Source organism: Halomonas sp. OfavH-34-E (genome assembly GCF_024124525.1).
Classification (GTDB): domain Bacteria; phylum Pseudomonadota; class Gammaproteobacteria; order Pseudomonadales; family Halomonadaceae; genus Halomonas; species Halomonas litopenaei.
The window spans coordinates 1-57,671 of record NZ_JAMXRY010000013.1 but is presented as its reverse complement, the minus strand read 5'-3'; the positions used below and the strand labels follow the sequence as shown (position 1 = coordinate 57,671).

Here is a 57,671-nt window from a genome sequence, read left to right as displayed (position 1 = left end):
TTTACCTGGTGGTCAACGCGGCCTGTCGTGATCAGGACATCGCCCATCTGCGTCGCGGGCTGCCCGACCACGAAGTCGAGGTAGTCGATCGCGGCCTGCTGGCGCTGCAGGGGCCGAAGACCGCCGATGTCATGGCGCGCCTGTGTCCGGCAGCCTGCGAGATGGTGTTCATGCAGCATGGTCGCTTCGACATCGACGGTATCCCGGTGTGGATCAGCCGCAGCGGCTATACCGGCGAGGATGGCTTCGAGATCTCGGTGCCGGCGGATCAGACCGACGCCCTGGCGCGCAAGCTGCTGGCCGAGGAAGAGGTCGAGGCCATCGGCCTGGGGGCGCGTGATTCCCTGCGCCTGGAGGCCGGGCTCTGTCTCTACGGCCACGATATCGATACCACCACCACGCCGGTGGAGGCGGGGCTGATCTGGGCCATTGGCAAGCCACGTCGTCGTGGCGGCGAGCGCGCCGGTGGATTCCCGGGGGCTGATCTGGTGCTGCACCAGGTCGAAGTCAAGGACCACCAGCGCAAGCGCGTCGGCCTGCTGGGCGAGGGGCGTGCTCCGGTGCGCGAAGGTGCCGAGCTCTACAGCGAGGACGATCGTCTGCTCGGGCAGGTGACCTCCGGTGGCTTTGGCCCCAGCGTCGGCAAGCCGGTGGCCATGGGCTACGTCAGCCTCGATCACGCCGAGATCGGCACCACCGTGTACGCCGAGGTGCGTGGCAAGCGTTTGCCGATGACGGTGACGCGCATGCCGGTCATCACACCGGGTTACTATCGCGGCTGACAACGCGGCTGACAACGCGGCTGACAACGCGGCTGACATCTCGATAGATAACGCGTTATACCGTTATCTTGTGTGGCGGAAAGTGCCATCGGATGAACGATCAACGGCGCCCACAGGGCGCCGTTTTTATGTCCTAGAGAAAGAGACGGCTCGGGTCTGGCGCCGGCATTGCAGGTCAGACGACAAGTCGACGAAAGGTCAGGTTGATTCGCTCACCCGGAATCTTGCGTGGCAGCAGGGCGTGTTCGAGCTGTTCCTGGCAGCCGGGCCCCATCCATAGCAGGCTGCCGCTTTCGAGCCAGACGTTGAAGGCCGCGGACGAGCGGTCCTTCCAGCGAAAGCGCATGGGACGGGTCGCCCCCAGGCTGATGGAGGCGATGGTAGGGCAATCGCCAAGTTCCGCTTCGTTATCGCAGTGCCAGCCCATGCGGTCCTCGCCGTTGCGATAGCGGTTGATCAGTACGCTATTGAAGGCGCTGGTCGGTGTGCTCTTTTCGACGGCCGAAAACCGTTCGAGCAGGCCATTGAGACGATCACGCAGGGCCGCCACCGACGGATGCCAGGGGCAGGGCGCGAAGTCCCTGCCGGAGTAGCGATAGGCGTGATCGCCCATCCATACCTGCTGGCGGGGAATGGGATGACTGCGCCCGTAAAGGGTCAGTTCGGGCTGCTGCCAGTCGAGTTCCTGGCGCAGCCTATCCTGCAGGTCGCTTGCATCGGGCTCGCTTATGAGCCCGGGCAGGTAGTAAAGCGGTGGGGTCTCGACCAGGGTTTGGGATGGCGCTTCGTGTAGCAATTTGAACAGCGCTTTGGGGTCATGTGGTGGCATTCAAGCAGGATGCCAGTGAAGGCTGGCTGGCGCCACCGATCAGGAGCGGTGGCGCTTTTTCTGGAGATGCGGGCGAGATGCGGGCGAGCGGCAGTGATGCCCCCGAGGCGGCGTCAGTGGGACGCCGCGATCAGCAGAGTGGTCGAGGAAAGCCCGAGGCTAGCCAGGGCCATGCCATAGCCAAGCGCCGCGCCGGCAAGGACGTCACTGTAGTAGTGCAGTCCCAGGCCCACCCGCGAGATGGCGATCAAGCCCGCCAGGGGCAGCAGCCAGGGCAGCAATGCGGGGCTGTGTACTGCGACCAGGGTGCAGAACATCACCGCGTGCATGGTGTGGCCGCTGGGGAAGCTGTAGCGGTCCCTGGCCGGTTCGTTGCACTGGATGCTGCCGCCAAAGGTGATGAAGGGCCGTTCTCGACACAGACGGGTCTTCAGCAGCTTGTACACCGCGATCGCCACCACGGCGGTGACGGTGTATTCGAGCATCAGGCGCAGACCGATATCGCGGCCGTGGATCGCCGGCAACGCCACGATCAGCGCCACCCAGATCGGCCAGTCGCCCAGCTTGCTGGAGATCTTCAAGGTGGATAGCCAGGGGCGGTGAATGCTGAGGCCGGCGGTGCGCTGGCACAGTTGCCACTCGAGCATATCCAGGCGGTCGAACATCTGCGGGATTTTAGTGGGCATGTCACATCTCCCTGGCGGTAAGTCGTCTTCTAGCGTCTTTTGTCGTCATGTGTCGTCATGTGTCGTGCTAGGGCCCGCTTCCTGTGGCCTCCACGCCGCCGCTCGGGCCGGCGGCGGGGTGTTCAACGAGCGATCTAGGCCTTGGCGGGGTCCGACAGGCCGGTTCCCGACGTCAGGGCTTGGTGATGGGCGTCGAGGAAGGTCTGGGCGATGGATGGCCAGCGGTAGGCCAGGGCGCGTTCCCGGGCGGCGCGGCCCAGGCGGGCGTAGCGTGCCTGCTGCTGGCATAGCGCTGTCGCCTGCTGACGGAATTCGGCGTTGTCACCGGCGGCGACGCTGACCCCATCCTTGTCGGTGGTGATCAACTCGGCGCCGGCCGCGTGGCGGAAGGCTACGACCGCCAGGCCGCTGGCCATGGCTTCGAGAATGACGTTGCCCCAGGTCTCCGACAGCGAGGGAAAGACGAAGATGTCGGCGCTGGCGTAGTGGATTTGCATCTCGGCGGAATCGATGAAGCCGGTAAAGATGGCGTCCGGCAGGGCCTTTTCCAGCGATGCCCGCCCGGGGCCGTCGCCCACCACCACCAGGCGCATGTCGGGGCGCGCCTCGAGCATGTCGAGAAAGGTGTCGCGCAACAGCTCCAGGTTCTTCTCTGGCGCCAGTCGGCCCACGTAGAGCGCCACCGGCTGGTGCTGGCCGACACCCCAGCTGTCGCGCAGTTGCTGACTACGCTTGGCGGGGGTGAAACGATCGCCTTCGATGCCGCGTGCCATGACGCTGACGCGCTCGAAGCCTCTTTGCGCAAGCTCCCGGGCTTGCTGATGGGTCGGTACCAGGGTCGCCGCACAGCGATTGTGAAAATGACGCAGGCGATTGCGTACCAGTGGCGCCAGCCACGGCAGACCATAGTCCTGGCAGTAGTGATCGAAGTTGGTGTGCCAGCCGCTGACCACGGGAATGTCCAGCTTTTCTGCCGCGCGCAGCGCTGACCAGCCCAAGGGGCCTTCGGTCGCTACATAGATGGCGTCGGGACGATTGTCGCGCCATAGCCTGCGCAAACGACTGGCGGAGGCCCAGCCGATACGCACTTCCTTGTAGCGCGGCATCGACATGCCGCGTACACGAAGTTCGTGGGCCATCCCGGTGGCGGGTTCGGTGGAGCCGTCGACGGGGGCCGGCCGGACCAGCTGCAGCGTCACGCCAAGAGCACGCAGTTCCTGGCTGATGCGCCCCAGCGTATGGGCGACCCCATTGATATCAGGAGACCAGGTTTCGCTGACCAGACAGATGCGCATGGAATTCCTCGTACCGGTCGGGCCCCGTATGGCCCGCTCCCGAGACAGAGTGATGCTCCAGCATGACATCTCTAGGTCAGCGATATGAACAGGCTGTTACGGTGTCGATGGGGCCGGGCGACGGACAAGCGCATTGCGCTTGCGTCGACTCGGCCCGCAGCGCTCAGCGAAGGATGGTGTCCGGGTCGATGGGCTTGCCGCCATGGCGCATGTCGAACAGCAGATCGTGGCGGCCGGTCGAGGCATGCTTGCCGACCACGCATAGTGGGGTGCCGCGGCTGACCTGTTCTCCCTGCTTGACCAGCAGGTCGTCACATAGCGCGTAGACACTCTGCAGGTTATCGGCGTGGTGCACGATCACCACCTGGCCCAGTTGCCGCATGCCGTCGGCGAACCGCACCTGGCCATCGGCAACGGCCTTGGCCCGGGCGCCCTCGTCGGTGGCCAGCAGCATCGGCTGCAGGCTGCCGCGGCTGTCCTTGCCGTAACGGCGCACCACCCGATAGTCGTCCAGCGGCCAGGGCCAGCCACGAGCGTTTGAGGCGACCGGACCGGGATCCGGCAACGAAGCGGAGCGAGAGGGGCTGGACGTGCCTGAGCTGCTGGACGTGCCTGAGCTGCTGGCGACCGATCGGCTGGCCAGCGGCACCTGGATCACCTGGCCGACCTTGAGGTCGGTGGCGCGGACGCCAGGATTGGCACTCTGGATGCGCTGAGCGGTGGTGCCGAAGCGCCTGGCAACGGCGCTATAGGTGTCGCCGGGGCGGATCTGATAGCGATAGGGGCCGCCGGACGGCGCCCGCTCCTGATGAGAGGGCACCAGCAGGCGCTGACCCACGGCCAGGTGGCGGGCGTCGACACCCGGATTGAAGCGCTGCAGCCGCAATAGCGGTACGCCGGCGCGGCGGGCGATGGAGCCGAGGGTGTCGCCGCGCTGCACGCTGATCCAGTCGCCGGCAATGCTGCTGCCGGCGACGCTGGCGCTGCGTTGCGATGACGTCGGGGATGCCCCCTGACCGGCGCAGCCGGCCAGCAGCAGGGCGATCACCAGCGGTGCGAGTCGAGTGAGGCGTCCTTGTTCTGCCACAGGGCGTTGAGCCATGAGTGGAAGCGTTCCTTGTAGTGCGGGTCGTCGTGATAGCGCCCCTCCAGCATCCACGGCGCCACGTCGAGGCGGCGTGCATCAAGGCGAATGGCCTTCTCCTGGCCGCACAGGAAGCGCCAGAAGCTGGGTTGGCTCGACTGGTAGTCGATGGTGAGGTCGATGATGGCGTCGAGACGATCGCCGAGCAGGTTCAGTACCTGGGCGATGCCGCCGGCCTTGGGGCGCAACAGATGGCGAAAGGGGCTTTGCCTGGCCTCGCGCTTGGCCGGGGTGAAACGGGTCCCTTCGACAAAGTTGATGATGGCAATGGGAACGTCGCGGGCACGCTTGCACATGCGCTCGGTGGCCTTGCGATCGCGTTCGGCCAGGCGTGGGTTGGCGGCCAGGCGCTCCTTGCTGTAGCGGCGCATGAAGGGAAACTCCAGTGCCCACCAGGCCATCCCTACTACCGGGATCCAGATAAGCTGCTGCTTGAGAAAGAAGCGTGGCATCGGGATCTTGCGATGAAACGCCATCATCAGCAGGAAGATGTCGGTCCAGCTCCGATGGTTGGACAGCACCAGGTACCAGGCGTCCGGGCTCAGCCCCTCGGGCACCGACATGCGAAGGTCGGGCTTGATCCAGTGACGCATCCACCACAGGTTGAAACCGATCCAGTTGAGGGCGATGGCGTTGAGCCCGGCCAGCACGCGCCGCTGCCAGCGTCGCCCGGGGGTGACCACCTTGAGCAGGGTCAGGATCACCAACGGGATGGTCCAGAATAGCGTGTTGCCAACCAGCAGCAGAACGCTGATCAGGCCCTTGAGGGTCGACATTCCTTGGATAACCTCGCAACAGCAGATAGAGCGGGTGTCGCCTGGCCGTGACAGTGGGCGAGGCAGGCCCGCCAATCCTAATGGATCCGGTGCCGGCTGCCCAGTGCGAGGGTCCACGGCCATGTCAGCGTCATGCTTCTGAGAGGGTCGGTGTCTCGATATTGTCGACCAGTACCTGGAGCATGGCGCGGGCGGCCACCGACAGCTCGTGGGGGTTCCAGGTGACCACCCCCACGGCGCGCTCGATGACGGGATCCTTGAGTGGGCGGCAGACCGCGCCGGCCTCCTGCATCTGACGCAGGCACAGCGAGGGCACGGCGCTGACGCCCAGGCCATTGGCCACCATGCGTCCGACGCTGGCGAGCTGATGGGTCTCGAAGGCTACCTTGAGGGCCCCGTGTCGGGCACCGAGCTGCTGCTCCAGCAGGCGGCGTACCATGGAAGGCCGCTGCAGCGCCACGAAGTCCCAGCTCATCAGGCTTTCCCAGTCGAGGCTTGAATGCTGTACCAGAGGCGAGCGTGGGGGCAGCACGGCCACGAAGCGGTCGTGAAACAGCGGAGTGAAGTGCAGGCTGCCGGTGGCCTCCGGCTCGAAGGCGATGCCCATCTCCACCTGGCGCTGGCGCACCATGTCGATCACCTGCTCGTTGACCACGTCATGTACGGTGACGTTGATACGCGGGTGCTGGCGGTGAAACACCCCCAGCGCCGGGGCCAGCAGATTGCCGGCAAAGGCCGGCATGGCGGCCAGGGAGAGCCGTCCAAGTTGCAGGGTGAAGCGTTGGCGCAGGGCGTCCTCGGTGTTGTCCCATTCCACCAGCAAGCGTTTGGCCAGCGGCACCAGGGACTCACCTTCGGGGGTCAGGCGGACGCTTCGGGTCGTGCGGATCAGCAGTCTACCGCCTAGGCTGTCCTCGAGACCCTTGATCGCCAGGCTCAGCGCCGGCTGGGAGAGGTGGAGCTGTTCACAGGCCTGGGTGAAGCTCAGGGTTCTGGCCACCGCCAGAAAGGCACGCAGTTGCTTGACGGTCACGACATGCTACCAAGGTCAAATTTATTTAAAGATATAAATAATCAATAAAGAAAACAAACTTAACAAATATATGGGGGCGAGCAACACTGCCTTCAGTGCTACCTTGAGGCAGGGCGGGGCACCGGAACGGTGCCGGTTCGCCACCTCTCCTTTCACTTTCATCGACAGACGAGGCGCCCCACATGGCCGGATTCGACAAGCGCGTGTATTCCTATGAAGAGGCGATGGACGGCATCGAGAGCGGTATGACGGTGCTGGCCGGAGGCTTCGGTCTCTGCGGCATTCCGGAGAACCTGATCGCCGAGATCAAGCGTCGCGGGGTCAAGGACCTCACGGTGGTCTCCAACAACTGTGGCGTCGATGGCTTTGGCCTCGGGGTGCTGCTGGAGGATCGTCAGATCAGCAAGATCCTGGCCTCCTACGTGGGCGAGAACGCCCTGTTCGAGCGTCAGATGCTCGACGGTGAGATCGATGTGCAGCTGACCCCGCAGGGGACCCTGGCCGAAAAGATGCGCGCCGGCGGTGCCGGTATTCCCGCCTTCTACACGGCAACCGGCTATGGCACCCCCATCGGTGAGGGCAAGGAAGTGCGCGAATTCAACGGTCGCCACTATATCCTCGAAGAGGCCATCGTCGGTGACTTCGCCATCGTCAAGGGCTGGAAGGCCGATCGCTACGGCAATGTGGTCTATCGCAAGACCGCCCAGAACTTCAATCCCATGGTCGCCACCGCCGGCAAGATCACGGTGGTCGAGGTCGAAGAGATCGTCGAGCCGGGCGAGCTGGATCCGGCCGAGATCCACACGCCCGGTATCTACGTCGACCGCCTGATCCAGGGCACCTTCGAGAAGCGTATCGAGAAGCGCACCGTACACCAGGGCTGATCAGGCGCATCGCCCTGACGCAACGACTTCTCCAAAGAACAGCAAAGAGGCATCAAGATGGCACTCACTCGTGAACAGATGGCGCAGCGTGTCGCGCGCGAACTCGAAGACGGCTTCTACGTGAACCTGGGCATCGGCATTCCGACCCTGGTGGCAAACTATATTCCGGAAGGCATGGACGTGATGCTGCAGTCCGAGAACGGTCTGCTCGGCATGGGGCGTTACCCCACCGAGGAAGAGGTCGATCCGGACATGATCAACGCAGGCAAGCAGACCGTCACCGCGCGTCCGGGGTCGGCGATCTTTTCCTCGGCGGAGTCCTTCGCGATGATTCGCGGTGGTCACGTCGACCTGACGGTGCTGGGCGCCTTCGAGGTCGACCAGAACGGCAACATCGCTTCCTGGATGATCCCGGGCAAGCTGATCAAGGGCATGGGCGGAGCCATGGACCTGGTGGCGGGTGCCGAAAACATCATCTGCACCATGACCCACGCCTCCAAGGACGGCACTTCCAAGCTGCTGGAGTCCTGCAGCCTGCCGCTGACCGGTGCCGGCTGCATCAATCGTGTGCTGACCGATCTGGCCTATCTGGAGATCGATAACGGCGCCTTTATCCTCAAGGAGCGGGCACCGGGCGTCAGTGTCGAGGAGATCAAGGAAAAGACCGCCGGCAAGCTGATCGTGCCGGATGACGTCCCGGAAATGGTCTTCGACTGACCAAAACGCCCTTTGACCAGCGTCACCCTTGCCGAGCCAGCATGTTCTGCTGGCTGATACCTTGAGCGAGAACAAGGTTTTGGCACCCTCGCAGCGGCCCGGCTTACGCCGGGCCGCTGGCGTTTGCGAGACCCTGTCGCGGTTGCCGAATTTATGACCATCTTGAGTCCGGTGCCGCAGTGATCGGGCTTTTGGACGGTTCAAACGCCTTGATGCACAGCTTTATCCACAGAATCTGTGGATGAACCTCGTGGGAGGGATGGAGACTCGAGCCCTGGCAGGTACAATGCGGCGCCCAGGTCACTGGTCGAGACGGGCTCTCGGCCGGCCATTCGCCATCGCCACGGAGGTCTGTGTTGCGCGCACTCCCTGCCACTCTCCCGGTTCTGTTCCTGTGTGAGATCAGCTTCCTGCTGGGTCACGGTCTGATCATGACCCTGCTCGGGGTCCGCATGTCGCTGGAGGGCTTCCCCTCCCAGATGGCGGGGCTTCTGATGTCGAGCTTCTCGCTGGGGTTCGTGGCCGGAAGCTACTGGCTCGAGAAGCGCATTCGCAGCGTCGGCCATATTCGCGTGTTCGCCGCCTGTGCGGCGTCGCTGGCGGTTACCGCCATGCTTCATGGACTGTGGATCAATCCCTGGGCCTGGCTGGTCTGGCGGCTGATCGGGGGTGGTGCCACGGCGGGCCTGTTGATGGTCATGGAGTCCTGGGTGTCGGGGGAGTCCAGCAACGATAATCGCGGTCGCGTTCTGGGCTGGTACATGGTGATTTCGACCACCTCGCTGGCCGGCGGCCAGTGGATGCTCAATCTGGCCGACCCGGGCGGCCCGGTACTGTTCTCGGTGGTGGGGATGCTGTTTGCGCTGTCGCTGGTCCCGTTGTCGATTCATCGTATCCAGGGGCCCAGTCGTCACCACGACGTGACGCCGCGCAAGATTCGTCTGTCGACCCTGTATCGGCGGGCGCCGGTGGGCCTGGTCGGTGCCTTTACCGGCGGCCTGATGGTGCAGGCGTTCTTCGCCATGACTCCGTACTACGGTCAGGAGATCGGCCTGACCACTGCCCAGACCGCCAAGTTCATGGCGGTTACCACCCTGGTGGCGCTGGTCGCCCAGTGGGGGCTGGGACGGGTTTCGGATCGACTCGACCGGCGTCGCGTCATTCTGTGGATGGCGATCGTAATGACCGTCACCGGTGCTCTGATCTCGGCGGCGGCCGGTGCCAGCTTCTGGCTGCTGCTGGCGATCGCCTGCGGCCACACTGCCATGCTGCACACCCTGTATTCGCTCAGTCTGGCCCATACCAATGACTGGCTCGAACCCGAGGAGGTGGTCGCTGCCAATGCCAAGCTGATGATCTGGTACGGCATCGGCTCGGTCATCGGGCCTTTCAGTGCCTCGCTGGTGATGCAGGCGGCGGGTCCCGACGGGCTATGGCTGTTTCTCGGCATGGCGGCCTTTGCCCTGGCCATGTTCGTGATGGTCAGGCTCCACGGTGAGCGGGGCAAGTCGGTCGAGCAGGAGCCCTTCGTCGCTCAGCCGGTGATGGAGACTCCGCACTTCGCCGAGATCGATCCCCGCTACGAGCCCCAGCAGCTTGAGCTGGACCTGGAGGGTGAAGAAGAGCACACAGCCGACGCCGTCGGCTGACGCCCGGCGTCAGGTGATTTCGCAGCGGCTGTGGGGTGGCAGCATCACGTCGGCGGTGCGTTGCTGGCCCGCACTGGCCTGTTTTTCCAAGAGCAGCAGGCCGCCGAGCTGCACCCGATGTTCATCTCCCAGGGCGAACGCCAGACGCCGAGAACAGGTCGGGTAGAAGCGGTGTTCGACCATCGCCGACAGGGGGAGCGCCAGATCCTCGTTCTGTCCGGCGTGCAGGCCATGTTGCTGGAGTGCCTGGTCCAGCTCGACCAGGCTTCTGTCGAGTCTGCGGCAATCGAAGGCGACGTGATGCACCCGGGGGCCCATGACCGCCAGCCAGCCGGCCAGTGGATGGGCGCGATGAAGCTGCTGGTAGCTGTCCCAGTCAGGCATCGACCAGGGGCGGTTGGCGCCAAGCAATGGGGTTCGTTCTGCGTTGCCGGTGGCGACCAGCTTCAGCAGAGTATCGCGAGGCTGGCGCGACAGACGGGTGGTCTGCAGCTCGACGATGTTCAGTCTCGGCCCTTCTTCACGGCCGGCGAACAGGCAGGCGAGCAGGCCTCGGTCGGGCAGGGCGTAACGATATAGAGGGCGGTAGCCGTGCTGTTCAAGAGCCGGCAACAGGGAGGCCAGGCTCCAGGGGGACTGGCTCACGGTGACCAGCGTGAAGCACTCGACCGGCGCATCCACCGGCCACAGGCGCAGCGCACCGATGTCAGGGTGCTGATGGACGTAGTCCAGCCACAATTGCTGAACGAAGCGCTGCTGCTCTGTCATTGCCGATCCTTGCCTGCCAGGAAGCCTGTTCTGTGAGTATAGGCAGGAAGGAGGGACGATCTTTCAACGACGGGCGAACGTTCAACGGTTTCGGCGGCCAGACGGGTGAGGGCAAGCTCTGTTGGCCAGGATGGGCAGGGCAGGTGGCATGACCAGGCGCACGTTTCGTGGGGTCTTCAGCAAAAAAACGGGAAGCCCATGTGGGCTTCCCGTCTTGTTACCGGCTGTGCCGTCGGTTCAGGCAGGCATCAGCTCATTGTCGCGAACGTACTGGTCGAATTCGGTGAAGCCGCCCACGTGGGTCTGGTCGACGAAGATCTGCGGCACGGTGGTGACCGGCTTGCCGATGGTCTTTTCCATATCGGCCTTGGTGATGCCTTCTTCGTGAATGTCCACGTAGCGGTAGCCCTCGATGCGACCGGCGTCGCTCAGAGAGTTGGCGAGCTCCTTGGCGCGTACGCAGAAGGGGCAGCCGGGGCGACCGAAGATGACAACAATCATGAAAGCTCCTCGCATCGTTGATGCAGTGGGTAGTGTTGAATCAGCGACCTGTCCGACGCCATGCGGCGGGACGGTCAATGAGTAAGTGGATGGCGCGCATTGTGACGGATTGCGTCGCGGAAGGCCAATAGCGTTGCTGAATGCCGTTCGATCGAACACGGCTATCGGCATGGCGAAAAGTCGACGCTCAACCGATACCGATATCGCGCAATTCCCCTGCGTCGGCCTGGCGCAGCAGCTCTCCGAGTTCGTCGAAGATCGCCGGGGCGCTGACCAGCAGGTTCTCGCCGTAAAGGTCCTCGGGCAGGCCCTCCGGGCAGGGATACAGGTGCCCGGTGCGGGCGCCGGCCTCTCGGGCGATCAGCCAGCCTGCGGCGAAATCCCAGGGAGAGACGGTTTCGTAGTAGGCGTCCAGGCGACCACAGGCGACATCGCACAGATCCAGGGCGGCGGCGCCGTTGCGACGCACATCGCGACAGTGGTGAAGCACCGCGCCAAGGCGTCGCATCAGGGGCAGACGGCTATCACGCCGGTACGGAAAGCCGGTACCGACCAGGCTCTGCTCGAGGGACTCGCTCTGGCTTGCGCTGATCGACTGTCCATTGCGCCAGGCGCCCTTGTCGCGTATTGCGGTGAAGGTCTCGCCGAGGAAGGGGGCATGGACCACGCCCAATTGGGTGACCCCATCCTTGACGTAGGCGATGGACACCGCCACATGGAAGAGTCCGTGGGCAAAATTGACGGTACCATCGATGGGATCGACCACCCACAGGGCGCCATCTTCTTCCACGGCATCCTTGTCGGGGGCCAGCTCCTCGCTGAGGCGGTCCTCGCCGGGGAAGGCCGATTCCAGGCGTTCGGTGATCATGGTGTCCACCGCCACGTCGGTATCGGTGACCAGCTCCTGGCCTTCCTTGAAGTGATGCTTGAGGTCGTCACCTTCGCGGGCATCGCGGATCATCTTGCCAGCCGCCGTGGCGATGTCGATGGTGGCTTCCAGACGTTCCTCGAGGGTCATGGGCGACTCCTTGCAGGGGGAGGGATTTTGGCTGAAGTCTAACATTCCCGTTCGGCGCGTGCCTGTGGGTGTCGAGGACAGTAACGGGGAATCAAGGGTTCAACAGTGACAGGAAGGTGTGATGTCGGCGTTATCGATGGAGCAGTACCGGCGGCTGGAACGTCTTGCCAGGGAATTCAGTGATCGTCACCTGCAGGCGTTCAAGGCGCGCCCGGAGTTTCACCCCCGGCTTGCGGTGGATGCCTTGTGTTTTGCGCCCTGTCCTGGCCGTCCTGGATGGCTGGTTGGCGCCTGGCTGACGCCCTGCGACCTGTCGCTGGCGCTGGTGCGGGAATCCGCCGAGGCGTGCGATACGGGCACGGCCGGGCCTCAGGTGCTGGAGCTGCCAAGGGGGGAATTCGAGCTGGAGCCGGAAATCATGGCCGGGGACATATTGTGGCGCTGCCTGCTGTTGAACGACCTTGGCGATGTCGACGACATGGGCGAGGCCTGTCGCCTGGCACAGCGGCTGATGGACAAGGTGATGACGGCCCCCGAGTGAGTCGACATGATAGCAGTCACTGTCCGGGGGCATGGCTGTGGGTGGCTTTGTTACATTATTGATAAAAGTGCTGTCTTGGTCGTGACTTTATATCGTTTTTATCAGTGAATTCCTGGTAATGGTTGATTGATATGTTTTTATTTATTGGCTCAATGTACAGCTTACTACAATAAATATTGAAATAGAGACTATGAGGAGATAGCCTGATGCAAGGCTGTGACATCGCGATGGTGTGCCTTGTTCGCTTGTTGGACGCTTGTAGAGTTCGACCAAGAGCTGTGCAAAGAGGGCCCCGATACTGGTCAGGGAAATCATGAAAAAACCAAGCTGGAATTCGTCTATACCAAGCTGGTCGGTCAAGGGATAGACTAGCGGTGTCAAGATGATCAGTGCAGCGACGGCTCTTGTCAAACAGGCTGTCACCACCACCGCAGTAGCAACGATAAGTAGTGTGGAGTAGGTGGTGCTGTCAAGGGAAAGCGCTGTTTCGATAATGCGGTCCGAAATTCCAGAGTGCTGAAGACTCGCGTTGAGTAATCCGGAAAATCCAATTGTTACTATTATCACAGATGAGGTTATTGATGATTGAATCAAGATTCTGCGTATGTCGCGTAGCGCTAAGGTTCTATGGATAAATAATGCTCCGAGTAAAGCATGGATGACAGCCAGCATCGCTGCTTCCGAAAAACGGAATATGTAGGAGCTTACCCCACCAATCACAATCAAGGGTATCGCTAGATCCCATATGGCAGAAAATACTGAAAACAGAAAAGAGGGCGAACGGAGGTTTCCATCATGGTATGAGCGTGAATGAGTGTTCTGATATGTACAGATGATGGTCAGAATAGCGGATAGCACGAGTATTGCTGGAACCAGCTTTGGATACACGTCACTGGCTAGCATGTAAGAGACTGATATAAAAACGGCAGCAAGAACCGATAGCGCTGTAAATGCACTCACAATTGTCGGGATAGCTCTATTGGTTCGGTATTGCGGTGCGTGGCCAAGGTTGTTTGACGTGCCTGATAACAATTGCGTGACAGGCCCATGACTACTTGCAGTGTCTGGTTCGGATGCCGTGTCTGAAACCGTCTGCGACAGAGGGGTAGCGTCTTTCACGATGCCGAAGACGCCAAAGGTGAGACTCTTCAAGCTGGCACTGACTCTTCCATGAGTGATGAGATCTCCGGTTACGATGAGTAAAGGGATGGCTTCCAACTGCAGACTCTGCATATTGTGCAAGAACTGAAAAGTGACTAGTCCATAAGTCAGGTCTTGCGTCTCGATTAGACCAACGCCCACTACCCCTATCACGAAGATGACGGGAACTCCAAGTACTAGAAGTTCTGCCAGGACAGCAAACACCAGACTCAAGGGGGTCATTGAGTGATCGCCTCAGTTGGTGGTGTCGTAAACCATGCTCGTGAAAATGCAATCAAGGAGGTGTAGCTCATCATCATAAACATGATAGGTAGCATTGTCTGGCCCAAGGCGCGAAGATTTTCCTCATAAAATATGTGTTCTATGTTTGCAAGCAGGAGATTTTCATGGAAAAGGTAGGTTAGTATGATCATGATCTTCATTGTCGCTAATTGAGCGAGAATCATGATCTTGTTCCTTGCACTATCGGGGAGCGTGTTCGCGATGTATGTAAGGGCGAAATAGCACCCCCGTCGATGAGCCATTGTTGCTCCTGGAAGAACGATGCAGATTGTGAGCAAATCAACGAGTCCAAATGGATAGTTGATTGTATTGAGGAAAAGTCGGTAAACTGCTCCAAAAGCGATCAGCAGGAATAGGCTGATCATTGCAATAAGAATCAGGTATCCAGTCATTCTATCGATTTCCTGATCTATTTTTTGCATCGCTATCAACATGGCGAATGTGTTCTCGTCTGGTTGGATGGAATTGATGATTTCCTTGGACAGCGTTGGAAAGTGTTGTTTGATAAAAGGTTTGTGTTGTCGGTAGGGTCAGAATATTTAATGGAAGGGGTGTGGCGTAAATACATTCTGTCCATATCCCGCTCCCTGTTTATGATTTACGGGCAAATTTTATACTCTTGAAAGACAACTTCCCTGCCGTGGAAATAAAAGAGGTATCTCCTGCGTGCGACAAGGGTCGTGGGGGGATCGTGTTATCCCGATGTTGTCAGGTCAACAAATACTTATGCTTTGATATGATGTGGATCAATAGCAGCGCACGGCTGCATATATGTTGTGCTCAGCTAAATATACATATTGAGTTTCAGGCCGGTCTGCAGACGATGTACTGTCGTCTGCCTGTGGCCAGGAATCCTGTCGCTTGGCACAGCGGCTGATGGACAAGGTGATGACGGCCCCCGAGTGAGCGATCGAGACCTTTGTCCGGCTGGCGCTGCAATGCAGCACTAGCATATGCTGGGATGCTGATGTAGGCGTTGGCAGGAATCACCATCAGAAAGACGCCACCCGTTCGACGGGTGATGTGTTGCAGACCCAGAGGAGAGCAATAGTGAGCGATCATTCCACTCCCAGAGTTGCCCTGGTGACCGGCACCAGCAGCGGCATCGGTGCGGCGGTCGTCGCCCATCTGCGTGCTCAGGGGCATCAAGTCCTGGCGGTCGACTTCAACCCGGCCGGACGGGAGGTGGCCGAGGCCGAGGGTGCGGTCTTCCACGAGGCCGATCTGACCCAGGCCGAGGCCTGTTGCGGCGCCGTCGATGAAGCCCTGAGGCGTTTCGGGCGGCTGGATATTCTGGTCAACAACGCCGGCATCCAGCACGTCGCTCCCATCGAGGAGTTCCCCCAGGAAAAATGGCGTCAGATCATCGATCTGATGCTGACCGCGCCCTTCCTGCTGACCCAGGCGGCCTGGCCGTCGATGCGCGAGAATGGTTGGGGGCGCATCGTCAATATCGCCTCGGTCCATGCCCAGGTGGCCTCGCCCGGCAAGGCCGCCTACATCAGCGCCAAGCATGGCATGATCGGGCTGACCAAGACGGCTGCGCTGGAAGGCGGCGCCCAGGGCATCACCGCCAACGCCCTGTGTCCGGCCTACGTCAAGACGCCACTGGTGGACAATCAGATCGCCGACCAGGCCAGACTCCATGGGATGGAGGAGCAGGAGGTGATCGAGCAGATCATGCTCAAGAATGCCGCCGTGAAGCGCTTGATCGACCCCTCCGAGGTGGCGAGCCTGGTCGGGTATCTTGCCTCGGATGCGGCCGGTGCAGTCACCGGCGCCAGCTGGAATATCGATCTGGGCTGGACCGCCCAGTAGAGCACGCTGTTGCAGAGCCTCCGTTGCAGAGCCTCTGTTGCAGACCCCCTGGCGCTTGGCCCTTCGTGTTGAGAGTCTGGGCGTAAAATGCACGGGCGCAAAGACCTCTGATCTAGAGGCGCCTGGCGCAATGAAGGACGGTAGGGAAGGCCGGTAGAGAGAAGGACGGTAGAGAAGGACGGAGAGACACCCGACGTCGGGCATGCACTAGCGTGCTGAGCTCAAACAAGAGACGCAGCCCTTGGGCTGCGTCTCTTTTGTATCGGGTGTCCGCTGTATCGGGCGTCTGCTTTAGCGCGGGGCTACTGTCTCGAGAGCTATCACCAGCGGCGTACGAAGGTTTCATCAACGCCGGACAGGGCGCTTCTGCAACTTTCGCTGCAGGGTGCGACGGTGCATGCCGAGCGCCCTGGCGGTGGCCGAGATGTTGCCGTCGTGTTCCTGCAGCACCTTCTGGATATGCTCCCAGGTCAGGCGGTTGATCGACGGCGGGTTGTCTGCCACCTCGGTCTCGGGATTGCCCTCACGCTGTTCCAGGGCGCTGAGTACCTCGTCGGCGTCCACTGGCTTGCACAGGTAGTTGACCGCCCCGAGCTTGATCGCCTCCACCGCCGTGGCGATGCTGGAGTAGCCGGTCAGCACCACGATGCGGCAGTCGGGAACCACCTCCAGCAGTTCGGGCAACAGCTTCAACCCCGAGTCCTGGTCGAGCTTCAGGTCCAGGGTGGCGACCTCAGGCTGGTGGCGACGCGCCAGTTCCAGCGCCTGGGTGGCGTCATGGGCCACCTCGACCTCGTGGCCGCGGCGCTGCATGGCGCGTTCGAGTACGTGGCAAAAGACCTCATCGTCATCGATGATCAGTAGCCGGTGTGCGGTGTCTTGCATGATGTCCTCGTGAATGGAGACTCAGCCGACGCGGGGCAGGGTGACCTCGGTCAGGGTGCCGCCGTCGTGATGATTATACAGACTGACGCCCCCGCCGAAGCGATTGATGGTGGCGTGGGTCAGGAACAGACCGATTCCCAGTCCCTTGCTCTTGGTCGAGACGAAGGTCTCGCCGAGCTGGTCGGCGATCGACATGGGGATGCCTGGTCCATGATCGCGGATATCGATGATCACCTTGTCGGCGGTCCAGTCGAGCTGGATTTCGATATCGTCTGGCTGGGCGTCGGCGGCGTTGTTCAGCAGGTTGGTCAGCGCCTGGTCCAGGGTGGTATCCACTGCGATCGATGGCTGGCCGCGTCGGCGTGCGACCTCAAGGCGATGGGTAACGTCCGGGCGCAGCACCAGCCAGCGGTCGATCACGCCATCGAGCCAGCTCTGGGCGTCGCGGGTCTCCGGCTCGTCCTTGCGCCGGAGGTCGGCGCTTTCGACCAGGTTGCGCAGGCGCGCCTTGCAGGTGTCAACCTGCTGGCGCAACAGGTCGATATCTTCCACCAGCCTGGGGTCGTCGTGGTGTTCGTTCTTGAGTTCGGACAGTACCACCGCCATGGTCGACAGCGGCGTGCCGAGTTCGTGGGCGGTGCCGGCGGCCTGGGTCGCCACCGCCAGCACCTGCTCCGAGCGCAGCGCCGCCTCGCGAGTCCGAGCCAGGGTCTGGTCGCGATGGCGCAGGGCGTGGGCCATCTTGTAGATAAAGAAGGTCACCAGGCCTGCCGACAGGAAGAAGTTGAGCCACATGCCCAGCACGTGAAGGTTGACGCTGGAGGCATAGTGGGAGCCCAGCTGCGGCACCGGATGGTAGACCACCATCAGGGCGCTGTAGGCGGCCATGGCGGTGAGTGCCAGGATCCAGGCGTGACGCCAGGGCAGGGTGGCAGCGGCGATGGTCACCGGCACCAGATAGTAGGTGATGAAGGGATTGGTCGCACCGCCGGTGAAGTAGAACAGCAGGGTCAGCCCGGCCACGTCCAGCAGCAGGTGGATCAGGTACTCGTGATGGCTGACATCCCTGGGCCGGCCCAGGCGCCACCAGGTGGCGATATTGATCAGGCCCATGGCGACGATCACCGCGATCACCGCAGGAACGTCGAGGGCGAAGTCCAGCAGCTCGATGCCGACGATGATGGCGACCAGAAAACCGGTCCAGGTGATGCCGCGTACAAAGGTCAGGCGGATCAGATTGCGGTTGGGCGTCGACAGTGGCAATGGAAGGGCGGCAGGCATGATCTCTCCCTCGATGAGTGGCGGCATGATAGCGCATCGCAGGCCCGACCGTCGTGGGGCGCGCGCAACAGGCCTGGCGCCCGAATCGGCGGGTTCGGCCTGGGGTCATGCGCACCAGGGATAAAGTCGTTGGCGGCGAGCGATTGCGTCGTGCCCTCGGCTGGGCAACAGTGGCAGGGGCCTGTGCAGCGAAGACGCCAGGTGGTGGCTTCGACGTGACTGTCGGCTTGAGCACACTACCAAGTGGCTTTATCGGCATGCGTTGACACAGCGCTTCATCGGCAAAGGGCGCGGTCTGAACAAGGGAATGGATGGAATGCTGAAGCGACTGCTACCGATCGTGGTTCTGGCGATCGGCGTGGGTGGATTCTGGCTGTTGAAGGTGACGCGGCCGGCGCCGCCTCCGGTAACGGTGGAAGAGCGCGAGTGGCCGGTCGCCGCCATGACGCTGTCGCTGGGCCGCCACGCACCGACCCTGGCGCTCTACGGCGAGGTGCTGGCGCCGGATCGCCTGAGGCTGGTGGCGTCGCTGGATGGCCACGTCGGGCAGCGCCCGGTACGTGATGGTGACCGGGTCGAAGAGGGCGACCTGCTGGTAGCCCTGGCCGAGGAAGACGTGGTGCCGGTGGTGACTCGGGCCGAGGCGGAGGTGGCACGGCTGGAGGCCGAGATCGAGGCGGAAAAGATTCGCTTCGAGAGCGATCGACAGGCGCTGGCTCGGGAACAGTCGCTGCTCGACAACGCCCGCAGTCAGCTCGAGCGTATGCGCTCCCTGGTGCGGCGTAATCTGGCCTCCCGGGCCGAGCTTGACGCCGACGAGAACGAAATCGCTCGAGCCCAGGTGACGCTGGTCAGTCGCCAGGGCGAACTCGACGGACACCCGGCCAGGCTGGCCAGTCTCGAGGCCCAGCGGCGCCAGGCCGAGGCGTCGCTGGCCGAAGCCCGTCGCGATGCGCGAAGGGCTCGGGCCGAAGCGCTTTTCGCCGGTATCGTCACCGCTGTTGAAGTCGCGCCGGGCGACCGGGTGCGCGAGGGTGACGCCCTGCTCGATCTGATCCCGCTCGATGGCCTCGAGGTGCGTGCCCGGGTGCCTAGGGGCGTGCAGTCCGAACTGGTGTCGAGCCTGGCCGATGGCGCTCGCCCTGAGGCCGTCGACGACGAGGGCGGGCGCTATCGGCTGAGAGCACTGTCGGGCCAGGGGGACCCCGCCGGCACCGAGGCCATCCTCGAGGTGGTGTCCTCGCCGGCCCGCCTGCGGCCTGGTTCGCTGGTATCGCTGTCACTCGCCCGTCCCGAGGTGGCCGAGAGTGCGGCGATACCCTTCAGCGCCCTGTACGGTGCCGATCGGATCTACGTCATCGAACAGGGGCGCCTGCGGCCGATTGAGGTCAGGCGACACGGCGAGACCAGCGGTCCTGACGGGGGCTCCTGGGTGATCGTCAGCGGTGAGGGGCTGGCCGACGGCCAGCGCCTGGCCACCACCCATCTGCCCAACGCCATCGAAGGATTGAGAGTGGTGGACCTGGCTGGCCAGAGGTCTGGTGAGTCTGTGAGCTCACCGTCCGCGGGCGACGATGTTCGGGCGGAGACCGGCCCGTGAGCGAAGATACCCAACCGAATGCCCCCAGAGGCCCGATCGGCTTCTTTGTCCGCCACCGGGTCGCGGCCAACCTGGTGATGCTGGTGATGCTGATCGGCGGCGCCCTGGGCCTGTCGCGGATGAACATCCAGTTCTTCCCCGATTTTGCGCTGGACATCGTCTCGGTGCAGACCGTCTACAGTGGCGCCTCGGCCGAAGACGTGGAGCAGGGCATCACCATCCCGCTGGAGCAGCGCCTGCGCAATCTCGATGGCCTGAAGCGCATGACCTCGACCTCGGCCCAGGGGGTGTCGAGCATTACCCTGGAGTTCTACGAGGGTACCGACCCGGTGCTGGCGCTGGATGATGTGCGCGAGCAGGTCGATGGCTTCACCAATCTGCCCGGGGACGCCGAGGAGCCGCGCGTTTCGCGGGCCCAGAACTTCGAGCCGGTGGCCCGCCTGATACTGTCCGGTGACGTCGATCGCGAGGCGCTGCGTCGGCTGGCCCGTCGCTTCGAGGACGAGCTGCTGTCGGCCGGGATCGATCGGGTCGAGCTGGTCGGGCTGCCGGAGCAGCAGATCAGCGTGGAGGTACCGGTGGAGCGGCTTGGCGAGCTGGACCTGAGCCTGCCGGAGATCGCCGAGCGCATCGAGGGACTGTCGCTGGACCTGCCGGCGGGGCTGCTTGGCAGTCAGGACGGCGAGCGCGAGCTGCGCGCGGTGGAACAGCGCCGCAGCGCCGAGGAGTTCGCCGATATCGCGGTGCGTGGGGGCCAGCGGGTGCGTCTGGCGCTCGGTGACATCGCGGTGATCCGCCAGGAGAACCGTCCGCGTCAGGTGGAGGTGCTCCACCATGGACAGCCGGCGGTGGAGCTGATGCTGCAGCGCTCGGAGAGCGGCAACTCACTGGCCGCCGCCGAGGTGCTCAATGGCTGGCTGGAGCAAACCCGCGCGGAACTGCCGGAGAGCATCACGCTGGAGGTCCACGACGAGACCTGGCAGCTGATCGCCGATCGCATCGGTCTGCTGATCAACAATGGCCTGGGCGGCCTGGTGCTGGTACTGGCGCTGTTGTATCTGTTCCTGCCGGCGCGGGTGGCGCTGTGGGTGGCCATCGGTATTCCCACCGCCTTTCTCGGCGCACTGGCGGTGTTCTGGGGCATCGGCGGCTCGGTCAACATGATCTCGCTGTTTGCCCTGATCATGGCGTTGGGGGTGATCGTCGACGACGCCATCGTCGTTGGCGAGGACGCCGATGCCCACTTTCGAGCAGGCGAGGCGGCACGCCTGGCCTCGGCGGGTGCGGCCCGCAGGATGCTGTGGCCGGTGGTGGCGTCGTCGCTGACCACCGTGGCCGCCTTCATGCCGCTGTTGATGGTGGGGGGCATCATCGGCAACATCCTGCGCGACATTCCGGTGGTGATGATCTGCGTGCTGGTGGCCTCCTTGCTTGAGTGTTTCGTGGTGCTGCCGGCCCACCTGCGCAATGCCTTCTCGCCTCGCGCCGGCGGCGAGCGCCGTCCGGGGCCGCTGGGGCGTCTGCGAGGTGCCTTCGACAGCGGCTTCGATCGTTTTCGCCAGGGGCCCTTCCGACGCTTCTCCGCCAGCACCTTGCGCCATCGGGCGCTGACCTTGAGCGCAGCGCTGGCGCTGGTGCTGGTGACGGTGGGACTCCTGGCGGGCGGACGTCTGGCGTTCAATTTCTTCCCCACGCCGGAGCCGAATATCCTCTACGCCAACCTGAGCTTCGTCACCGGCACCTCTCGAGATAGGGTCGAGGACTATCTGGCCACCATGCAAAAGGCCCTCGACGACACCGAAGAGGATCTAGGCGGGGATCTGGTGCGCAGCGCCGTGGTGCGCGTGGGCGGCACCCTGTCCGCCGACGCCAGCGGGCGTACCGGTGACAATGTCGGCTCGATCATGGTCGAGCTGGTGCCGTCAGACCGGCGCTCGGTGCGCAACCTGCCGTTTATCCGTGCCTGGCGAGAGCGTCTGTCCGAGGTCCCGGGACTCGACACCCTGTCCATCGTCGAGCGCAGCGGCGGGCCACCGGGGCGTGACGTCAACGTGCGCCTGGTCGGCGAGTCCGCCGAGTCGCTGAAGCGGGCGGCGGAATCACTGACCCGCAGCCTCGGACAGTTGCCCGGGGTGCTGGAGCCCGAGGACGACATGCCCTGGGGGCGCGAACAACTGATCTACTCGGTCAACGCCTATGGTCAGGCGCTGGGCCTGACCACCCGGGAACTCGGGCGCCAGTTGCGGGCAGCCTTCGATGGCGTGCTGGTGCAGACCTATCAGGACGGTGCCGACGAGATCGAGGTGCGGGTGCTGCTACCGCAGGACCAGCGTGAGCACCTGGCGACCCTGCCGCGGCTGATGGTGCGAGTGGATGATGGCCGCCTGGTGCCATTGGACCAGGTGATGGCGCTGGATCACCGCCAGGGCTTCGAGGCGCTGCGTCACGCCGATGGCCGTCTGGCCATCGAGGTCAGCGCCGACCTCGACACCGAGGTGACCAACACCGCCACGGTGGTCGAGGCGCTGCAAGCCGAGGTGCTGCCGGCGCTGACCGAGCGCTACCACCTGAGCTACACCTTCGAGGGCCAGGCGGCGGACCAGCGTGATACCTTCGCCGACATGCGTACCGGCCTGATCATCGGGCTGGGCCTGATGTATGTGGTGCTGGCCTGGGTATTTGCCTCCTGGAGCCTGCCGCTGATCGTGATGGCGACCATTCCGCTGGCGCTGGTGGGAGCCCTGCTGGGCCATTGGGTGATGGGGCTGGATCTCACCATCCTGTCGATGTTCGGGCTGTTCGGGCTGTCCGGGATCGTGGTCAACAATGCGATCATCCTGGTGACCTTCTATCGTCACGAGCGTGACGCCGGGCGGGATATCGACGCGGCACTCAACGAGGCCGTGGTGCAGCGGGTCAGGGCCATGTTCCTGACATCCCTGACGACCATCGGCGGGTTGACCCCACTGCTGTTCGAGACCTCGCTGCAGGCTCAGTTCCTGATCCCCATGGCGGTGACCATCGCCTTCGGCCTCGGTGTCTCGACCCTGCTGGTGCTGGCGGTGATCCCGGTACTGCTGAGCTACCTGGAACACCTCAAGGCCGCGCTGGCCTCACGGACATCACGTCACACCACGTCTGAGGGCTAGGCCGCTATAGGGGGGCGCAGTCGGACCTGCGCATGGTGGGCCTGTCGTGCGCTCCATTGGGCCCGTGGCCTCAGGGGCAAAGGACAAGCGCCGCCTTGACGGCGGCGCTGTCGGGTCTTGGCAGCGACAGGCGGCATCGCCTGACTAGCTGGCCTGTCGAGGCGTCAATATCTGTTGGTGCAGGCTGTTACCCTCGGTGTCCTTGAGGGTGACGGTGAGCGCCAGGCTGTCGCCATCCAGGTCCACCTGGCCGAAGAACTGAAAGCCTTCGCTGGGCGGCAGGTTGGCTCGACCATCGGCGGGGGCCTTCTGGAACACCACCTCCGGGCCAAAGGTGGCGTCCAGGGTATTGGGGCCAAAGGTGCCGGCGTGCAGCGGGCCGCTGACGAATTCCCAGAAGGGCGTGAACTGCTTGAAACTGGCACGTTCCGGCGCATAGTGATGGGCGGCCGTGTAGTGGACATCAGCGGTCAGCCACACCACGTTGGCGATGGCGTTGTCGTGGATCGCCTTGAGCAGTCGGGCGATCTCGTGCTCGCGCCCGGAAGGGGCGCCACCCTCGCCATTGGCCACCGCTTCGAAGTGCTCGCCGTCGGCGACCACCAGGCCCACCGGCATGTCGGAGGCGATGATCTTCCAGGTGGCCGTCGAGGCCTTCAGCGCCGCGATCAAGTCGTCGACCTGGCGAGCCCCCATCAGGCTCGAGGCCGGGTTGTCGGCGCCCTGGGTATTGGTGCTGTTGGCCGCGCGATAGGTACGCATGTCGAGCATGAACACCTCGAGTTCGGGGCCGTAGGTGAAACGACGGCGAATCATCTCGGGGGCCTCGGGGCGCTGACGGATCGGCATCGACTCGAGGAAGGCGCGTCGGGCACGCGCCGCCAGCAGCGAGACGTTCTTCTCGGTGTAGCGCGGATCATCGAGGATCTCGCCGGGGTACCAGTTGTTGACGGTCTCGTGGTCGTCCCACTGGGCGTACATCGGTACCTCGGCGTTGAAGCGCTTGAGGTTGTCGTCCAAAAGGTTGTAGAGGTACTGGCCGCGATACTCGTCCAGGGTCTCGGCCACCTTGCTCTTGGCGTCGGTCATGCGGTTGCGCCAGACGCTGCCGTCCTCCAGGTTCACGCTTTCTTCGAGCGGGCCATCGGCGTAGATGGTGTCGCCGGAGTGCAGGAAGAAGTCCGGCGACTGCTTGAGCATGGTGTCGTAGATGCGCATGCCGCCGCGGGATTCGTCGATGCCCCAGCCCTGGCCGACGGTATCGCCCGACCACACGAAACGTACCGAACGGCGTGTGCGTCCCGGCATGACCAGCCGGCCGATGACCGGCTCACTGACGGCGCGATCGTCGCCGAGGGCGGCGAAGCGCACTCGGTAGAACACCTCCGGCAGGTCGGCCAGGCCAGTGACGTCGAGCTTGGCGGTCAGCCCGCTGGCAGGCAGGGCGGTGGGTCCCTGCAGGGTACGGGCGTTGTTGAAGGCAGCGTTGTCGGCGATGTCCAGCAGCATCCGCGAGGGGCGGTCGGCACGCGACCAGATGATGGCGCGGTCGGTGCCGACGTCGCCGCTCATTACCCCGGAGGTGATCACGGGCCGACGGGATTCGGCCAGCACGATGCCGGGGGCGGCGGTGATCAGGCTGAGGCCGGCACCGGCCTTGAGGCCGAGTCCAAGAAACTGGCGTCGGGTGGGTTGCATGGGGCTCTCCTTGTCGTTGCGTCCGGTGGTCTTGGCGGGGTGGCGCGTCGCCCTTCGAGGGGAGCGGTCGCGGCCAGTCGCCTAGCATTGCGGCCGTCGATGACAGCTTGATCGCGAATCTATTGCATTAATGCGAAGCGCTATGAACCGCAGAGCCGCAACGAAACGCGAGGGGGCTCGATAGAGAGGATGATGGTGCCAGTATAGTCAGATGCAGCCAGGGCCCCTGTCGCGGTATCATGGCGCCCTTGCGCATGGGGGCCTTGTCCCCGTGCCCCACTTTTTTACGAGCAAGCAGGCAACCGTCTCCATGTCCAACCCCAAGCAGGCCCAGGAAACCGGGCTTCGGCGCACCTTTGCCATCATCAGCCACCCGGACGCGGGCAAGACCACCATCACCGAAAAGATGTTGTTGTTCGGAAACGCCATCCAGCTGGCCGGTTCGGTAAAGAGCAAGCGTGACGATCGCCACGCCACCTCGGACTGGATGAAGATGGAGCAGGAGCGCGGTATCTCCGTGACCACCTCGGTGATGCAGTTCCCCTACGGCGGTCGCATGGTCAACCTGCTCGATACGCCGGGCCACGAGGACTTCTCCGAGGATACCTACCGCACCCTGACCGCGGTGGACTCAGCGCTGATGGTGATCGACGGCGCCAAGGGCGTCGAGGACCGCACCATCAAGCTGATGGAGGTCTGCCGCCTGCGCACCACGCCCATCCTCACCTTCGTCAACAAGATGGACCGCGACATCCGTGACCCCATCGAGGTGATGGATGAGGTCGAGACGGTGCTCAATATCCAGTGTGCGCCGATGACCTGGCCGATCGGCATGGGGCGTCAGTTCAAGGGGGTCTATCACCTCTACAATGACGTCATCCACCTGTACACCCAGGGGCAAGGCAACCGAATTCCGGAAGACAAGCGCATCGAAGGCCTCGATAGCCCCGAGGTGGACGAGGTGCTCGGCGAGGATCTGGCCGAGGAGCTGCGCATGGAGGTCGAGCTGGTGCGCGGTGCCTCCCACAGCTTCGACCTCGAGGCCTATCGCCGTGGCGAGCTGACGCCGGTGTACTTCGGTACCGCCATGGGCAACTTCGGCGTGCGCGAGATGCTCGATGGCTTCGTCGAGTATGCGCCGCCGCCCCAGGCGCGGGAAACCGACGTGCGCGAGGTGCCGGCCGAGGACGAGCGCTTCACCGGCTTCGTGTTCAAGATCCAGGCCAACATGGATCCCAATCACCGTGACCGCATCGCCTTCCTGCGGGTGTGCTCGGGCAAGTACCAGAAGAACATGAAGATGCGCCATGTGCGCATCAACAAGGACGTCAAGATCGCCGACGCCCTGACCTTCATGGCCTCCGATCGTGCTCACGTGGAAGAAGCCTGGCCCGGTGACATCATCGGCCTGCACAACCATGGCACCATCCAGATCGGTGACACCTTCACCCAGGGCGAGGACATGCGGTTCACCGGCATTCCCCACTTCGCCCCGGAGCTGTTCAAGCGGGTCAGGCTCAAGGACCCGCTGAAGATGAAGGCCTTGCAGAAGGGCCTGCAGCAGCTTTCGGAGGAGGGCGCCACCCAGGTGTTCATGCCGCTGGACAACAACGACCTGATCCTTGGCGCCGTCGGTACCCTGCAGTTCGATGTGGTCGCCCATCGTCTCAAGGAAGAGTACAAGGTCGACTGCATGTACGAAGGGGTGAACGTCAACACCGCCCGCTGGATCTACTGCGACGATCCGAAGATGCTCGAGGAGTTCAAGCGCAAGGCCAGTACCAACCTGGCCATCGACGGCGGTGGCTACCTGACCTATATCGCCCCGACCCGGGTCAATCTGCAGATGACCCAGGAGCGCTGGCCGGATATAAGGTTCAGGGAGACCCGCGAGCACTAAAATGCTGATCGACGCCCACTGCCACCTCGACTTTGCCGACTTCGACGCCGATCGCGACGCGGTCCTGTCCAGGGCCCGGCGGGCGGGCGTCGAACAGCTGGTGGTCGCCGGTACCCACCGTGACGCCTGGCAGGGCACTCTGGAGCTGGCCGAGCAGACGGGGTTGCACGCCTGTCTCGGTCTGCATCCGGTGTTTCTGGAGCATCATCGCCTGGATGGCGAGGATGACGACATCAGCGCGCTGGGCCAGGCGCTGAAGGCTCACCCTCGCTGCGTCGCCCTGGGGGAGTGCGGGATCGATGCGCGCTTTGCCGACACCCTCGATCGCCAATGGCACTTGTTCGATGCCCAGCTCAGGCTGGCGCGGGATCTGCGCCTCCCGGTGGTGATCCACTGTGTGCGTGCCAACGACGAAGTCGCCAAGCGTCTGGCCCAGTTGGGCCTCCCCGCAGGGGGCCTCATCCATGCCTTCGCCGGCTCTCCGGAGCAGGCGACCCGCTTTGTCGATCTGGGATTTACGCTGGGCCTCGGCGGGGCGGTGACCTATCCCCGGGCCAGGAGGGTGCGCCGGGCGGTGGCGTCGCTGCCCGATGACGCCTACGTGCTGGAGACGGATAGCCCTGACATGCCGTTGTCGGGCCACCAGGGCGAGCGCAATGAACCTGCCCTGGTGGCCGAGGTGTGTCGCCACGTGGCCGAGATCAGAGGGCAGACACTGGAAACCGTGGCGCTGCACTCAAGTGACAACGCCCGCCGGCTATTCGGCCTGCCGGCACCCTGACCAGGGCGACGGCAGGAATATCGCCCGGGTCGAAATGCCCAGGCGTCATCGGTGTCAGACCAGACTCTCTGGGTCGAGGCGATCGATGGCGTAGGGCAGGTGCAGCAGCTTCAGACGTTGATCCTCGCAGCTGAGGGCGGCCTCATCGGCGCGGGTATTCAGCACCGCCAGTACCTCGGCCTGCCCATAGGCATCGAGGGCGCTTGCCACCACCTCGCCCTGGCGCTTGCCGCTTTCGTCGATCACCTCGCTGCCCAGTGGCGGCAGTCGAGTCCCCTCTAGCTGGGCGCGATACAGGCGCTTCTTGACCTGGCCGCGGAAGTGGGCGCGGGCCACCACTTCCTGCCCGGTGTAGCAGCCTTTCTTGAAACTGATGCCTGCCAGCGCCTCCCAGTTGAGCATCTGGGGCAGGTAGGCATCCTGCTGATCGGCATCGATGAAACACAGCCCCGCCTGGATATCCGCCAGCCGCCATACCTGATTGCCCACCGGCTGACACTGCTGGATCAGGCGCGAGAACAAGGCCTCTGCCTGGTCTTCTGGCAGCATGATCAGGTAGCGGGGGCGAGGGCCAGGCTGGCCGAGCACCAGGGTGTCGCCGTGGCTCGCCTGGCGCCAGGGATCGGGCGGTGTCAGGTCGCAGTCGACCTCGGTCAGGGCGGGTGCTTCCTGGCCGATCAGGCCGATCAGCGCCAGGTCATCGCGAGCCGTCAGCTCGGCCTTGTAGAAGGCGGCGAACTTGCCCAGGTGCTGGGCCAGCGGGGCTACCAGACTGCGATGCAGCACGATCCTGAAGCGTTCGTCGTCGACCTTCATCAGCTGGCCGTTGGCCAGCATGCGCCCCTTGGGGGTGCAGAAGCAGGTCAGCGGGGCGAAGTGGCCATTGGCGTGGGCGAGCTGGGCACTGGTCTGGCCCTGCAGAAAGCGCTCAGCGTCGGGGCCGACCACGTCCAGCGCGCCGAGATGGACCAGCGGGGTGGCCACGGTGCTGTCCAGGGCAAGGCGGGCCGCGTCGGGGGTGTCGAAGTCGACCTGGTCCGAGCCGGTCAAGCGGCCGCCGTGGGCGGTGATCCAATCCGTCATGAGCAATCCTGTCGCGCGTATCGAAAAAAGGTGAAGTTTGCGCCTGTCAGCAATGTGAGGGTGAGACGCCCCTTTTGCAAGGTACGGGCAGAAGAACCCGCACGGGGTGTCGTGCTAAGCTTTTCCACCAGTTTCAAGCTTGCTGTTACGATCTTCGGTCCTTCCGCTTCACCCGCCAAGGAGGCGCGCCTCATGTCCCAGCAATCCCTGACCTTCCAGGGCGTCGACAACGCCGACCAGGTCAACCAGATCACCACCGCCTTGATGATGCTCGACGGCGTCGACAGCGTGGAGGTCGGCCGCCATGGAGCCGAGGTGGAAGGGCGCGCGCGTCGCGAGGCCCTGATCGAGGCGATCAAGCGACTCAAGCTCGGCATCGAGGTGAAATGATGAGTATCGAGATTACTACCGAGAAGGATGGGAAGCTGCGCCAGCGGGTCAGCATCGACAGCTTCGACGACCTGCTGGTCGATGTGCCGGTTGCTTACGGCGGCGATGGCCTTGCGCCGGACCCCCACGACTACTTCGATCTGTCGCTGGGGGCGTGCAAGGCGATCACCTCGCGCATGTACGCGCAGCGCAAGGAGTGGCCGCTGGAAGGCGTCAGCGTCACGGTCACCAGAGACGAGCGCGACGAGCGCAAGGGCGTCTACCGGCTCGATGTGGCGATGACCTTTCACGGCATCGAGGATCCTGAGCGGCTGGCACGGCTCGAGGAGATCAGCCACAAGTGCCCGATCCACCGCTTGATGACCACTTCCACGGTGGAAATCACCACGCGAACGTTGACGCCAACGGTTTGAGCTGACGTCGGCGAGCGTGCGCGAGACTTGAAGTCGGCGCCAGCCGCCCCGATCTGGGTGGTGTCCCCCAGCAGGAGTCATGATGAGCAAGTCCTTTCGTCTGTCGTCGAAGTTCCAGCCTGCCGGTGACCAGCCGAGCGCTATCGAAAGCCTGGTCGGCGGGCTCGATTCGGGCCTGGCCCACCAGACCCTGCTCGGGGTGACCGGTTCGGGCAAGACCTTCACCATGGCCAACATCGTCGAGCGATTGCAGCGGCCGACCATCGTCATGGCGCCGAACAAGACCCTGGCGGCCCAGTTGTACGGGGAGTTCAAGGCGTTCTTCCCGGACAACGCCGTGGAGTACTTCGTCTCCTACTACGACTACTACCAGCCCGAGGCCTATGTGCCCTCGTCGGACACCTTCATCGAGAAGGACGCCTCGATCAATGACCATATCGAGCAGATGCGACTGTCGGCGACCAAGGCCCTGCTGGAGCGTCGCGATGCGCTGATCGTGGTGTCGGTGTCGGCGATCTACGGCCTGGGTGATCCGGACCAGTATCTGAAGATGCGCCTGCACTTCACCCGCGGCGAACTGATCGATCAGCGCGGCTTTCTGCGTCGTCTGGCGGAACTGCAGTACACCCGCAACGACATGGACTTCAAGCGCGGCACCTATCGGGTGCGTGGCGACGTCATCGACATCTTCCCTGCCGACGCCGAGGATGAGGCGGTCAGGGTGGAGCTGTTCGACGACGAGATCGACACCATCAGCCTGTTCGATCCGCTGACCGGCGAGGTGCGCGGCAAGGTGCCGCGCATGACCATCTATCCCAAGAGCCACTACGTGACCCCGCGGGAGACCATCCTGGCGGCGGTGGATCGGATCAAGGAAGAGCTGGTCGAGCGACTGACCTTCCTGCGCAAGGAAGACCGTCTGGTCGAGGCCCAGCGGCTGGAGCAGCGTACCCTCTACGATATCGAAATGATGCTGGAGCTGGGCTACTGCAACGGTATCGAGAACTACTCGCGCTACCTGTCCGGACGCAACCCCGGCGAGCCGCCCCCCACCTTCTTCGACTACCTGCCCGCCGACGCGCTGCTGTTCATCGACGAGTCCCACGTCAGTGTGCCCCAGGTGGGCGGCATGTACCGCGGTGACCGCTCGCGCAAGGAGACCCTGGTCGAGTACGGTTTCCGCCTGCCGTCGGCGCTGGACAACCGTCCGATGAAGTTCGAGGAGTGGGAGCGGATTTCGCCCCAGACCATCTTCGTCTCGGCCACGCCGGGTCCCTACGAGGCCGAGCACGCCGGCCAGGTGGTGGAGCAGGTGGTACGTCCGACCGGGCTGCTGGACCCCGAGATCGAGGTGCGTCCGGCCTCGACCCAGGTGGACGACCTGCTGTCGGAGATCCGTTTGCGCACCGCCGTGGGCGAGCGGGTGCTGGTCACCACCCTGACCAAGCGCATGGCAGAAGACCTGACCGAGTATCTCGACGAACACGACGTCAAGGTGCGCTACCTGCACTCGGACATCGACACGGTGGAGCGGGTCGAGATCATCCGCGATCTGCGCCTGGGCAAGTTCGACGTGCTGGTCGGTATCAACCTGCTGCGCGAGGGGCTGGATATTCCCGAGGTGTCGCTGGTGGCGATCCTCGACGCCGACAAGGAAGGCTTCCTACGCGCCGAACGTTCACTAATCCAGACGGTGGGGCGGGCCGCGCGTAATGCCAACGGCAAGGCGATCCTCTACGGCGACCGCATCACCGACTCGATGCGCAAGACCATCGACGAGACCGAGCGGCGCCGCGCCAAGCAGACGGCACACAACGAGGAACACGGCATCACCCCGCAGACGGTGACCCGCTCGGTGGCGGATATCCTCGAAGCCGCCCAGGCACCGGGAAGCCGCAAGACTCGTGGACGCAAGGGCGAGCGCAAGGTGGCCGAACCGGAAGCGGTCTACGATCCCGCCAGCCTGTCGCCGGAAGAGCTGCGCAAGGAGATGACGCGACTCGAGGACGCCATGAGCGAGGCCGCCGCCAATCTGGAGTTCGAAGAAGCGGCGCGTCTGCGCGATCGCCTGCAGGAGCTCAGAGAGCGTCAGCTGGCGCTCGGGGCGGTATAAAGGAGGCAGCGAAAGCGGGGCGGGCGAACCTGGCAGCCCGTCCTGCCGTGACCGCGCTCCTGGTGCCTTTATTAGAATTTTATACCGTTATCTTGCCCCGATTGACCTGATGTTCCGCCTGGCTGCCCTTTCTGCCCTGGCTGGCGCATGTTGTTCAATTGGCGCAGCACAGGCTCGTTCTCCAGAGTGAGGCGGGATCTCCGCCAGCCGGCAAGCAAACGCCGGGTCAGTAGCGCGTTAAACGAACCGGCACAGACGGCTGCCGAGCCGTGGCGTAATGCGCTACACTACGGGCCCTCGCAAGCCCGCCATGTCGCCTACGGGACGCCAAGAGAGCGGGCGTATCGACCCAGCCAAGGAGTCTGCCATGACCGTGATCCGCCAGGACGACCTCATCACGAGTGTCGCCGATGCCCTGCAGTACATCTCCTACTACCACCCCAAGGACTTTATCGACGCCATGGCGGCCGCCTACGAGCGGGAGGAGAATCCGGCGGCGAAGGATGCCATCGCCCAGATCCTGATCAATTCGCGGATGTGTGCCACCGGCCATCGTCCCATCTGCCAGGATACCGGCATCGTCACGGTCTTCGTCCATGTGGGCATGAACGTGCGCTTCGAGGCCGACATGAGCCTCGATGACATGATCAACGAAGGGGTGCGCCGGGCCTACAACTTCCCGGACAATGTGCTGCGCGCCTCGGTGCTGGCCGACCCCGACGGCAAGCGTCAGAACACAAAGGACAACACTCCGGCGGTGATCCACCACAAGCTGGTGCCTGGCGACACCGTCGAGGTTCACGTGGCGGCCAAGGGCGGCGGCAGCGAGGCCAAGTCCAAGTTCGCCATGCTCAATCCCTCCGACTCGGTGGTCGACTGGGTCATGGAACAGCTGCCGAAGATGGGCGCTGGCTGGTGTCCGCCCGGCATGCTCGGCATCGGCATCGGCGGAACCGCCGAGAAGGCCATGGAACTGGCCAAGGAAGCCCTGCTCGATCCGATCGACATCCAGGACCTCCAGGCCAGGGGCGCTGCCAACCGCGCCGAGGAGCTGCGCCTGGAGCTGTTCGACAAGGTCAACCGCAGCGGCATCGGTGCCCAGGGGCTGGGTGGCCTGACCACGGTGCTCGACATCAAGGTCAAGGATTACCCGACCCACGCCGCCAACAAGCCGGTGGCGATCATCCCCAACTGCGCGGCGACCCGGCATGCCCACTTTACCCTGGACGGCAGTGGCCCGGCGGCGCTCAAGGCGCCCAAGCTCGAGGATTGGCCGGAGATCACCCGTGAAGCCGGTGGCAACGTCAAGCGCGTCAATCTCGATGAGGTCACCCCGGAAGAGGTGAAGACCTGGCAGCCGGGCGATACCCTGTTGCTCAACGGCAAGCTGTTGACCGGGCGCGACGCGGCGCACAAGCGCATGGTCGACATGCTGGCCAAGGGCGAGTCGCTGCCGGTGGATCTGAAAGGGCGCTTCATCTACTACGTGGGGCCGGTCGATCCGGTCGGTGACGAAGTAGTGGGGCCGGCTGGACCGACCACCGCCACGCGCATGGACAAGTTCACCCGCACCATGCTCGAGCAGACCGGACTGTTGGGCATGGTCGGCAAGGCCGAGCGTGGTCAGATCGCGATCGAGGCCATCCGTGACAACCAGGCGGTGTACCTGATGGCGGTGGGTGGTGCGGCCTACCTTGTGTCCCAGGCGATCAAGGCCTCCAGGGTTGTCGGTTTCGAGGACCTGGGCATGGAAGCCATCTACGAGTTCGAGGTGGAGGACATGCCGGTGACCGTGGCGGTGGACAGCCAGGGTTCATCGGTGCACCAGACCGGTCCGGCCAAGTGGAAGGAAATCATCGCCGAGAGCGTCTGATCTCCCCATGCCATGTCTCGCCCCGGTGCACGGCGAGACACGATAGGCGGCCCCGTCATCTGGCGGGGCCGCCTGCGTTACGGGTATGCTGAAGTCCGCAATAACGCTAGGCGCTGTCCGAAAAGTCGACGAGCGAAGGTTAGACAAGGCAAAAATCGGTGAGAAAGCGCAGTTTACGGGGTGTAAATGAGCATTTTGATCCGATTTTTAACGCCGTATTACCGAGCGCAGGCACTTTTCAGACAAGCCCTAGCAAGTGCGCCCCGACGCTCAGCGCTCGATGTGGTGCGGTATCACACGGATGGAGACCTTCGATGACCTCATGGCTGCTTGGCCTGGCCATCTTTCTGATTCACCTGGGCGGGGCCATCTCCGCCGTGCTCGCGCTGATGTCGAGTCGAACCTCTCAGGGGGCGATCGCCTGGATCATTTCGCTGGTCGCCATGCCGTATCTGGCGTTGCCGGCCTACTGGGTCTTCGGCCGACCACGCTTCTACGGCTATGTGTCGGCGCGCGGCCAGCGCGATACGCTGCTGCGGCGCGTGTTGTTGCGCTATCGAGATCGCTTCGATTCCTATCTGGTGGGGGCCACCGACGCTGACGTCAAGGCGGTCGAAAAGCTTGCCATGATGCCGCTGACCCGCGCCAACTCGACGGAGCTGCTGGTCGATGGCGATCAGACCTTCGACAGCCTGTTTGCCGGTATCGATGCGGCTCGCTCTTATATCCTCATTCAGTTCTTCATCGTGCGTAATGATGAACTTGGTCGTCGGCTGCAGGAACATCTGGTGCGGGCGGCACGGCGTCAGGTGCGGGTCTACTTCCTGTACGACGAGATCGGTAGCCGGCAGCTTGGCGACGGCTATCTGGGCGAGCTGCGCGAGGCGGGCATCCACGTCAGCGCCTTTCACTCCTCGCGCGGATGGCGTCACCGTTTTCAGCTCAATTTCCGCAATCATCGCAAGATCCTGGTAGTGGACGGTCGCGAAGGCTGGCTCGGTGGTTTCAACGTGGGGGTGGAGTATCTGGGACAGGATCCTCGCCACGGACCCTGGCGCGATACCCATCTGAAGCTGGTCGGGCCCAGTGTGCTGGGGCTGCAGGAGGCCTTCTGGGAGGACTGGCACTGGGCCACCGGCACTATGCTGAGTCTTTCCTGGGCGCCCCAGGTGGATCAGCCCACGGTCGATGAAGGCAACGGGCGCCATGTGGTGATCGTCCCCTCGGGCCCGGCGGATCCCCAGGAGACCGCGAGCCTGCTGGTCCAGCACCTGATCCACAGCGCCCATCAGCGTCTGTGGGTGACCAGTCCCTACTTCGTTCCCGATGAAGGCGTCCAGGATGCACTGCGCCTGGCCGCCATGCGCGGGGTGGATGTGCGCATCATGATGCCGGAACGTCCCGACCATCTGCTGGTGTTCCTGTCGGCCTTCGCCTTCCTGCCGGACATGATCCGCGCCGGGGTCAAGGTCTATCGCTATCAGCCGGGGTTTCTCCATCAGAAGGTCATGCTGATCGATGACAGCGCCGCCAGTGTCGGTACCGTCAATCTGGACAACCGCTCCTTCCGATTGAACTTCGAGATCACCGCTCTGGTGCCACATCAGGCGTTCGCCCTGGAGGTGGAGGCCATGCTGGAACAGGACTTCGCCAACTGCCGCGAGGTCAGCCTCGACGAGCTGCGCTCGCGTCCGCTGTGGCGCAAGCTGGTGTCCCGGGCCGCCTACCTGCTGGCGCCTGTGCAGTAGTCTGTGCAGTCGCCTATGCAGGCGCCGCCGCTGCCTTGCCATCCCCCGAGGCAAAAAGAACAAGGCTCTGCTGGAGGCTGGTCAATGTCCGGCACAGTGGCACGCAGCGTGGCGGAGCAATAAAGCGTCAGTATTCCCTTGGGAAGGTGGGCGCTTTCCGGTACATTTAGCCGTTTTATCGGGCGGTCGCATGTGGCCCCTTCGGTCGCGTTCCCGGCGATGGCGTCCCGTGTGGTTGGTGTCTTGACAAGGAGTGCTGGTGAATCTAGAAACGAAATGGCTCGAGGACTTCGTTGCGCTGTCCAACACCCGCAGCTTCTCGGCCTCCGCACGCCAGCGCCACGTCACCCAGCCGGCCTTCAGTCGTCGTATACGCTCCCTCGAACAGGCGGTGGGCGTCACCCTGGTGGATCGCTCGACCACGCCCATCGACCTGACCCCTCAGGGGCAGCTGTTTCTGGTGACCGCCCGCAATATCGTCGAGCAGCTCAACGAGTCCCTCGGCCATCTGCGCGGCCTGGCCATGGCCAACGAGGCGCTGGACGTGGTGGCGGCCCATTCGCTGGCGCTAAGCTTCTTCCCTCAATGGATCTCGCGGCTGCAGAAGGGGCTCGGGGAGTTGCCGACGCGGCTGGTGGCGATGAACGTGGGGGAGGCCATCCATGTGCTGCGCGAAGGCAACTGCGACCTGATGCTGGCCTACTACGACCCCTACGCCAGCATGCAGCTTGACGGGGAAGTCTTTCCCTCCTTTTCCATCGGGCGGGTCAAGATGATACCGGTGAGCCTGCCGGATGAGCAGGGGGCGCCGCGCTTCCCTCTGGACGGTGACGACTCCCTGCCGTACCTGGCCTACACCCAGGGTGCCTTTCTCGGGCGTAGCGTGCGCATGCTGTTGAAGAATGACCCGTTGCGCATGCGCTTGCGTACCGTCTACGAGACCGCCATGGCCGAGGGGCTCAAGGCCATGGTCATGCAGGGCGTGGGCATGGCCTGGATACCCGATTTCTGCCTCAGACAGGAGCTGAAGAGCGGGGCGGTGGTGCGTGCCGGTGGCGAGCAATGGGACGTCCCCCTGGAGATCCGCCTGTATCGCTGTTCACTGGTGCACAAGCCCGGCGTCGAAAAACTGTGGCGCCAGATGATGAAGCTGCCGCGAGACTTCCTCGAGGCCTGATCGCCTTTACCTCTGACAAGTGCCTGCGGACCTGTGCCCGTCAGGCGCTATCCCCTCCTTGTACGACGACAGACACCACACCCAGCTACTGGACCCGGCATGGAGGTCCCATGTCGCTCAGTGGTTGCGAAGACCCCCGTGTCTATTCCCATTTCCTGTCTTTGATCCCGCTTTGTATTCCTGGTTGATCCCAACATTCGTGTCCTGACGTTTTCACCATGCATTCCTGACTGATCCTGGCTGTCGCGTACCGACGATTTCGCTCTAGATGGCTTGGAAATTCACGATGCTGGCTGGTGGCGCTTGTCCCGTTAAGCGAGGGTTTCGCATCCGATGGCATGCAGCTCGGTCATGTCCTTCTCGCGCTACCTGCTGCGTGTATATCCGTACCACGCCAATGAAAAGAAGCATGAAAGGTGTAACAAAGGAGAGCCTTTCTCGCTCGAGGTGACACTCTGTGCATTATCGAAAGTTGTCGGTCGTGACTGTGATCAAGGTCAAGAAACTGGGCCAACCTTTGCGCTCTTCGAGTTTTCATATTGACCCATTGTCCAGCTCTCTGGATAGTTGATTACACGAAGTAACATAAGTTATACGCTCGCTTTCTCGACGTTTGTGCGCTGTTGCAATGTTGGGCGCCTGTCGGTGGCGGCCGGTAGGCAGGTGCGCAACCAGCAGGCAAGACGCGTCACTCTTGAAGGCTGAGGTAATTTCGGCAGGGGGCACAGGGATGGTCGATAAAAAGTGTGGAGTGGCAGGCCAGAGGGCCTCGTGCTTCGGAAAGCAATATGGAAAGACCTGGGTCGGCGTCGCAACGGCGCTGGTGCTGTCCGGCTGCGCTGTCACCCCTCAACCGATGTCGCAACAGGCCAATGAACAACGCGCCGACGACCTGTTGGCGAGGGTAACGGCCAGTCAGGAACCCGTTATTGCCCCAATCGATCTCTATTCGGCAATGGCCCGCGCCATCAAGTACAACCTGGACTATCGGGTGGAAGTGATGGAGCAGGCCTTGCGCACCAAGGAGCTCGATCTGGCGCACTACGATTTGCTGCCCAAGGTGGTCGGTAACCTCAACTATACGGGACGCGACAATGAACCGGGCAGCTCCAGTATTTCTCTGTTGAGTGGTCAGGAGTCGCTGGAACCTTCGTCCTCCAGCGAACGCAACCAGTTGGCGACCGATCTTACCATGAGCTGGGACGTGCTCGATTTTGGCCTGTCCTATGTGCGGGCTCAGCAGAGGGCCGACAGCGTCATGCTGGCCGAGGAAAGCAAGCGAAAGGTCATCCAGCGCATCATCGAGGATGTACGCGCCGCCTACTGGCGAGCAGTCAGCGCAGAACGTCTGTTGGCCAAGACTCGAGAGCTCGAAGAGAGCACACGAAGGGCGCTGGATCAGGCCCACCGGCAGCAGCGCAGTGCTTTGACGGCGCCGCTTCCTGCGCTTAGCTATGAACGTGAACTGCTGACCATACGCCGCGACCTCGAGTCACTGACGCGGGAACTGCGGGTGTCCAAGCAGCAGTTGGCAGCGCTGATGAACCTTCCGCCCGAGCAACCCTACCAACTGGTGTTGCCGCCGCGTGACCTGGCCTGGAAAGGGATCGACCTTTCCTACGACACCATGTTGAAGCTGGCGGTGATGAATCGCCCGGAGCTGCGTGAAGTCGCCTACCAATTGCGCAACAACGAGCGCGAGGGCACCACAGCGATTCTGGAAACCTTGCCGAGTCTCAAGCTCTTTGTCGGAGCCAACTATAGCGACGACGACTTTCTCTACAACAGTGACTGGGTCAGCTATGGCGCTCGCGCCAGCTGGAACCTGCTGAAGGTGTTCAGTCTGCCGGCCCGTCAGGATCGTATCGACGCCCAGAGCGATCTGCTCGATGCACGGAGCCTGGCATTGACCATGGCGGTGGCGACTCAGGTATCGGTGACCCGAGCACGCTATGAACTGCGGCGTGGAGAACTCGGCACGGCCAAGCGATTCCTTGAGGTGCAGCGAGCGATCGAGCATCAGGTGGAAGCCGGCTATCGTGCCAGGCACGTCAGCGAGCAGACCCTGATTCGCGAACAGATGAATACCCTGCTGGCCGAGGTGCGGATGGATCAGGCGCTGTCGGACCTCCAGGGGGCTTACGCCAATGTCTATACGGCCACCGGCATCGACGCCGTGGATGCCGGCATGAGCAGCAACGAAAGCGTCCTGGAGCTTGCCGATGATCTGCGTGCTCTGTGGGCGCAGCGTGGCGATGCCTTGGCCATTGACGTGGTGGCATCGCCATGAGGGCGCACGGGATGAACAGCAGAAGCCTGGGGGCGGGGCAGTGTGGCCAGCGGACTCGCACGCTCTGGCCGGGACTCGTGCTGGCAGTGCTGCTGTCGGGGGCTGCCCAGGCCAGCGACATGGGCGAGGCCAGAGGCATCCTGAGGGCCGAGCACGAGGCGATACTGTCGAGTCGTCTATCGGCCAGAGTGCTTGAGGTGCCGTTCAAGGAAGGCGACCACTTCGATGTCGATGAGGTACTGGTCGGCTTCGACTGCGCCGGACTCGACGCCGAGTTGCGTGCGACGGAGGCTAAGGCCGCAGCGGAATCCCGCAACGCCGCCATGCAGAACGAACTGTTGCAGATGGGCGCCACCGGACAGGCGGATGCCGACATTGCACGTTTCAAGCTGCGTGAGCAGCGGGCCCGGGTGGCCGCCATCCAGGAGCAACGCAAGGATTGTCAGATCAAGGCGCCTTTTGCCGGGCGAGTGGTTGAGCCCATGGTACGCCCCAACGAGACGCCGGAAGCCAACGCTCCCCTGATCCAGGTGGTGAGTGACGGCGCACTGGAATTGCATATGGTGGTGCCTTCCTGCTGGTTGAGTTGGATGACCCGGGGTAGCGCCTTCGGCTTCGAGGTGGACGAGACCGGCGACAGGCTTGACGCAGAAGTGTCGCGCATCTCGGCTGCCGTCGATCCCGTCAGCCAGACCGTCAAGGTGATCAGCCGAGTGGACAATGCACCGGCACGGGTTCTTCCCGGGATGAGCGGCACCGCGACCTGGCTCTCCAGCGGGGACGGTGAGGGCAGGCGCTGTGGAGTGACCTCCTCATGACGAGTGTGGCGATTGAGCGCCAGTCTACTACCGAGGCGCAACACCCGGTGGCGGAGGAACAGGCCAGAGCGAGTGGCTCGGAGGTGGGGCCAGGTGGCGAGCGGCTGATTCGTATCGAAGGCGCCTTGCGCCACTGTGACAGCCTCGACCAGCTGTGGTGCCACCTGGCCAATGAGGGGCAGAGCCTGCTCCAGGCTCGCCAGTCACTGGTGTTTTGCCTGTCGGGCAGAAATCGCTGGCGAGTCAAGGCGGTGGGAGGACTCGCGCGGGTGCCTCATGACAGTGCTCAGGTGCTTGCCTACCAGCATCTGGTGGGCAGTGACTGGCGTGAACACCGGGACGAGACGCAACCGCGCTTGCTGGATCTTGCCAACGTCCTGGAGGACGAAGGCATACCCGCCATGCGCCATGGGCTGTGGATACCGCTAAGCCATGGCGACCGGCCCATCGGCGCCGGTTGGTTACTGACTCGCGAGCGTGCCTGGGAAACACCGCACCTGGCCCTGGCCAGTCGTCTTGCCCAGGCCTACGGTCACGGCGCCAGCGCGATCCGAGGTCGACGCCGTGTGTCTCTTGGGCGAGCACGGGGGGCGCGCGGACTGGCGCTGGCTACGGTGCTGGGCCTGGGGGCAGCCTTGGCGCTGGTGCAGGTACCGCTGACGTCGAGGGCGCCCGCTGAGGTGGTCGCCAGTGAGCCGTTTGTCGTGGCGGCACCGATGGCGGGCGTCGTCGACCGCATCCTGGTCGCTCCCGGCGCCCGGGTGGCGCTGGGTGATCCGCTGGTCCAGCTGGTGGACGTGGAACTACGCAATGACTTCGAAGTTGCCCAGCGCAAGGTTCAGGTGGCCCAGTCCAAGGCGTTGAGGCTACAGCAGGCTGCCATCGCAAGCAGTGAGGCCAAGCGCGAGCTCGCCATCGCTCGCAGCGAGCTGAGAGTTGCCGAAGCCGAGCGAGATTATGCCCATGACCTGCTCGACAAGGCGGTAGTTCGCGCCGAGCGCAGCGGGGTCGCCCTCTATGGCGACCCGCAGGATTGGGTAGGGCGTCCCGTGCGGGTGGGTGAAGCCGTGATGCAGGTAGCGGACCCGGCGGATATTGCTTTCCGGCTAGAAGTGGCGGCCGCCGACGCCGTCACCCTCGAACGTGGAGCCTCGGTGGATGTGTTTCTTGATGCAGCACCCCTCGAACCGGTGTCGGCGGTCGTGGCACGGGCCGCCTACAAGGCCGAAAAGAACGCCAGCGGTATCGCCAATTTCAAGGTGATGGCGATACCGGAAACGCCGAGAGAAGACATGCCGCGGCTGGGTCTCAGAGGCACGGCGCGAATCCATGGTGAGCCGGTATCACTGTTCTACTATCTATTCCGGCGCCCGATCGTCACCTTCAGACAGTTGACAGGCGTCTAGGCCGTGGCCAGGGCAATGCAGGACACGTCCGATTCAGCAGAGCAGGAGCTGCTTGGGTCGCTTCGTCAGGAGCTCGAGCTGATCGAAGGTGGGGCAGAACCAGGCAAGGCCGCTCGCTGGAAGATTCATGACCCACTGGCCGGACGGTTTTTCGAGATTGATGCCAGGGTCGTCGATATCCTCGCCTGCTGGTCGGCGGGGACGGTGGAGGCTTTGAGACGACGTCTTGATGCTCGCGGACACGTCGACATCAGCGAAGAGGATATTCGCCAGATCCAGCAATTTCTGGATCACAACGACCTGCTCGAGGCCAGCGAAGGCCGCAGCTTCGACAAGGCTCGGCGATATCGTGAGGCCAGCCGGCCATCCTGGTGGAAGTGGCTGCTTCATCACTACCTGTTCGTGCGTATCCCCCTGGTGTATCCAGGGCGTGGATTGAAGCGCTGCCTACCGCTAGTCGCCATCTTCTTTCATCGGGGCTTTTGGCTCTTTACGGCGATCCTGGGTGTCATTGGCCTCTACCTTGTTTCTCGCCAGTGGGAGAGCTTCTTCACCACCTTGCCGGCGATGTTCAGCGTTTCCGGCGTGGTCGCGTTTTCCCTGAGTCTGGTGCTGGTGAAGACGCTGCATGAGCTTGGCCACGGCTTCTGTGCGACCCGCTTTGGGGTTCGTGTGTCGAGCATGGGGGTGGCGCTGATCGTGATGATGCCGGTGCTGTTTACCGACACCACCGATGCCTGGCGGCTGCCCCGGCGGCGCAAACGTGTGCTGATCGATCTGGCCGGGGTGGCGGTGGAACTGGTCATCGCTGTCTATGCCACTCTGGCCTGGGTTTTTCTACCGGATGGCGCTCTGCGTTTCGTGGCCTTTGCGCTTGCCACCACCGGTTGGGTGCTGAGCCTGGCGGTGAACCTCAATCCCCTGATGCGCTTCGACGGCTACTACCTGTTCAGTGACCTGCTCGGCATTGTCAACCTGCAGGAGCGGGGCTTTGCCATGGGGCGCTGGTGGTTGAGGGAAGGGCTTTTCGGTTTTGGCGATACGCCGCCGGAAGCGCTGAGTCGTGCCAAGCGCCGGGTATTGATCGGCTATGCCCTGGCGGTATGGGTGTATCGCTTCTTTCTGTTTCTCGGGATTGCCCTGGTGGTCTACCACCTCTTTTTCAAGGTGCTGGGCGTCTTTCTCTTCAGCGTGGAAATTCTATGGTTCATTGTCATGCCGATACTGCGTGAGCTGATGGTCTGGTGGAAAAGACGCAGGGAGGCTGGCCGGCGGGTGCTGATGACCCTGGCGGTGGCCGCCGGCATCGCTGCCTTCGTTGCCTTGCCTCTGCCTCATCGAATCACGGTGCCGGTGGTGTTCGGCGCCAGTCAACAGGTTCCGGTGTTTGCCCATCGCGCCGCCAGGGTCGAGCAGGTGCTGGTCCGCGTCGGCGATGTCGTCGAGCGGGGGCAGGTACTGGTCAGGCTCGAAGTGCCAGCGTTGCAACAGCGGGAAAGAACGGTGCAGGAACATCTGAATCTGGTGGATAGGCGCCTGGACCGACGAAGTGCCGACAACACGGACCTGTCCCAGAGTCTGGTACTGGAGAGCGAACGGGACATGCAACGCCAGCAGCTTGCTGGACTCACCGATCAACGTCGTCGGCTCGACGTCATCGCCCCCATGGACGGCACGGTGGTTGAGCTTGCCGACTACCTGCATTCGGGCCGCTGGGTCGGCACAGACCTTCGTCTGGCGTTGGTAGCCAGTACGGATCGGCTATCCGCCCGTGGCTACGTCAGCAGCGATGATCTGGGATTGCTGGCGCTCGGTCAGCCTTGTTTTTTTGTCGATGACGAGCGTCTCTGGCCGCAGACCCCCATGCACGTCGAGCGAATCGCCGCCGCCGCTTCCCGCTACGTCGATCAGTGGATGTTGGCGTCAGACCACGGCGGGCCTATCGCGGCACGGCCCGATGACCAACGCTCCGTGCCGGAACGTGCGCTATTCGAACTGTTGGCAGTCTCTGACCAGGACCAATCGTCGCCGCTCACCGAGCTTCGCGGGGAGCTTCACCTGGAGGGGCAACCGTCTAGCCTGGCAGCCAGCATGGCACGTCGTGTGGCCCAGGTGCTGGTGCGTGAGTGGGGGTCATAGGCGTCGCAGTCATTGAAACCTGACACGTCCAGGTGACGGTCAGCCCGAATTCAAAGAGGGAGATCCGACATGATCAAGGACGACTTACTGATTCGCGAACTCGAAGCCCGGGTGTTGCTGGATGCTGCCAGTACCGCCACCGTCGACAACGTCAAGCAAGCGGCTGACGCCGCGGTTGCAACGACAGATGCGGGCTCCGCGGATCATGATGCAGGCCATGATGTATTGATGAGCGCCCTGCAGCACGTGGAAGCCCAGAAGGGCGGGCGGGAGCGTGCTGCCGGGGGCTCCGACATCGATGGAGATGGCGTCCTGGATGTCGACGACATCGATGATGACGGGGACGGTATTCTCGATTCAGTGGAAGGTGGATCACAGCAAATAACCTGCAATAGCGTGACGAGCGGCGGGGCTTCTTCGGCTGGACTGGATCGTCTGGCCGACGGTAACACAAAAACTTACTTTATCTCGTCCACTGTAGAGCAAATCAGCGATTTTACGTTCAACTTTGACACACCCATCGATCGTATTTATGGGATCGACCTGTGGAACAACGCGGGAAGTGTTTTGAATGATGCCCAGTCCATTGGGTCGATAGGTGAGATCAGGTTTTATAATTCTTCCGGTGACTTGATCTATTCAACCACTCGATATGCTGCTATTAACTCTGTCCCCGAAGGGGCGGCAGGTTGGCCACTTCATATGGATATACCAAAAGATATCCACGGCGTGGCTAGTATTCAGTTTTTCAATATTAAAGGTAGGGCGGGAGGCGGTTCAGGGATTGCGGTGACAGAAGTCGCATTCTTCGGCAGGATCGACAGTGACGGAGACGGCGTCGCTGATTCTGCTGACCTGGATAGCGACAACGATGGTATCACCGACAACATCGAGGCCCAGTCCTCCAAGGGGTATGTGGCGCCCAGCGGCATCGACAAGGACAAGGATGGCCTTGATGACGCCTACGATGCTGCCACCGCCAATGCCTCCGCTACGGCCAGCAAGGGCCTGGCGCCGGTCGATACCGATGGCGACAGCACGACAGACTATCTCGACAGCGATTCCGACGACGACGGCAAGCAGGATATCGCCGAGCGCGACGCCGGGGCCTGGTCCATCACAAGTGAAACCGATACCGATGGCGACGGTCTGCTCGACATCTTCGAGGGAGCGGATGCCAATGATGGCTATGACGCCAACGACGAGCTGATCAAGGACGGGAACTTTACCCTTCTCGATAGTGACAACGACGTCAGCGCGGATGGATCGGACGCTGTGCCGAGCGTAGCTGACTTTGACTATCGTGATAGCGCTCGTCTCGACCCGGATGGTGATGGCATCGATAACAGCGTCGATATCGATGATGATAATGATGGTATTATCGACGAAAATGAGTATGACTACAGTCGACCAAATATGGTGGGAAATGGCGGGTTTGCCGGTGGAGATACTTCCGGTTGGTATTACAGCACGCCACCCTATACTACTGACAATGGCAGCAAACCTAGCTGGTCTCATAGTTCTAAAAATTCTTCTCTGACGGGAGGGCTTTTTGATGAGATTAGTCCTGGTGAAAACGGTGGGAATCATAGCCTGGTAAATGCAGCGAATTATGAAGAGGTCTTTGTCTACAAATTTGGCAATGAGTTGTCTGAAGGTGATTATCGATATAGCTTCGATCTATCAAAAACGTTTTCAAGTGGTTCGGATCGCTATAATGTATTTATCTGGGATTTTGATGCGGGAAAGGTCTTCAAGACGCTGGCGTACGGTCTTATCGGCGATCTTCCAGGAAGTGGTATTTTCAAGACGTTTAGCGGTGTGTTTGATCTGAGCAAGGCCGGCAACTATGGCATCGTGATGAAGGTCGATCAGGACGGGGGCGCAGGAAACGGCGACTACGCCATGGATCGTGTGGCGTTTCAATATATTTCAAGGGATACCGATGGTGATGGTATCTGCGATGACAAGGATATCGACAGCGACAACGATGGCATCACCGATAACGTCGAGGCGCAGACGACCCAGGATTACATAGAACCTTCTGGCACCGATGTCGACAAGGACGGACTCGATGACGCCTACGACAAGGACACCAGCAATACCTCCGCTACGGCCAGCAAGGGGCTGACGCCGGTCGATACCGATAGGGACAGCACGGCCGACTATATCGATCGTGACTCCGACAACGACGGCAAGTTGGATATTGCCGAGCGCGATGATGGGGCCTCTTCCATTACGGATGCTACCGACACCGATCATGATGGCCTGCTGGATATCTTCGAGGGAACGAATGCCAACGATGGCTACGATGCAAACGATGAAAATGTCACGGAGAACGGTTTTACGTTGGCTGATTCCGACGACGATCTGCCGGCGGATGGCGACGGAGCAAAGCCACTTGTTGTCGATTTTGACTATCGCGAAAATGCTGTCTTGGATCGTGACGGCGATGGTATCATCGATACGGTTGATATCGATCAGGATAACGACGGAGTTATTGACGTTACCGAAGGAAAAGATACCTCTGTAGAAGAGAAATTCGACACGACCGATATCGCCAACGACAAGATACCGGATCTTGACTTTAACGGAACAAAGGTTGAGGTGACCTCAAATACCACCGAGGGTAGCCTCACCTATGGTCAAGAATCCGGAGCGGTGAACTTTGAATATTCTGAGAATAATGTGGCAACGGTCAGTCTGGCGACAGATGCCTTTGTGGACTTCGTTATCGACAGCAAGAACGTGCCCAATAGCAGGCAATTTGATAGGTATGATCAGCTTACCGTATCGAGCCCCGGTGCCTATATCGTGGTCTACGATCCCGACAATGTCTTGAATGTCGCCCAGGGAATTTATCTTAACTCGCTCACATTCAGCGTGAAAGGGCTGGGGAATCTGTACGGAGAGTCGTGGTCGGTAAGGGTCGTCGATGTAAAAACGGTGACCCTGAGCATGGGGTGGCATCCTGACTACAATGTGGTTGCCAATGTAGGGTCATGTGTCAGGATTGGTATCGGCGGATTGGCGAAGGACACTGACCGTGACAATATCGCCGATCACCTGGATATCGACAGTGACAATGATGGCATCACCGACAATGTCGAGGCGCAGACGACCCAGGATTATATAAAGCCCACTGGCACCGATGTCGACAAGGACGGACTCGATGACGCCTACGACAAGGACACCAGCAATATCACCGCTACGGCCAGCAAGGGGCTGACGCCGGTCGATACCGATGGCGACAACACCGTAGACTATCTCGACAGTGACTCCGACGACGACGGCAAGCTGGATATCGCCGAGCGCGACGATGGCGCAACGTCGGTCAGTGACAGCACCGATACCGACGGCGACGGGCTCCTCGACATCTTCGAGGGATCGGACGCCAACGATGGCTTTGATGCCAATGATGAGAACCTTGTTGACGGCAACTTTGCGCTCTCTGACAGCGACAACGATATCGCAGCAGATGGTAGCGACGCCTCACCCCCCGGCTTCGACCTGGACTATCGCGACAGCATCGGTCCGCCGACGGCGGTGGAAGACGCCGGGAAGACCAATGAGGACGTGGCGCTGGTGGTCACCAAGGATAAGGGCTTGTTGTCCAACGATACCCTGGCGGGGGCCACCGAAATCGCCTCGGCGGCCATCGACACCGACGGTGACGGCGTGGCCGATACCGCCCTGGTACTGGGGCAGGCCAATACCGTCAAGGACAGTGACGGCAATGTCACCGGCAAGCTGACGCTGGCCAAGGATGGCTCCTACCGGTTCGATCCTGTGGCGAACTTTTTCGGTGCACTGCCGATCATCAGCTACAGCCTGAAGGGACCCGGAGGCTACGCCAGTTCGACGCTTACGATTACGGTGACCGCCGTCAATGATGCCCCTGTGGTCACCAACGACAAGGGCGATGCCAAGGAAGACGAGACGCTGAGTGTCGACAAGAGCGAAGGACTTCTGGCCAATGACAGCGATGTCGAAGGGGATAGTCTGGTCATCTCCGGTTTCAGCGTGGCCGGCGTCACCGGCAGCTTCACCGCGGGTGAGGCAGCCAGCATCCCCGGCAAGGGGACGCTAACGCTCAACGCAGATGGCTCCTACAGCTTTACCCCGGCGCCCAACTACCACGGCAGTGTCCCGGAGATCACCTACACCGTCAGCGACGGCAAGGGCGGGACCTCCAGCGGGTCCCTGACCATTACGGTTGCCTCGGTGGAAGACAGCGTGTCACTTGGCGGCCTCGGGGATGGCAGCGACGGCAGCGATGGCAGCGTCAACGAATCGGCCTTGACCGGGGGCTCTGCCGCCGGCGGCAGTGGTAGTGTGCACACGGGCTCCTTTACCCTGGGGCCCGCCTCGAGCCTCGACAGCCTGACCATCGGTGTCACGATGATAACCCGGGCACAGCTGGAGGCCAGTGGCACCACCGCGATCACTATCACGGGTAGCTACGGTGAGCTGTCGATTAACGGCTATGACAGCGATACCGGGGTCGTGTCCTACCGCTACGTCCTGTCGTCGGTCGCCGATCATGGGTCGGATCCGGTCCTGGACAGCTTTACCATCGGCACCACCGACAGCGATGGCGACGAGACCTACAACGCAGGCACGCTGGCCATCCTGGTGGTCGATGACGTATCGACCGCCAAGGCAGACCAGGGCAGCGTCGACGAGGACGCCAGCGGCGGCAGTTCGCTGACGGGCAATGTCGTTTCCAATGACACCCTGGGGGCCGATGGGGCCGCCGACAGCGGTGCACTCAGCGCGGTCGGCAAGGGCGAGGCTGCGCCTTCGGGGCGTGTGGGCAGCAGCATTGCCGGTGACTACGGTAGCCTGGTGATGGACGCCAGTGGCAAGTACCTCTACACCCTGGACAACGCCAACGCTACGGTCAACGGCCTGCAGAAGGGGCAAACCCTCACCGAGACCTTTACCTATCAGATCACCGACGCTGACGGTGATACCAGCACGGCGACCCTGACCATCACCATCAAGGGCGCCAACGACGCCCCGACAGCGGAGGATATCACCGCCAAGTGTGCAGAGGACGGCGAGACCACGGGCACCATCGTCGGCGAGGACCCTGATGGTGACTCCTTGAGCTTTACCCTTGATGCTCAGCCCGAGGGGGGAACCGTCACCCTCGACGAGGACACCGGCGCCTTCACCTTCGTGCCGGACGCCAACGTCAACGGCGACATCACCTTCAGCGTCACGGTGGATGACGGCCACGGCGGCAAGACCCAGGTGGAGGTGACGGTCAAGATCAGTGCGGTCAATGATGTGCCGGTCGCGTCAGACGACAGCGCCAGCACAGCGGAGGACACACCCTTGATCGTTGGCAAGGACGAGGGCGTGCTGAGCAATGACAGCGATATCGATGGCGATGCCTTGTCGGTGGCAAGCTTCAGCGTCGAGGGGCTGACGGGCACTTTCACGGCGGGGGAAACCGCCACCATTGCCGGGGTGGGGACCCTGACCTTGAACGCCGATGGTTCCTACCGCTTCGATCCCGCGCTCAACTACCATGGCAGCGTACCCAAGGTGACCTATGTGCTCAGCGACGGGCACGTCAGCGACACCGCCACCCTCAGCATCACGGTCGATTCGGTCGACGATAGCGTGTCGGTGGGCGGGCTCGGTGATGGCGGGGACGGCGTCGACGGAGAGGTCAAGGAGTCAGGGTTGGTCGATGCCGACGGCACAGGACTGACCCACGACGGCACCTTTACGCTGGGTCCGGCGGACAGCCTGGCGAGCTTTACCCTGGGCAGTCGCAGCATCAGCCTTGCCGAGCTCGAGGCCAGCGCGTCGTCACCCATCGCGATCGAGGGCCGCTACGGCACCTTGACCATCGAAGGTTACGATCGCGCCACCGGTACGGTCAGCTACCGCTATCTGCTGACCTCAAACGCAGATCACGCCAACGAGCCGGTGAGCGACGACTTCATGATCAGCGTGACCGACGTGGAGGGTGAGGTCACCGCCAACGCCGGGACGCTGGTGATCGACATCGACGATGATAGTCCGAGTGCGACCGATGACAGCGGTACCGTCGACGAGGACGGTGCTGCCGGCGCCGGCAGCGTCTGGGCCAATGATCGTCCGGGTGCCGATGGTGCGGATGCCAATGGGGCGGTGGTTGGGGTTGGTGTTGAAGCCGGAAGTCTCGATGGGGCCACCGGCGTCCCGCTGGAAGGGAGCTACGGCAGCCTGATCCTCAACGCCGATGGCAGCTATAGCTATACGTTGGACAACACCAATGGCGAGGTGGACGAGCTCCAGGTCGGTGGGATATTAACCGAGAAGTTCCGCTATCAGATCCGCGACGCCGACGGCGATCTCGCCACCGCCACCTTGACGATCACCATTCGTGGCGCCAACGACGCGCCGGAGGCTTCTGCGGAAAAGGTGACCGCCAGCGAGGATACTCCGGTGGATGGCAAGATCATCGCCACCGACGTCGATGACGATGAGCTCACCTTCAGTCTGGATGCGCAGCCAGAGGGTGGCACCGTTACCCTCGATGAGGAAGGTAACTTCACCTTTACCCCGGATGCCAACTTCAACGGCGACACCAGCTTCACTGTCACCGTGACCGACCCTTCCGGTGCCACGGTCACGGTGGAGGTCGATGTCTCGGTGACCCCGGTCAATGACGCGCCGTCCGCCAAGAACGACCAGGCCACGATCGCCGAGGACACGCCTCTGACGGTCGCCGCCGAAGACGGCCTGCTGGCCAACGATAGCGATATCGAGGGCGATAGCCTCAGTGTTACGGGCTTCAGTGTCGATGGTATCGAGGGAACCTTCCTGGCAGGGCAGACCGCCGTCATCGAAGGCGTCGGCGAGCTGACCATCAGCGCCAATGGCAGCTACCGTTTCGTGCCGGCGCTGAACTACAACGGCGAGGTGCCACTGGTCACCTATACCGTCAGTGACGATGGGGGCGCGACCTCCGATGCGAGCCTGAGCATTTCGGTCACGGCGGTGGACGACAAGGTGACTGTCGGTGGGCTGGGGGATGGAGGCGGTGAGCCAGGAGGGGGCGATTCAGCAGGCGACGCCACCACCGATGGGTCGGTTGACGAGGCCGGTCTGACAGGAGGCAGCCACGAGGGCTTGGGCCTGAGCCACAGTGGCACCTTTACCCTCGGACCAGCCGACAGTCTGTCCAGCCTGACCCTGGGGGGAAGCACCATCAGCCTGGATCAGCTCAAGGACTGTGGTAGCCATCCCATCGAGGTGACCGGCGATCACGGCACCCTGGTGCTGCGCTACTACGACCCCGCCACCGGAGAGGTGAGCTATACCTACCATCTGGCCTCGAGGGCTGATCACTCCGGCGGCGCGGTCAACGACAGCTTCGCCATCGGCGTCACCGACGTGGAGGGAGAGACCACCGACAACATTGGCACCCTGGCCATCGCCATCATCGACGATGGTCCTGGCACCGGCAATGACCGCGGTGAGGTGAGCGAGGAAGGCTCAGAGCCGGGAAGCGACTGCAGCGGTAATGTCCTCCTCAATGACCACTATGGTGTCGATGGCGTTGCGGTGGATGGCGGGGTCACGGCGGTCGGGTCAGGTCAGTCATCGCCCGAGGGCGGCGTTGGCGAGCCGGTGGAGGGCCGTTACGGTAGCCTGGTGCTGAACGCGGACGGCAGCTATTCCTATACGCTGGACAACAGCAACCCGGTGGTGGACGCGCTCAAACCGGGGCAGACGCTCACCGAGACCTTCAGCTACACCATCACCGACAGCGATGGCAGTGTTTCCACCGCGACGCTGACGATCAGCGTTCTCGGCGCCAATGACGCCCCTGTCGCCAGCGTAGATCCCATCGTCACCACCGAGGATACCCCGGTCGAGGGGCGCGTCGTCGCCACCGACGTGGATAATGACGACCTGACCTTCCGTCTCGACCATCAACCGGACGGCGGCACCGTCACGCTCAATGAGGATGGCACCTTCACCTTTGTGCCCGACCCCGACGTCAGTGGCGATATCAGCTTCAGCGTGACCGTGACCGACGCCAGCGGTGCCACCACTACCGTGGTAGTCACCGTCTCGGTTGAGCCGGTCAATGACGTCCCTGTGGCCAGTGCCGATCCTATCGTCACCGGCAGCGGTGAAGCCGCCGCTGGTCAGGTGGTGGCATCGGACGTTGAAGGGGATGATCTCACCTTCGCGCTGGATGACGGTCCTCGACACGGTCAGTTTACCCTGAACCCGGATGGATCCTTCATCTATGTGCCGGAAGCAGGCTTCTTCGGCAGCGACAGCTTTGTCGTCGCGGTGTCGGACGGGCAGGGCGGTGTAACCTACGTGACCGTCTCGGTGACGGTGGAGCCCCTCGATAGCTTGTATATCGGTGACCGTGCGCCCGAAGTCCCGGCGCAGGATGTCGAGTCGGATGCTGAAGGGCCCTTGATGCATGCCGATGGCATGGTCGATGAGGTGGTCAATCAGTACGGAGGCCTTGGTGGCCTTGCCGATCTGTCTACCGATGGGGCAGTAAGAGCGGCGGTACACGGCATCTCGGCGCTGACCGACGCTGAAATGGAGGTGGTAAACAAGGATCAGCCGAGAGAATCCAGCGCCTGGAACTCCTCGATGCTGCAGGAAGCCAGATCGCTGGCTCATCCCGGTGAGGTGCGAGCGACGTCGTGGGCAAGCAGCGATGGCCGAGCGACGCTGGAGGCTCTGGTCGAGAACGAGCGGGCGTGGCTCACGCTGCCGGAAGGGCAACGCGACATCAAGGTGTCATTACCCGGGGGACGAGCCTTGCCGGACTGGATCCAGCGTCCCTCGATCGGTCAGCTGCTGATCGAACGGCCGGCGGCGCTGGAAAAGGTGACGCTGGATATCGATAGCCGAGGCGGTGAAGGGGAAGCACATCACTATCGCCTGGTGCTGGACCTGGACAAGGTTCGGCTGGAGGTGAGTGAAAGTGAGCCGTCGTCCCCTGTGGCCGCGCCAGGCTTCAGCGAGCAGCTCAGTAGGGCCCATCACCGGTCGAATGACCTGGACCCGAATCTGCTTGAGGCGCTGGCGCTGCTGACCGAGCACGATTGACGGTTAGCCGGGTCGGCACCGGCAGGAAACTTGGCGGACAGGGGGCTTCCCTTGTCCGCCATGTTGTTACCGCCGTTGGATCTTGCCGCGTGCCTCAGGAGCGTCGATCGGCAGGCAGCCCGAGAAAGTTCTGGATGATGAAGAAGTGATCCTCGAACAGGCTTTCCGGCTCGAGTTCCGCCAGGGGTACCCAGCGCGCATGGTCGCCACCCTTGACGGGTTTCAGCCTCGGCAGGTTCTGATCCGGTCGCAGGGCAAAGTAGAAGGCTTCGGCCAGGGTTCGCCCACGCCAGCTTCGGTGCGGCTCGTCGAATAGCCGTTGACCGCGTAGTGATCCCTTGAGCACCGGCTCCGGCACCTTCAGCCGAATGCGCTCGCGCAGCTCGCGCAGACAGGCGTCCATCAGTCGTTCCTGGGCGCTGATAAAGCCCCCGGGCAGGGCATAGAGTCCCTTGCCGGGCGCCGAGGTGCGCCGCACCAGCAGCACATGGCCCGACTGCACCACAACCGCACAGACGGTGACGAAGATCGGCGGGTAGGGCGCCTGGGCCCAGGCCGAGCGGTACTGATCGAGCAGTTGCTGTTCTTCCCCGAGCTGGCGGTAGGGCTTGCCGCTCATGAAGCGGCGGATATGTTCCACCACGCCCGGTGGAAGATCGTGGCTTGCGTTGGTGGAGAGATACTCTACCGCCGAGCCCTCGGAGCGAAATAGCCGTTCTCGAATCTGGCTGGCGGAGATCGCTTCGACCAGCGGTACGCTCACCGACTCCCACTGGGGGAAGAGTGACAGGTAGTAGCTCGACTGACCGCGGCTGGCGCCGATCAGCCCGATACGTGGTAACCGTGCGCTCTCGGGGTGGGCCAGATCGCGCACCTTGCGCTGGACGTCGTGCACCCAGACATCATCGTTGTAGAGCGCATCCAGCAGCGGCACGATTTCGAGGCGAGCGTTGTCGTCTTCGTCGAAGGCGCTGCGCAGCATCTGGCGGCGTTCGTCGAAACGCCAGGGGTTGCGCAGTGAGCGCGCCTGCCACGCGGAGCCTACCAGCACGATGACCTGTCTGGCCTGCTTGAGGGCCGCCCGAATCACCGCCAGATGGCCGAGGTGCGGGGGCTGAAAGCGTCCGATGAACACCAGGCAGTCGAACTCGGTCTGCGGCGGAGAGGTGGCCAGATCGGTGGGCATGGAGGGCTCCTGGAAAACGTCGCCGCCATTATGGTGGCGACGACTGGAAGGCGCAAACAGACCGGTGCAAACAGACAGGCTCCCGAGCTGGATAAATGAGGCTAGATGAAGGAGGCTCGATCACCCCGTCACGACGATCCGGTCGTGATGAACTGGCAGCATCAGGGCGTCGCGTTGGCGCATGTTCCTGCGTATACCGTCGGTGTTAGGTATGCTGAGGGCAACGATAATGACGAGGGAACGCCATGATCATTCAGTTTTTCGCCTTCTGGTGGGGAGTGCTGCGTCGCTCGGTGGCGTTGTGGCTGGAGCGCAACGCCTTCAGCTACGCCGGCTCGCTGGCGTTCTATACCCTGTTTTCGCTGGCGCCGACGGTAATCATCGCGGTGACGGTGATCGGTGTGGTGCTGGGCGAGGAGGCGGCACAGGGGCAAATCTTCGCCCAGTTGCAGGGCACCATGGGCCCCGAAGCGGCCACCGCCATCGAGCATGCCGTCGCCCAGTCGCGGATCCAGGAGTCCGGGCTGTTGCCGACGCTGCTGGGTTTTGCCGCCCTGGCGGTTGGTGCCACTACGGTGTTCGGCCAGATGCAGTTTTCGCTGAACACCATCTGGGGCGTCGCGGCACGCCCCAGCAGCAACAGCCTGTGGATCTTCGTCAAGAATCGCATGCTGTCACTGACGATCGTGCTGGCGATCGGCTTTATCCTGCTGGTGTCAGTGGGGCTCGGGGTGTTCGTCAGGGCGGCGCTGAAAGCCGCCGATGATGTGCTGCCCTACGTCAGCCTGCTGACACGAGGGGTGGAGCTGCTGGTGTCGATCGGCGTGATCGCCGCGCTCTTTGCCACCATCTTCAAGGTGTTGCCCGACGTGGTGCTGCGCTGGCGCGACGTCATCGTCGGTGCGGTTGTCACGGCCTTGCTGTTCTCGATAGGGCGTACCGGTATCGCGCTCTATCTGGCCTACAACGCGACTGCCTCGACCTACGGTGCGGCGGGGTCGGTGGTGGTGGTGTTGCTGTGGGTCTATTACTCGTCTCTCATTCTTCTGTTTGGTGCGGCGTTTACTCGCTGCCATCTCGAAGCCATGGGAAAGCCAATAATTCCAAGAAAAACAGCGGTTTTAGTAGATCGTAAGATTCAGGATTAGCGATAGGTAAGGGGCGTTGTATGGCACGGGAAATGGCGGTGAAAAATGGTCGCCATACACGACGCCATACAAGACGGGCGGGGCTGGGTGTGAGGGGAGGAGCTGCCCCCGCAGGAAGTCGGGGGCATGAGGGGCTTAGGCAGGGCGGCTTGTCAGCTGGCGTTGCATCCAGTCTTCGATCTCGGATTGGACCCAGCGGATGCTTCGCGGCCGGCCGCCGGACCAGCTCAGCACCACCGGTTTCGGGAAGGTAGGGTCATCCTTCCGCCGGCGTTGCAGTGTCGTGCTGGGGAGCCCGGTCTTCTCGATGACGTCTTTGGTGGTCAGGAACACCGGCTCGTTATGCTGGGCGCTCAGGCCCCCTTCCTGCTGGGCTGCTGCAGTCATTCTAGCCTCTCGATTGCCATACATGGTGGTCCGGCCGCCGGGCGGCCGGGCTCACATGGAGATTGATGGTTAGCGGTGGGTCTCGGGCTCGGGATTTTCCGTCGGACTGGGCACCGGCCCCGCCCACTCCAGCGGGCGCCAGGTGCCGTTTCGCATCAGGCGCTTCAGGCTCTTGATCTTCTCGGAGTCGCCATCCTCGGGGACATGGCCGCCCTCGAAGTCCCTGGCCCAGACGCCATCGCTCAGGTTTCGCGAAGCCGGGACCTGGAAGCGCAGCTCAGGCCCCATGGTGCCGTCTGGCTGGCGACGACCGCCGATGATGGCGCAGGCCATTACCGGACGGTTGAAGTTCCAGCCGCGGACCCAGTAGTAGGCTTCGCAGCCGAACTTGGCGCCCGCGGCCCTGACTTCTTCGAGCGTGGGCGGCTCGGCGCGCCATACAAGCTCAGGCATCGCTCTCCTCCTCGACGTCCTCGCGGATCAGCTCGGCGGCGCCGCCCGGGCGCCCCTCCTTGACGATGATCTCGCCGCCCGAGTAGCGGACCAGTACCGATTCCTCGCCCGCGATTTGGGCCAGCAGTCCAAATATCTCGCCGACGCGCTCCATGCCCATGTCGCTGAAACGGGCGCCCTCGATGCTCAGGGTAAGCACGGCGCGCTGGTCGCCGCTCTCGCTGGTGGTGGTCTCCATCACGCCTCCTCGCTCTGCCGGTTGTGTTCAATGGCCTTGTCGGGGTCCGCGGTTCGCCAATCCGGCCAGTCGCGCCCTTCGTTCTTGGTGAGCTTGGCGCCCAGCCCGGCCGCCACCTGCTCGGCGGTGTGGCCGGCGCGCCAGGCGCCATCCAGGGCCAGCGATGCCACGTCGATCCACTCCTCGAGGTCATACGGGGCGGCCTCGATCTCCTTGAGCTCCTTGCGGATATGATCGGTCAGGCCTTGGCAGCGACCTCCCGGGCCGAAGGCTCGCTTCGAGAAGGCGATCTGTCGGCGCATGTGCGCCACCAGGTCGTAGCCGGTTGCGTCACCGCCGCCGGTGGCCGCCCATGCCTTGGCCGCATCGCTGACGACGGGCAGCAGCGTGTAGTTGCACATGAAGGCGAATTCTTCGCTCCAGTTGTTGCCTTCGGCGTCGAATCCTTCCTCGTCCAGTTCACTCTCGTCGGGCCTGTCGACTCTATCGACCTGCCCGCTGATCTGGGTGGCGCGCCCGACGAATACCTGGTCGACCATCTCGTCCCATCCGGTGTCGCCGTCCAGCCAGCTGTCGATGAAGTCGGAGGCCTGCTCGACGGCTTCGGCCTCGGTACCGAAGGCCATCAGCCCCTGGTCGGGGCAGTAGGCGAACCACGGCTTGTCGTCGGTGACGTACCAGTCCGGCGCCTTGCCTTCCTCTGACGGCGCCAGGCGCTGAAGGCTGGTGCGCTCGCCGCGGGCGTGGATCATGGCCGCCAGGTTGAGCACGTCCACCGGGTCGCCCTTGGCAATGTGGTGGACCAGCATGCTGTTCAGGCGGGCAAGGCTGCAGGATTCCCAGCCGCCTCGGCCTTCGCGGCGCTTGGCGGCGAGCTTCTTGCGCATGTCCAGGGCGGCGGCCTCCACCATGGCGTCGTCGGCGTGCAGATCATGCGGCGTCAGGGCCTCCTGCAGCACGTCGACATACCACTCCAGGTACTTGTACTCGTAGACCTCGCCGGCCTGGCCGGGGCGCTCCTCCCACATGTCGGGCGCGCAGGCGAAGTCGATGGCCTCCTCCATGCGCCGGCTGCGCTCGATGAGGGCGTCCAGCGCTTCCAGAATCTGCTCATCCTTGCCCTGGTGGGGCTCCCCGGCCACGCCAAGGCGCTCCGCGACCATGCTCAGCATCCGGGCGCGGTCCTCGGCGTAGTCGGAAATGGCTTCAAGATCACTCATTGCCGTCTCCCTCGCTGTGGGGGTTGGTCTTCACTACATGGAAGAATCGCCGCTTGTTCTCAGGGCGCTCCATGGCCTCTTCGAGCACGTCGGCGCCAATCAGGTCGCCGGTGGCTGGGTCGGTAATTTCTCCTTTGGGGCGGATCCAGCCCCGGACATCGTTGATCACCGCGTAGAACAAAGTGCCTTTGATGGGAACGGCGACGTCGAAGTAGATCGCATGGCGCGCCCCAATGGAGACGCCTACGACATACCCATCAATGGCCTGCAGGCTCTCCGTGCGAGGGCTTTCTTCATCAAGCTGGATGAACAGGGTGCACTCATCACCAGGCCCCATGCTTGCTGGGATCTTGTGGTTAAGGGCGTCCGTATGAACTTCTTCGCGCGATAAAATCTGTCGGCCAAACCAGCTCATGATTGGCTCTCCTCGAACTCCTGAAGGGCAATACCCACGGTGGCGAGCTCCATCCCCGCCCGGGCACGCAGGTTCTCGATGACGTCGGCGTCGACGTTCATGTCGCGGTAGTCACGGGCCAGCTCCAGCAGCACGGCGGCCTTGCCCCTGGCGTCCGGCTCCTGGCCGCCGACCTTCTCCCGGGCAAGGCTCATGGCCGGGTAGCCGCGCAGCGCTTCGGCGGCAGCGTCATGGATGTCCATCAACGGCTGCAGCAGGGCGCTGCCGGGGTCGGGCCCCATCACGTCCTCGCCTGACAGCCGCTCGGCGACGCCAGCGGCCTCGGCGCCGGCATTGAATAGCGCCAGTCGCAGCTCTCGGCAGTGCGCCTTCAGGGCGCCCACTTCCTGGACGACCGGGTTCTTCGAGCACTGGCGGTCGTGCTCGACCAGCAGATGGTGGGCAGACTCGATCTCACCGACCTGGCGGACGTCGTAGATGACGGCCTCACCGCAGTAGATACACGACGCCGCGTGGTTGCCTTCGGCATCGCGCAGTCGCCTCAGCAGTTCGAGCACCACCTCGGGATTGGTGGCGGCCATGAAGCGCTCATTCTCCTCGGCATGCCTTCTCGGGACGTGATTGCTGTTCCTGCAGCCGCCTATTTCGGACCCGCCAATGCGCTTATCTGAGCCTTCAGGCGGGGCCGGGTAGATGCCGCCGTATGGCCCGCGCACCCACGGGCCTGGCGTGGCCGCCTTTGCGGCGGCCTCCAACGCTTCGATGTCGATATTCATGCTGTCTCCGATTGCTATCGGCCGCCTGGCAGCCAGGCGAGGGAGTGAAGGGTGGGGCGCCACTCGACGGCCTCGCCGCGGCGGCGCAGCTTGCGGGCGCGCTGGGCGCCGATCGGACGCCAGCCGGCGA

General features: G+C 62.8%; 45 protein-coding genes (1 of these 45 running past the window's edge). 22 read left to right on the top strand and 23 right to left on the bottom strand.

What is annotated here, in order from left to right; all coding sequences use genetic code 11:
• Positions 1-782 carry the 3' portion of a glycine cleavage system aminomethyltransferase GcvT gene (gene gcvT / locus NH448_RS07840; protein ID WP_045991477.1) on the top strand. The gene continues 328 nt to the left of window position 1, outside the view, so the window shows 782 of its 1,110 coding nt (coding positions 329-1,110); its start codon lies off the left edge, out of view; the stop codon is at positions 780-782.
• Between the two features lie 175 nt (positions 783-957).
• Here gcvT and NH448_RS07835 read toward each other — a convergent pair whose 3' ends face one another.
• The 6 genes from NH448_RS07835 to NH448_RS07810 form a co-directional block, all read right to left on the bottom strand.
• Entirely contained in the window at positions 958-1,611 is a 654-nt protein-coding gene (locus NH448_RS07835) for an alpha-ketoglutarate-dependent dioxygenase AlkB (protein WP_052704239.1), read from the bottom strand.
• A gap of 113 nt (positions 1,612-1,724) precedes the next feature.
• Positions 1,725-2,297: a phosphatase PAP2 family protein gene (locus tag NH448_RS07830; RefSeq protein WP_045991476.1), complete on the bottom strand. Its 573-nt coding sequence runs from the start codon at positions 2,295-2,297 to the stop codon at positions 1,725-1,727.
• A gap of 134 nt (positions 2,298-2,431) precedes the next feature.
• Positions 2,432-3,592 carry a glycosyltransferase family 1 protein gene (locus NH448_RS07825; protein ID WP_045991475.1) on the bottom strand — a complete coding sequence of 387 codons (1,161 nt, stop codon included), beginning with the start codon at positions 3,590-3,592 and terminating at the stop codon, positions 2,432-2,434.
• A 163-nt stretch (positions 3,593-3,755) separates the two neighbouring features.
• Positions 3,756-4,694 carry a LysM peptidoglycan-binding domain-containing protein gene (locus NH448_RS07820; protein ID WP_083970213.1) on the bottom strand — a complete coding sequence of 313 codons (939 nt, stop codon included), beginning with the start codon at positions 4,692-4,694 and terminating at the stop codon, positions 3,756-3,758.
• Positions 4,637-5,512 (bottom strand): acyltransferase, encoded by an 876-nt coding sequence (locus tag NH448_RS07815; RefSeq protein WP_045991474.1) that lies wholly within the window; start codon positions 5,510-5,512, stop codon positions 4,637-4,639. The genes NH448_RS07820 and NH448_RS07815 overlap by 58 nt, the downstream gene beginning before the upstream one ends.
• Before the next feature lie 130 nt (positions 5,513-5,642).
• A complete protein-coding gene (locus NH448_RS07810; protein ID WP_045991473.1) occupies positions 5,643-6,545 on the bottom strand; it encodes a LysR family transcriptional regulator in 903 nt (300 codons plus the stop codon).
• Between the two features lie 182 nt (positions 6,546-6,727).
• On the opposite strand from NH448_RS07810, the gene NH448_RS07805 reads away from it, so the two are divergent.
• From NH448_RS07805 to NH448_RS07795, 3 genes are all read left to right on the top strand, one after another.
• On the top strand, positions 6,728-7,429 hold the full coding sequence (locus NH448_RS07805; RefSeq protein WP_045991472.1) for a CoA transferase subunit A: 702 nt from the start codon (positions 6,728-6,730) through the stop codon (positions 7,427-7,429).
• A 57-nt stretch (positions 7,430-7,486) separates the two neighbouring features.
• On the top strand, positions 7,487-8,146 hold the full coding sequence (locus tag NH448_RS07800; RefSeq protein ID WP_045991471.1) for a CoA transferase subunit B: 660 nt from the start codon (positions 7,487-7,489) through the stop codon (positions 8,144-8,146).
• Between the two features lie 356 nt (positions 8,147-8,502).
• On the top strand, positions 8,503-9,795 hold the full coding sequence (locus tag NH448_RS07795) for an MFS transporter (RefSeq protein ID WP_045991470.1): 1,293 nt from the start codon (positions 8,503-8,505) through the stop codon (positions 9,793-9,795).
• A 9-nt stretch (positions 9,796-9,804) separates the two neighbouring features.
• Here the strand turns inward: NH448_RS07795 and NH448_RS07790 are convergent, their stop codons facing one another.
• The 3 genes from NH448_RS07790 to NH448_RS07780 form a co-directional block, all read right to left on the bottom strand.
• Positions 9,805-10,563, bottom strand: coding sequence for a DUF1338 family protein (locus NH448_RS07790; protein WP_045991469.1), 759 nt, complete (start codon positions 10,561-10,563; stop codon positions 9,805-9,807).
• A gap of 237 nt (positions 10,564-10,800) precedes the next feature.
• Positions 10,801-11,064, bottom strand: a complete 264-nt coding sequence (locus NH448_RS07785) for a GrxA family glutaredoxin (RefSeq protein ID WP_045991468.1) — start codon at positions 11,062-11,064, stop codon at positions 10,801-10,803.
• Positions 11,065-11,251: 187 nt separating this feature from the next.
• The gene (locus NH448_RS07780) at positions 11,252-12,082 is read right to left on the bottom strand and encodes an inositol monophosphatase family protein (RefSeq protein ID WP_045991467.1); all 831 of its coding nucleotides are present in this window, start codon (positions 12,080-12,082) and stop codon (positions 11,252-11,254) included.
• A 121-nt stretch (positions 12,083-12,203) separates the two neighbouring features.
• Between NH448_RS07780 and hybE the strand changes: the two genes are divergently transcribed.
• Positions 12,204-12,623, top strand: coding sequence for a [NiFe]-hydrogenase assembly chaperone HybE (gene hybE, locus NH448_RS07775; RefSeq protein WP_045991466.1), 420 nt, complete (start codon positions 12,204-12,206; stop codon positions 12,621-12,623).
• Between the two features lie 141 nt (positions 12,624-12,764).
• Here the strand turns inward: hybE and NH448_RS07770 are convergent, their stop codons facing one another.
• Together NH448_RS07770 and NH448_RS07765 are read right to left on the bottom strand one after the other, a co-directional pair.
• Positions 12,765-14,006 (bottom strand): TRAP transporter large permease subunit, encoded by a 1,242-nt coding sequence (locus NH448_RS07770; protein ID WP_083970212.1) that lies wholly within the window; start codon positions 14,004-14,006, stop codon positions 12,765-12,767.
• The gene (locus tag NH448_RS07765) at positions 14,003-14,458 is read right to left on the bottom strand and encodes a hypothetical protein (RefSeq protein ID WP_124804723.1); all 456 of its coding nucleotides are present in this window, start codon (positions 14,456-14,458) and stop codon (positions 14,003-14,005) included. The genes NH448_RS07770 and NH448_RS07765 overlap by 4 nt, the downstream gene beginning before the upstream one ends.
• A gap of 655 nt (positions 14,459-15,113) precedes the next feature.
• Between NH448_RS07765 and NH448_RS07760 the strand changes: the two genes are divergently transcribed.
• Positions 15,114-15,884 (top strand): 3-hydroxybutyrate dehydrogenase, encoded by a 771-nt coding sequence (locus NH448_RS07760; protein WP_045991621.1) that lies wholly within the window; start codon positions 15,114-15,116, stop codon positions 15,882-15,884.
• A gap of 345 nt (positions 15,885-16,229) precedes the next feature.
• On the opposite strand, the gene NH448_RS07755 is transcribed toward NH448_RS07760, so the two are convergent.
• Together NH448_RS07755 and NH448_RS07750 are read right to left on the bottom strand one after the other, a co-directional pair.
• A complete protein-coding gene (locus NH448_RS07755) occupies positions 16,230-16,769 on the bottom strand; it encodes a response regulator transcription factor (RefSeq protein ID WP_045991464.1) in 540 nt (179 codons plus the stop codon).
• 21 nt (positions 16,770-16,790) lie between these two features.
• Positions 16,791-18,050 carry an ATP-binding protein gene (locus NH448_RS07750; RefSeq protein WP_045991463.1) on the bottom strand — a complete coding sequence of 420 codons (1,260 nt, stop codon included), beginning with the start codon at positions 18,048-18,050 and terminating at the stop codon, positions 16,791-16,793.
• Between the two features lie 316 nt (positions 18,051-18,366).
• On the opposite strand from NH448_RS07750, the gene NH448_RS07745 reads away from it, so the two are divergent.
• Both NH448_RS07745 and NH448_RS07740 read left to right on the top strand, forming a co-directional pair.
• Entirely contained in the window at positions 18,367-19,650 is a 1,284-nt protein-coding gene (locus NH448_RS07745; protein WP_253028657.1) for an RND transporter, read from the top strand.
• Complete coding sequence (locus NH448_RS07740) at positions 19,647-22,799, top strand: efflux RND transporter permease subunit (protein ID WP_253028656.1); 3,153 nt, start codon at positions 19,647-19,649, stop codon at positions 22,797-22,799. The genes NH448_RS07745 and NH448_RS07740 overlap by 4 nt, the downstream gene beginning before the upstream one ends.
• 144 nt (positions 22,800-22,943) lie before the next feature.
• Here NH448_RS07740 and NH448_RS07735 read toward each other — a convergent pair whose 3' ends face one another.
• A complete protein-coding gene (locus NH448_RS07735; RefSeq protein ID WP_253028655.1) occupies positions 22,944-24,497 on the bottom strand; it encodes an alkaline phosphatase D family protein in 1,554 nt (517 codons plus the stop codon).
• A gap of 310 nt (positions 24,498-24,807) precedes the next feature.
• Between NH448_RS07735 and NH448_RS07730 the strand changes: the two genes are divergently transcribed.
• Together NH448_RS07730 and NH448_RS07725 are read left to right on the top strand one after the other, a co-directional pair.
• Positions 24,808-26,397 carry a peptide chain release factor 3 gene (locus tag NH448_RS07730; RefSeq protein ID WP_108133585.1) on the top strand — a complete coding sequence of 530 codons (1,590 nt, stop codon included), beginning with the start codon at positions 24,808-24,810 and terminating at the stop codon, positions 26,395-26,397.
• A gap of 1 nt (position 26,398) precedes the next feature.
• A complete protein-coding gene (locus tag NH448_RS07725; RefSeq protein WP_253028654.1) occupies positions 26,399-27,178 on the top strand; it encodes a TatD family hydrolase in 780 nt (259 codons plus the stop codon).
• Positions 27,179-27,232: 54 nt separating this feature from the next.
• Here NH448_RS07725 and NH448_RS07720 read toward each other — a convergent pair whose 3' ends face one another.
• Positions 27,233-28,261 carry a folate-binding protein gene (locus tag NH448_RS07720; protein ID WP_253028653.1) on the bottom strand — a complete coding sequence of 343 codons (1,029 nt, stop codon included), beginning with the start codon at positions 28,259-28,261 and terminating at the stop codon, positions 27,233-27,235.
• 192 nt (positions 28,262-28,453) lie between these two features.
• Here NH448_RS07720 and NH448_RS07715 point away from each other — a divergent pair, with 192 nt between their 5' ends.
• The 10 genes from NH448_RS07715 to NH448_RS07670 all read left to right on the top strand — a co-directional run bounded on the left by NH448_RS07715 (position 28,454) and on the right by NH448_RS07670 (position 42,628).
• Positions 28,454-28,651 (top strand): hypothetical protein, encoded by a 198-nt coding sequence (locus NH448_RS07715; RefSeq protein WP_045991458.1) that lies wholly within the window; start codon positions 28,454-28,456, stop codon positions 28,649-28,651.
• Complete coding sequence (locus NH448_RS07710) at positions 28,651-29,064, top strand: OsmC family protein (RefSeq protein ID WP_253028652.1); 414 nt, start codon at positions 28,651-28,653, stop codon at positions 29,062-29,064. Before NH448_RS07715 ends, NH448_RS07710 begins: the two co-directional genes overlap by 1 nt.
• 82 nt (positions 29,065-29,146) lie before the next feature.
• Positions 29,147-31,177 carry an excinuclease ABC subunit UvrB gene (gene uvrB, locus NH448_RS07705; RefSeq protein ID WP_253028651.1) on the top strand — a complete coding sequence of 677 codons (2,031 nt, stop codon included), beginning with the start codon at positions 29,147-29,149 and terminating at the stop codon, positions 31,175-31,177.
• A 367-nt stretch (positions 31,178-31,544) separates the two neighbouring features.
• Positions 31,545-33,050 (top strand): fumarate hydratase, encoded by a 1,506-nt coding sequence (locus tag NH448_RS07700; RefSeq protein WP_045991456.1) that lies wholly within the window; start codon positions 31,545-31,547, stop codon positions 33,048-33,050.
• A 314-nt stretch (positions 33,051-33,364) separates the two neighbouring features.
• Positions 33,365-34,798, top strand: a complete 1,434-nt coding sequence (cls, locus tag NH448_RS07695) for a cardiolipin synthase (protein WP_045992513.1) — start codon at positions 33,365-33,367, stop codon at positions 34,796-34,798.
• 259 nt (positions 34,799-35,057) lie between these two features.
• Positions 35,058-35,975 carry a LysR substrate-binding domain-containing protein gene (locus NH448_RS07690; RefSeq protein WP_108133590.1) on the top strand — a complete coding sequence of 306 codons (918 nt, stop codon included), beginning with the start codon at positions 35,058-35,060 and terminating at the stop codon, positions 35,973-35,975.
• A 955-nt stretch (positions 35,976-36,930) separates the two neighbouring features.
• Complete coding sequence (locus tag NH448_RS07685) at positions 36,931-38,265, top strand: TolC family protein (protein WP_221621200.1); 1,335 nt, start codon at positions 36,931-36,933, stop codon at positions 38,263-38,265.
• Between the two features lie 11 nt (positions 38,266-38,276).
• A complete protein-coding gene (locus NH448_RS07680; RefSeq protein WP_045995191.1) occupies positions 38,277-39,083 on the top strand; it encodes an efflux RND transporter periplasmic adaptor subunit in 807 nt (268 codons plus the stop codon).
• A complete protein-coding gene (locus NH448_RS07675; protein WP_052704566.1) occupies positions 39,080-40,489 on the top strand; it encodes an HlyD family efflux transporter periplasmic adaptor subunit in 1,410 nt (469 codons plus the stop codon). The genes NH448_RS07680 and NH448_RS07675 overlap by 4 nt, the downstream gene beginning before the upstream one ends.
• Before the next feature lie 15 nt (positions 40,490-40,504).
• Positions 40,505-42,628, top strand: a complete 2,124-nt coding sequence (locus NH448_RS07670; protein ID WP_124804726.1) for a site-2 protease family protein — start codon at positions 40,505-40,507, stop codon at positions 42,626-42,628.
• Positions 42,629-43,405: 777 nt separating this feature from the next.
• On the opposite strand, the gene NH448_RS07665 is transcribed toward NH448_RS07670, so the two are convergent.
• On the bottom strand, positions 43,406-44,218 hold the full coding sequence (locus NH448_RS07665; RefSeq protein WP_185696455.1) for a hypothetical protein: 813 nt from the start codon (positions 44,216-44,218) through the stop codon (positions 43,406-43,408).
• Between the two features lie 231 nt (positions 44,219-44,449).
• Here NH448_RS07665 and NH448_RS07660 point away from each other — a divergent pair, with 231 nt between their 5' ends.
• Positions 44,450-51,718 (top strand): Ig-like domain-containing protein, encoded by a 7,269-nt coding sequence (locus NH448_RS07660; RefSeq protein WP_253028650.1) that lies wholly within the window; start codon positions 44,450-44,452, stop codon positions 51,716-51,718.
• Between the two features lie 94 nt (positions 51,719-51,812).
• On the opposite strand, the gene NH448_RS07655 is transcribed toward NH448_RS07660, so the two are convergent.
• Entirely contained in the window at positions 51,813-52,904 is a 1,092-nt protein-coding gene (locus NH448_RS07655) for a bifunctional nicotinamide-nucleotide adenylyltransferase/Nudix hydroxylase (RefSeq protein ID WP_045994963.1), read from the bottom strand.
• A gap of 245 nt (positions 52,905-53,149) precedes the next feature.
• Between NH448_RS07655 and NH448_RS07650 the strand changes: the two genes are divergently transcribed.
• Positions 53,150-54,052: a YihY/virulence factor BrkB family protein gene (locus tag NH448_RS07650; protein ID WP_253028649.1), complete on the top strand. Its 903-nt coding sequence runs from the start codon at positions 53,150-53,152 to the stop codon at positions 54,050-54,052.
• A gap of 135 nt (positions 54,053-54,187) precedes the next feature.
• Here the strand turns inward: NH448_RS07650 and NH448_RS07645 are convergent, their stop codons facing one another.
• The 6 genes from NH448_RS07645 to NH448_RS07620 form a co-directional block, all read right to left on the bottom strand.
• The gene (locus tag NH448_RS07645; RefSeq protein WP_253028648.1) at positions 54,188-54,439 is read right to left on the bottom strand and encodes an AlpA family phage regulatory protein; all 252 of its coding nucleotides are present in this window, start codon (positions 54,437-54,439) and stop codon (positions 54,188-54,190) included.
• 69 nt (positions 54,440-54,508) lie between these two features.
• Entirely contained in the window at positions 54,509-54,892 is a 384-nt protein-coding gene (locus tag NH448_RS07640; RefSeq protein ID WP_253028647.1) for a hypothetical protein, read from the bottom strand.
• Entirely contained in the window at positions 54,885-55,130 is a 246-nt protein-coding gene (locus tag NH448_RS07635; RefSeq protein ID WP_253028646.1) for a hypothetical protein, read from the bottom strand. Before NH448_RS07635 ends, NH448_RS07640 begins: the two co-directional genes overlap by 8 nt.
• Positions 55,130-56,350, bottom strand: coding sequence for a dATP/dGTP pyrophosphohydrolase domain-containing protein (locus NH448_RS07630; RefSeq protein WP_253028645.1), 1,221 nt, complete (start codon positions 56,348-56,350; stop codon positions 55,130-55,132). Before NH448_RS07630 ends, NH448_RS07635 begins: the two co-directional genes overlap by 1 nt.
• Positions 56,343-56,765: a hypothetical protein gene (locus NH448_RS07625; protein ID WP_253028644.1), complete on the bottom strand. Its 423-nt coding sequence runs from the start codon at positions 56,763-56,765 to the stop codon at positions 56,343-56,345. Before NH448_RS07625 ends, NH448_RS07630 begins: the two co-directional genes overlap by 8 nt.
• The gene (locus NH448_RS07620) at positions 56,762-57,346 is read right to left on the bottom strand and encodes a hypothetical protein (RefSeq protein WP_253028643.1); all 585 of its coding nucleotides are present in this window, start codon (positions 57,344-57,346) and stop codon (positions 56,762-56,764) included. The genes NH448_RS07625 and NH448_RS07620 overlap by 4 nt, the downstream gene beginning before the upstream one ends.
• Between the last annotated feature and the right edge of the window lie 325 nt (positions 57,347-57,671).

What these genes read in the sequence shown, in the direction of transcription:
- NH448_RS07640 (WP_253028647.1), bottom strand. Translation starts at nt 54,892, where the DNA reads ATGCCTGAGCTTGTATGGCGCGCCGAGCCGCCCACGCTCGAAGAAGTC.
- NH448_RS07650 (WP_253028649.1), top strand. Translation starts at nt 53,150, where the DNA reads ATGATCATTCAGTTTTTCGCCTTCTGGTGGGGAGTGCTGCGTCGCTCG.
- NH448_RS07735 (WP_253028655.1), bottom strand. Translation starts at nt 24,497, where the DNA reads ATGCAACCCACCCGACGCCAGTTTCTTGGACTCGGCCTCAAGGCCGGT.
- NH448_RS07825 (WP_045991475.1), bottom strand. Translation starts at nt 3,592, where the DNA reads ATGCGCATCTGTCTGGTCAGCGAAACCTGGTCTCCTGATATCAATGGG.
- NH448_RS07670 (WP_124804726.1), top strand. Translation starts at nt 40,505, where the DNA reads ATGCAGGACACGTCCGATTCAGCAGAGCAGGAGCTGCTTGGGTCGCTT.
- hybE (WP_045991466.1), top strand. Translation starts at nt 12,204, where the DNA reads ATGTCGGCGTTATCGATGGAGCAGTACCGGCGGCTGGAACGTCTTGCC.
- NH448_RS07630 (WP_253028645.1), bottom strand. Translation starts at nt 56,350, where the DNA reads ATGAGTGATCTTGAAGCCATTTCCGACTACGCCGAGGACCGCGCCCGG.
- NH448_RS07725 (WP_253028654.1), top strand. Translation starts at nt 26,399, where the DNA reads ATGCTGATCGACGCCCACTGCCACCTCGACTTTGCCGACTTCGACGCC.
- NH448_RS07835 (WP_052704239.1), bottom strand. Translation starts at nt 1,611, where the DNA reads ATGCCACCACATGACCCCAAAGCGCTGTTCAAATTGCTACACGAAGCG.
- NH448_RS07655 (WP_045994963.1), bottom strand. Translation starts at nt 52,904, where the DNA reads ATGCCCACCGATCTGGCCACCTCTCCGCCGCAGACCGAGTTCGACTGC.
- NH448_RS07770 (WP_083970212.1), bottom strand. Translation starts at nt 14,006, where the DNA reads ATGACCCCCTTGAGTCTGGTGTTTGCTGTCCTGGCAGAACTTCTAGTA.
- NH448_RS07755 (WP_045991464.1), bottom strand. Translation starts at nt 16,769, where the DNA reads ATGCAAGACACCGCACACCGGCTACTGATCATCGATGACGATGAGGTC.
- NH448_RS07645 (WP_253028648.1), bottom strand. Translation starts at nt 54,439, where the DNA reads ATGACTGCAGCAGCCCAGCAGGAAGGGGGCCTGAGCGCCCAGCATAAC.
- NH448_RS07800 (WP_045991471.1), top strand. Translation starts at nt 7,487, where the DNA reads ATGGCACTCACTCGTGAACAGATGGCGCAGCGTGTCGCGCGCGAACTC.
- NH448_RS07790 (WP_045991469.1), bottom strand. Translation starts at nt 10,563, where the DNA reads ATGACAGAGCAGCAGCGCTTCGTTCAGCAATTGTGGCTGGACTACGTC.
- NH448_RS07625 (WP_253028644.1), bottom strand. Translation starts at nt 56,765, where the DNA reads ATGAGCTGGTTTGGCCGACAGATTTTATCGCGCGAAGAAGTTCATACG.
- NH448_RS07765 (WP_124804723.1), bottom strand. Translation starts at nt 14,458, where the DNA reads ATGACTGGATACCTGATTCTTATTGCAATGATCAGCCTATTCCTGCTG.
- cls (WP_045992513.1), top strand. Translation starts at nt 33,365, where the DNA reads ATGACCTCATGGCTGCTTGGCCTGGCCATCTTTCTGATTCACCTGGGC.
- NH448_RS07620 (WP_253028643.1), bottom strand. Translation starts at nt 57,346, where the DNA reads ATGGCCGCCACCAATCCCGAGGTGGTGCTCGAACTGCTGAGGCGACTG.
- NH448_RS07720 (WP_253028653.1), bottom strand. Translation starts at nt 28,261, where the DNA reads ATGACGGATTGGATCACCGCCCACGGCGGCCGCTTGACCGGCTCGGAC.
- NH448_RS07715 (WP_045991458.1), top strand. Translation starts at nt 28,454, where the DNA reads ATGTCCCAGCAATCCCTGACCTTCCAGGGCGTCGACAACGCCGACCAG.
- NH448_RS07710 (WP_253028652.1), top strand. Translation starts at nt 28,651, where the DNA reads ATGAGTATCGAGATTACTACCGAGAAGGATGGGAAGCTGCGCCAGCGG.
- NH448_RS07750 (WP_045991463.1), bottom strand. Translation starts at nt 18,050, where the DNA reads ATGCCTGCCGCCCTTCCATTGCCACTGTCGACGCCCAACCGCAATCTG.
- NH448_RS07635 (WP_253028646.1), bottom strand. Translation starts at nt 55,130, where the DNA reads ATGGAGACCACCACCAGCGAGAGCGGCGACCAGCGCGCCGTGCTTACC.
- NH448_RS07685 (WP_221621200.1), top strand. Translation starts at nt 36,931, where the DNA reads ATGGCCCGCGCCATCAAGTACAACCTGGACTATCGGGTGGAAGTGATG.
- NH448_RS07665 (WP_185696455.1), bottom strand. Translation starts at nt 44,218, where the DNA reads ATGATTCCCACCGTTTTCACCAGGACTAATCTCATCAAAAAGCCCTCC.
- NH448_RS07700 (WP_045991456.1), top strand. Translation starts at nt 31,545, where the DNA reads ATGACCGTGATCCGCCAGGACGACCTCATCACGAGTGTCGCCGATGCC.
- NH448_RS07675 (WP_052704566.1), top strand. Translation starts at nt 39,080, where the DNA reads ATGACGAGTGTGGCGATTGAGCGCCAGTCTACTACCGAGGCGCAACAC.
- NH448_RS07780 (WP_045991467.1), bottom strand. Translation starts at nt 12,082, where the DNA reads ATGACCCTCGAGGAACGTCTGGAAGCCACCATCGACATCGCCACGGCG.
- NH448_RS07805 (WP_045991472.1), top strand. Translation starts at nt 6,728, where the DNA reads ATGGCCGGATTCGACAAGCGCGTGTATTCCTATGAAGAGGCGATGGAC.
- NH448_RS07830 (WP_045991476.1), bottom strand. Translation starts at nt 2,297, where the DNA reads ATGCCCACTAAAATCCCGCAGATGTTCGACCGCCTGGATATGCTCGAG.
- NH448_RS07745 (WP_253028657.1), top strand. Translation starts at nt 18,367, where the DNA reads ATGCTGAAGCGACTGCTACCGATCGTGGTTCTGGCGATCGGCGTGGGT.
- NH448_RS07785 (WP_045991468.1), bottom strand. Translation starts at nt 11,064, where the DNA reads ATGATTGTTGTCATCTTCGGTCGCCCCGGCTGCCCCTTCTGCGTACGC.
- NH448_RS07730 (WP_108133585.1), top strand. Translation starts at nt 24,808, where the DNA reads ATGTCCAACCCCAAGCAGGCCCAGGAAACCGGGCTTCGGCGCACCTTT.
- NH448_RS07680 (WP_045995191.1), top strand. Translation starts at nt 38,277, where the DNA reads ATGAACAGCAGAAGCCTGGGGGCGGGGCAGTGTGGCCAGCGGACTCGC.
- NH448_RS07815 (WP_045991474.1), bottom strand. Translation starts at nt 5,512, where the DNA reads ATGTCGACCCTCAAGGGCCTGATCAGCGTTCTGCTGCTGGTTGGCAAC.
- uvrB (WP_253028651.1), top strand. Translation starts at nt 29,147, where the DNA reads ATGAGCAAGTCCTTTCGTCTGTCGTCGAAGTTCCAGCCTGCCGGTGAC.
- NH448_RS07820 (WP_083970213.1), bottom strand. Translation starts at nt 4,694, where the DNA reads ATGGCTCAACGCCCTGTGGCAGAACAAGGACGCCTCACTCGACTCGCA.